55 protein-coding genes (1 of these 55 running past the window's edge) are annotated in these 57671 nt (G+C 68.5%); 20 read left to right on the forward strand and 35 right to left on the reverse strand.

Annotation, left to right across the window (positions count from 1 at the left end; genetic code table 11):
• On the reverse strand, positions 1-1524 hold a 1524-nt coding region (uvrB, locus tag ACWDTP_RS08045), incomplete at its 3' end, for an excinuclease ABC subunit UvrB (protein WP_450018331.1).
• A gap of 67 nt (positions 1525-1591) precedes the next feature.
• Here uvrB and ACWDTP_RS08050 point away from each other — a divergent pair.
• Entirely contained in the window at positions 1592-2113 is a 522-nt protein-coding gene (locus ACWDTP_RS08050; RefSeq protein ID WP_450018430.1) for a DUF402 domain-containing protein, read from the forward strand.
• Positions 2110-2682 carry a hypothetical protein gene (locus ACWDTP_RS08055; RefSeq protein WP_450018333.1) on the forward strand — a complete coding sequence of 191 codons (573 nt, stop codon included), beginning with the start codon at positions 2110-2112 and terminating at the stop codon, positions 2680-2682. The genes ACWDTP_RS08050 and ACWDTP_RS08055 overlap by 4 nt, the downstream gene beginning before the upstream one ends.
• On the opposite strand, the gene ACWDTP_RS08060 is transcribed toward ACWDTP_RS08055, so the two are convergent.
• The 3 genes from ACWDTP_RS08060 to rpsA all read right to left on the reverse strand — a co-directional run bounded on the left by ACWDTP_RS08060 (position 2679) and on the right by rpsA (position 6137).
• Positions 2679-3419 carry a FadR/GntR family transcriptional regulator gene (locus ACWDTP_RS08060; protein WP_450018335.1) on the reverse strand — a complete coding sequence of 247 codons (741 nt, stop codon included), beginning with the start codon at positions 3417-3419 and terminating at the stop codon, positions 2679-2681. The two genes, ACWDTP_RS08055 and ACWDTP_RS08060, sit on opposite strands and share 4 nt — an antisense overlap.
• 44 nt (positions 3420-3463) lie before the next feature.
• Positions 3464-4591 (reverse strand): dephospho-CoA kinase, encoded by a 1128-nt coding sequence (coaE, locus tag ACWDTP_RS08065; protein WP_450018337.1) that lies wholly within the window; start codon positions 4589-4591, stop codon positions 3464-3466.
• A 106-nt stretch (positions 4592-4697) separates the two neighbouring features.
• On the reverse strand, positions 4698-6137 hold the full coding sequence (rpsA, locus tag ACWDTP_RS08070; protein ID WP_450018339.1) for a 30S ribosomal protein S1: 1440 nt from the start codon (positions 6135-6137) through the stop codon (positions 4698-4700).
• A 202-nt stretch (positions 6138-6339) separates the two neighbouring features.
• On the opposite strand from rpsA, the gene ACWDTP_RS08075 reads away from it, so the two are divergent.
• Positions 6340-7530 carry a PrsW family intramembrane metalloprotease gene (locus ACWDTP_RS08075; RefSeq protein WP_450018341.1) on the forward strand — a complete coding sequence of 397 codons (1191 nt, stop codon included), beginning with the start codon at positions 6340-6342 and terminating at the stop codon, positions 7528-7530.
• An 84-nt stretch (positions 7531-7614) separates the two neighbouring features.
• Here the strand turns inward: ACWDTP_RS08075 and polA are convergent, their stop codons facing one another.
• Both polA and ACWDTP_RS08085 read right to left on the reverse strand, forming a co-directional pair.
• A complete protein-coding gene (gene polA, locus ACWDTP_RS08080) occupies positions 7615-10275 on the reverse strand; it encodes a DNA polymerase I (protein ID WP_450018432.1) in 2661 nt (886 codons plus the stop codon).
• Positions 10276-10320: 45 nt separating this feature from the next.
• The gene (locus ACWDTP_RS08085) at positions 10321-11205 is read right to left on the reverse strand and encodes a LysR family transcriptional regulator (RefSeq protein ID WP_450018343.1); all 885 of its coding nucleotides are present in this window, start codon (positions 11203-11205) and stop codon (positions 10321-10323) included.
• A gap of 71 nt (positions 11206-11276) precedes the next feature.
• Between ACWDTP_RS08085 and ACWDTP_RS08090 the strand changes: the two genes are divergently transcribed.
• The 5 genes from ACWDTP_RS08090 to ACWDTP_RS08110 all read left to right on the forward strand — a co-directional run bounded on the left by ACWDTP_RS08090 (position 11277) and on the right by ACWDTP_RS08110 (position 15135).
• On the forward strand, positions 11277-12398 hold the full coding sequence (locus ACWDTP_RS08090) for an FAD-dependent monooxygenase (protein ID WP_450018344.1): 1122 nt from the start codon (positions 11277-11279) through the stop codon (positions 12396-12398).
• Positions 12395-13075, forward strand: coding sequence for an alpha/beta fold hydrolase (locus ACWDTP_RS08095; RefSeq protein ID WP_450018346.1), 681 nt, complete (start codon positions 12395-12397; stop codon positions 13073-13075). The genes ACWDTP_RS08090 and ACWDTP_RS08095 overlap by 4 nt, the downstream gene beginning before the upstream one ends.
• A gap of 131 nt (positions 13076-13206) precedes the next feature.
• The gene (locus ACWDTP_RS08100) at positions 13207-13644 is read left to right on the forward strand and encodes a Zn-ribbon domain-containing OB-fold protein (RefSeq protein ID WP_450018348.1); all 438 of its coding nucleotides are present in this window, start codon (positions 13207-13209) and stop codon (positions 13642-13644) included.
• Positions 13641-14843 carry a lipid-transfer protein gene (locus tag ACWDTP_RS08105; RefSeq protein WP_450018350.1) on the forward strand — a complete coding sequence of 401 codons (1203 nt, stop codon included), beginning with the start codon at positions 13641-13643 and terminating at the stop codon, positions 14841-14843. The genes ACWDTP_RS08100 and ACWDTP_RS08105 overlap by 4 nt, the downstream gene beginning before the upstream one ends.
• A 70-nt stretch (positions 14844-14913) precedes the next feature.
• Positions 14914-15135 carry a DUF167 domain-containing protein gene (locus ACWDTP_RS08110; RefSeq protein ID WP_450018352.1) on the forward strand — a complete coding sequence of 74 codons (222 nt, stop codon included), beginning with the start codon at positions 14914-14916 and terminating at the stop codon, positions 15133-15135.
• On the opposite strand, the gene ACWDTP_RS08115 is transcribed toward ACWDTP_RS08110, so the two are convergent.
• The 6 genes from ACWDTP_RS08115 to ACWDTP_RS08140 form a co-directional block, all read right to left on the reverse strand.
• A complete protein-coding gene (locus ACWDTP_RS08115) occupies positions 15128-17122 on the reverse strand; it encodes a DUF7064 domain-containing protein (protein WP_450018354.1) in 1995 nt (664 codons plus the stop codon). The two genes, ACWDTP_RS08110 and ACWDTP_RS08115, sit on opposite strands and share 8 nt — an antisense overlap.
• 110 nt (positions 17123-17232) lie before the next feature.
• Positions 17233-18384, reverse strand: a complete 1152-nt coding sequence (locus ACWDTP_RS08120; protein ID WP_450018356.1) for an alpha-D-ribose 1-methylphosphonate 5-triphosphate diphosphatase — start codon at positions 18382-18384, stop codon at positions 17233-17235.
• Between the two features lie 45 nt (positions 18385-18429).
• Positions 18430-19326 carry an oxidoreductase gene (locus ACWDTP_RS08125; protein ID WP_450018358.1) on the reverse strand — a complete coding sequence of 299 codons (897 nt, stop codon included), beginning with the start codon at positions 19324-19326 and terminating at the stop codon, positions 18430-18432.
• Positions 19327-19338: 12 nt separating this feature from the next.
• Positions 19339-20643, reverse strand: coding sequence for an MFS transporter (locus ACWDTP_RS08130; protein WP_450018360.1), 1305 nt, complete (start codon positions 20641-20643; stop codon positions 19339-19341).
• 161 nt (positions 20644-20804) lie between these two features.
• A complete protein-coding gene (locus tag ACWDTP_RS08135) occupies positions 20805-21728 on the reverse strand; it encodes a phosphate acyltransferase (RefSeq protein WP_450018362.1) in 924 nt (307 codons plus the stop codon).
• Positions 21729-21733: 5 nt separating this feature from the next.
• Positions 21734-22297, reverse strand: a complete 564-nt coding sequence (locus tag ACWDTP_RS08140) for an HD domain-containing protein (RefSeq protein ID WP_450018363.1) — start codon at positions 22295-22297, stop codon at positions 21734-21736.
• A gap of 263 nt (positions 22298-22560) precedes the next feature.
• Here ACWDTP_RS08140 and ACWDTP_RS08145 point away from each other — a divergent pair, with 263 nt between their 5' ends.
• From ACWDTP_RS08145 to ACWDTP_RS08155, 3 genes are all read left to right on the forward strand, one after another.
• The gene (locus ACWDTP_RS08145) at positions 22561-23271 is read left to right on the forward strand and encodes a GntR family transcriptional regulator (RefSeq protein WP_450018365.1); all 711 of its coding nucleotides are present in this window, start codon (positions 22561-22563) and stop codon (positions 23269-23271) included.
• Positions 23272-23405: 134 nt separating this feature from the next.
• Positions 23406-24194, forward strand: a complete 789-nt coding sequence (locus ACWDTP_RS08150; protein WP_450018367.1) for an SDR family NAD(P)-dependent oxidoreductase — start codon at positions 23406-23408, stop codon at positions 24192-24194.
• A gap of 40 nt (positions 24195-24234) precedes the next feature.
• Positions 24235-24963 carry a sulfite exporter TauE/SafE family protein gene (locus tag ACWDTP_RS08155; RefSeq protein WP_450018369.1) on the forward strand — a complete coding sequence of 243 codons (729 nt, stop codon included), beginning with the start codon at positions 24235-24237 and terminating at the stop codon, positions 24961-24963.
• Positions 24964-24999: 36 nt separating this feature from the next.
• Here the strand turns inward: ACWDTP_RS08155 and ACWDTP_RS08160 are convergent, their stop codons facing one another.
• Positions 25000-26937: a primary-amine oxidase gene (locus tag ACWDTP_RS08160; RefSeq protein ID WP_450018371.1), complete on the reverse strand. Its 1938-nt coding sequence runs from the start codon at positions 26935-26937 to the stop codon at positions 25000-25002.
• 49 nt (positions 26938-26986) lie between these two features.
• Positions 26987-28498, reverse strand: a complete 1512-nt coding sequence (locus ACWDTP_RS08165; RefSeq protein ID WP_450018373.1) for a carboxylesterase/lipase family protein — start codon at positions 28496-28498, stop codon at positions 26987-26989.
• Positions 28499-28575: 77 nt separating this feature from the next.
• Here ACWDTP_RS08165 and ACWDTP_RS08170 point away from each other — a divergent pair, with 77 nt between their 5' ends.
• Positions 28576-29274: a hypothetical protein gene (locus ACWDTP_RS08170; RefSeq protein WP_450018375.1), complete on the forward strand. Its 699-nt coding sequence runs from the start codon at positions 28576-28578 to the stop codon at positions 29272-29274.
• Between the two features lie 20 nt (positions 29275-29294).
• On the opposite strand, the gene ACWDTP_RS08175 is transcribed toward ACWDTP_RS08170, so the two are convergent.
• The 7 genes from ACWDTP_RS08175 to ACWDTP_RS08205 all read right to left on the reverse strand — a co-directional run bounded on the left by ACWDTP_RS08175 (position 29295) and on the right by ACWDTP_RS08205 (position 35582).
• Positions 29295-30425 (reverse strand): LLM class flavin-dependent oxidoreductase, encoded by a 1131-nt coding sequence (locus ACWDTP_RS08175; RefSeq protein ID WP_450018377.1) that lies wholly within the window; start codon positions 30423-30425, stop codon positions 29295-29297.
• 12 nt (positions 30426-30437) lie between these two features.
• Positions 30438-31460, reverse strand: coding sequence for an ABC transporter substrate-binding protein (locus ACWDTP_RS08180; RefSeq protein ID WP_450018379.1), 1023 nt, complete (start codon positions 31458-31460; stop codon positions 30438-30440).
• A gap of 23 nt (positions 31461-31483) precedes the next feature.
• Entirely contained in the window at positions 31484-32230 is a 747-nt protein-coding gene (locus ACWDTP_RS08185) for an ABC transporter ATP-binding protein (protein ID WP_450018381.1), read from the reverse strand.
• Entirely contained in the window at positions 32227-33024 is a 798-nt protein-coding gene (locus tag ACWDTP_RS08190) for an ABC transporter permease (RefSeq protein ID WP_450018383.1), read from the reverse strand. Before ACWDTP_RS08190 ends, ACWDTP_RS08185 begins: the two co-directional genes overlap by 4 nt.
• Before the next feature lie 126 nt (positions 33025-33150).
• A complete protein-coding gene (locus tag ACWDTP_RS08195) occupies positions 33151-33861 on the reverse strand; it encodes a hypothetical protein (RefSeq protein WP_450018385.1) in 711 nt (236 codons plus the stop codon).
• A gap of 99 nt (positions 33862-33960) precedes the next feature.
• Complete coding sequence (locus ACWDTP_RS08200; RefSeq protein ID WP_450018387.1) at positions 33961-35211, reverse strand: alpha/beta fold hydrolase; 1251 nt, start codon at positions 35209-35211, stop codon at positions 33961-33963.
• Between the two features lie 29 nt (positions 35212-35240).
• On the reverse strand, positions 35241-35582 hold the full coding sequence (locus tag ACWDTP_RS08205; RefSeq protein ID WP_450018389.1) for a hypothetical protein: 342 nt from the start codon (positions 35580-35582) through the stop codon (positions 35241-35243).
• 125 nt (positions 35583-35707) lie between these two features.
• Here ACWDTP_RS08205 and rbpA point away from each other — a divergent pair, with 125 nt between their 5' ends.
• Positions 35708-36046 (forward strand): RNA polymerase-binding protein RbpA, encoded by a 339-nt coding sequence (rbpA, locus tag ACWDTP_RS08210; protein ID WP_264015750.1) that lies wholly within the window; start codon positions 35708-35710, stop codon positions 36044-36046.
• A gap of 57 nt (positions 36047-36103) precedes the next feature.
• On the opposite strand, the gene ACWDTP_RS08215 is transcribed toward rbpA, so the two are convergent.
• From ACWDTP_RS08215 to ACWDTP_RS08235, 5 genes are read right to left on the reverse strand one after another with little or no spacing between them, the layout of a single operon-like run.
• The gene (locus tag ACWDTP_RS08215) at positions 36104-36850 is read right to left on the reverse strand and encodes a polyprenol monophosphomannose synthase (RefSeq protein WP_450018392.1); all 747 of its coding nucleotides are present in this window, start codon (positions 36848-36850) and stop codon (positions 36104-36106) included.
• Entirely contained in the window at positions 36847-38799 is a 1953-nt protein-coding gene (gene lnt, locus ACWDTP_RS08220) for an apolipoprotein N-acyltransferase (RefSeq protein ID WP_450018394.1), read from the reverse strand. Before lnt ends, ACWDTP_RS08215 begins: the two co-directional genes overlap by 4 nt.
• Positions 38792-40384, reverse strand: coding sequence for an amidohydrolase (locus ACWDTP_RS08225; protein WP_450018396.1), 1593 nt, complete (start codon positions 40382-40384; stop codon positions 38792-38794). Before ACWDTP_RS08225 ends, lnt begins: the two co-directional genes overlap by 8 nt.
• Before the next feature lie 15 nt (positions 40385-40399).
• Entirely contained in the window at positions 40400-40909 is a 510-nt protein-coding gene (locus tag ACWDTP_RS08230) for an FxsA family protein (protein WP_450018398.1), read from the reverse strand.
• A gap of 40 nt (positions 40910-40949) precedes the next feature.
• Entirely contained in the window at positions 40950-41333 is a 384-nt protein-coding gene (locus ACWDTP_RS08235; protein WP_450018400.1) for a PPOX class F420-dependent oxidoreductase, read from the reverse strand.
• Between the two features lie 321 nt (positions 41334-41654).
• On the opposite strand from ACWDTP_RS08235, the gene cobG reads away from it, so the two are divergent.
• The 5 genes from cobG to ACWDTP_RS08260 all read left to right on the forward strand — a co-directional run bounded on the left by cobG (position 41655) and on the right by ACWDTP_RS08260 (position 46741).
• Positions 41655-42770: a precorrin-3B synthase gene (gene cobG, locus ACWDTP_RS08240; protein WP_450018402.1), complete on the forward strand. Its 1116-nt coding sequence runs from the start codon at positions 41655-41657 to the stop codon at positions 42768-42770.
• Positions 42771-42792: 22 nt separating this feature from the next.
• Positions 42793-43419 carry a precorrin-8X methylmutase gene (locus ACWDTP_RS08245; protein WP_450018404.1) on the forward strand — a complete coding sequence of 209 codons (627 nt, stop codon included), beginning with the start codon at positions 42793-42795 and terminating at the stop codon, positions 43417-43419.
• 28 nt (positions 43420-43447) lie between these two features.
• Positions 43448-44944, forward strand: coding sequence for a precorrin-2 C(20)-methyltransferase (locus tag ACWDTP_RS08250; protein ID WP_450018406.1), 1497 nt, complete (start codon positions 43448-43450; stop codon positions 44942-44944).
• Between the two features lie 112 nt (positions 44945-45056).
• A complete protein-coding gene (locus ACWDTP_RS08255) occupies positions 45057-45668 on the forward strand; it encodes a TetR/AcrR family transcriptional regulator (protein ID WP_450018434.1) in 612 nt (203 codons plus the stop codon).
• Positions 45665-46741, forward strand: a complete 1077-nt coding sequence (locus ACWDTP_RS08260) for a phosphotransferase family protein (RefSeq protein WP_450018408.1) — start codon at positions 45665-45667, stop codon at positions 46739-46741. Before ACWDTP_RS08255 ends, ACWDTP_RS08260 begins: the two co-directional genes overlap by 4 nt.
• A gap of 4 nt (positions 46742-46745) precedes the next feature.
• Here ACWDTP_RS08260 and cbiE read toward each other — a convergent pair whose 3' ends face one another.
• Positions 46746-47924, reverse strand: a complete 1179-nt coding sequence (gene cbiE, locus ACWDTP_RS08265; RefSeq protein WP_450018436.1) for a precorrin-6y C5,15-methyltransferase (decarboxylating) subunit CbiE — start codon at positions 47922-47924, stop codon at positions 46746-46748.
• A gap of 34 nt (positions 47925-47958) precedes the next feature.
• Positions 47959-48717, reverse strand: a complete 759-nt coding sequence (locus ACWDTP_RS08270; protein ID WP_450018410.1) for an SDR family NAD(P)-dependent oxidoreductase — start codon at positions 48715-48717, stop codon at positions 47959-47961.
• Between the two features lie 35 nt (positions 48718-48752).
• Here ACWDTP_RS08270 and ACWDTP_RS08275 point away from each other — a divergent pair, with 35 nt between their 5' ends.
• Positions 48753-49160 carry a F420-dependent biliverdin reductase gene (locus ACWDTP_RS08275; RefSeq protein WP_450018412.1) on the forward strand — a complete coding sequence of 136 codons (408 nt, stop codon included), beginning with the start codon at positions 48753-48755 and terminating at the stop codon, positions 49158-49160.
• Positions 49161-49354: 194 nt separating this feature from the next.
• Here ACWDTP_RS08275 and ACWDTP_RS08280 read toward each other — a convergent pair whose 3' ends face one another.
• Together ACWDTP_RS08280 and ACWDTP_RS08285 are read right to left on the reverse strand one after the other, a co-directional pair.
• Positions 49355-50476 carry a M24 family metallopeptidase gene (locus tag ACWDTP_RS08280; RefSeq protein ID WP_450018414.1) on the reverse strand — a complete coding sequence of 374 codons (1122 nt, stop codon included), beginning with the start codon at positions 50474-50476 and terminating at the stop codon, positions 49355-49357.
• Positions 50477-50486: 10 nt separating this feature from the next.
• The gene (locus ACWDTP_RS08285; protein ID WP_450018415.1) at positions 50487-50882 is read right to left on the reverse strand and encodes a VOC family protein; all 396 of its coding nucleotides are present in this window, start codon (positions 50880-50882) and stop codon (positions 50487-50489) included.
• Between the two features lie 22 nt (positions 50883-50904).
• Here ACWDTP_RS08285 and ACWDTP_RS08290 point away from each other — a divergent pair, with 22 nt between their 5' ends.
• On the forward strand, positions 50905-51864 hold the full coding sequence (locus tag ACWDTP_RS08290) for a 5'-3' exonuclease (protein ID WP_450018417.1): 960 nt from the start codon (positions 50905-50907) through the stop codon (positions 51862-51864).
• A 3-nt stretch (positions 51865-51867) separates the two neighbouring features.
• Here ACWDTP_RS08290 and ACWDTP_RS08295 read toward each other — a convergent pair whose 3' ends face one another.
• The 5 genes from ACWDTP_RS08295 to ACWDTP_RS08315 form a co-directional block, all read right to left on the reverse strand.
• Positions 51868-52698: a DUF4333 domain-containing protein gene (locus ACWDTP_RS08295; RefSeq protein WP_450018419.1), complete on the reverse strand. Its 831-nt coding sequence runs from the start codon at positions 52696-52698 to the stop codon at positions 51868-51870.
• 41 nt (positions 52699-52739) lie between these two features.
• On the reverse strand, positions 52740-55475 hold the full coding sequence (locus ACWDTP_RS08300; RefSeq protein ID WP_450018421.1) for a DEAD/DEAH box helicase: 2736 nt from the start codon (positions 55473-55475) through the stop codon (positions 52740-52742).
• Positions 55465-56418: a twin-arginine translocase subunit TatC gene (gene tatC, locus ACWDTP_RS08305; RefSeq protein WP_450018422.1), complete on the reverse strand. Its 954-nt coding sequence runs from the start codon at positions 56416-56418 to the stop codon at positions 55465-55467. Before tatC ends, ACWDTP_RS08300 begins: the two co-directional genes overlap by 11 nt.
• 68 nt (positions 56419-56486) lie before the next feature.
• Positions 56487-56738 carry a Sec-independent protein translocase subunit TatA gene (gene tatA / locus ACWDTP_RS08310; protein WP_450018424.1) on the reverse strand — a complete coding sequence of 84 codons (252 nt, stop codon included), beginning with the start codon at positions 56736-56738 and terminating at the stop codon, positions 56487-56489.
• Positions 56739-56768: 30 nt separating this feature from the next.
• Positions 56769-57671: the 3' portion of a helix-turn-helix transcriptional regulator gene (locus ACWDTP_RS08315; RefSeq protein ID WP_450018426.1), read on the reverse strand. 63 nt of this gene lie beyond the right edge of the window; the window shows 903 of its 966 coding nt (coding positions 64-966); the start codon falls outside the window, past its right edge; its stop codon occupies positions 56769-56771.

Consider the following 57671-nt stretch of genomic DNA (forward strand, 5'->3'; position numbering starts at 1 on the left):
GACACGCTGCGCCGGGTCGACCTCGGAGTGCAGGTAGCGCACCTTGATGCCGAGCTCCAACAGGTAGTCGGTGAGATCCTCGGCCATCTTCTTGGTCAGGGTCGTCACCAGTACCCGCTCGTCGGCCTCGGCCCGCCGGCGGATCTCACCGATCAGATCGTCGATCTGTCCCTTCGTCGGCTTCACCACGATCTTCGGGTCGACCAGGCCGGTCGGCCGGATCACCTGTTCGACGACCTCGCCCGAGGTCTGGCTCAGCTCGTAGCGACCGGGGGTGGCCGACAGGTACACCGTCTGACCGATCCGGTCGGCGAACTCCTCCCAGGTCAGCGGGCGGTTGTCGACGGCCGAGGGCAACCGGAAGCCGAAGTCCACCAGATTGCGCTTCCGGGACATATCGCCCTCGTACATGCCGCCGATCTGCGGCACGGTGACGTGCGACTCGTCGATGACGAGCAGAAAGTCCTCCGGGAAGTAGTCCAGCAGCGTCGCAGGCGCCGACCCCGCGGGCCTGCCGTCGATGTGCCGCGAATAGTTCTCGATGCCCGAGCAGAACCCGACCTGCTTCATCATCTCGACGTCGTAGTTGGTGCGCATCCGCAACCGCTGGGCCTCCAGCAGTTTGCCCTGCCCCTCCAATTCGGCCAGCCGCTCCTCGAGCTCCTGCTCGATCGTCGAGATGGCGTGGGCCATCCGCTCGGGCCCGGCCACATAGTGGGTGGCCGGAAAGATCCGAAGCGAGTCGACCTTGCGGACGATGTCGCCGGTCAGCGGGTGCAGGTAGTACAGCGCCTCGATCTCGTCACCGAAGAATTCGATGCGGACCGCCAGTTCCTCATAGGACGGGATGATCTCGACGGTGTCCCCGCGCACCCGGAACGAGCCGCGGGTGAAGGCCATGTCGTTGCGGTTGTACTGGACGTCTACCAGCAACCTCAGCAATCCGTCCCGTGGTACTTCCTGGCCCACCTGCAGCTCCACCGAGCGGTCCAGATAGGACTGCGGTGTGCCCAGGCCGTAGATGCACGACACCGAGGCCACCACGACCACGTCACGCCGGGACAGCAGACTCGAGGTCGCCGAGTGCCGCAGCCGCTCGACATCGTCGTTGATCGAGCTGTCCTTCTCGATATAGGTGTCGGTCTGGGCGATGTAGGCCTCGGGCTGGTAATAGTCGTAGTACGAGACGAAGTATTCGACCGCGTTGTGCGGCAACATCTCCCGCAGTTCATTTGCCAGCTGGGCGGCCAGCGTCTTGTTCGGCGCCATCACCAGGGCGGGCCGCTGCAGCCGCTCGATCAACCAGGCCGTGGTCGCCGATTTCCCGGTTCCGGTGGCGCCGAGCAGCACCACGTCACGCTCCCCCGCGTTGATCCGGCGTTCCAGCTCGTCGATCGCGGTGGGCTGGTCACCGGCCGGTTCGTACTGGCTGACCACCTCGATCCGGCCGCCGGTACGGACGATGTCGTCGACAGCCCGATACTCCGAATGCGCGAGCACGGGATGTTCGGTCGCGAAAGCCATGTTCACCAGGGTAGAACCGGGCACCGACAACTGCCGCAAGTGTTCTCCCAACGCGTAGGCTGACCCCATCCACCCGCCCAAACACGAGACATTCGACCTGGTCACCCGCACGAACACGGATCCGAAGGGGATCGTGCGGGCCGTCGACGTCTACACGGTTCAACCGTGGGGCCTCTACATGGCGCGGCCCACCCCCGGCCGGGCCCAGTTCCACTACCTGGAATCCTGGCTGCTGCCGTCGCTGAGCCTGCGGGCCAGCGTCTTCCATTTCAACCCTGGCCACGAACGTGACCAGGACTTCTACCTCGACGTCGGCGCGTTCACCGCGGCGCCGACCGTGTGGCATTCCGAGGACCACTACCTTGACCTGGTGGTTCGCACCGGGCGCGGGGTCGAACTGCGCGATGTGGACGAGCTGTTGACCGCGGTCCGGCACGGCCTGCTGACACCCGAGACCGGCGAGACCGCCATGCGGACCGCGGCCGGGGCGATCGACGGCCTCGCCGGCAACGGCTACGACCTCGATCGCTGGCTCGCCGGCAACGACATGGCCCTCACGTGGCGAGGCGCGTATGGTCGGCCTTCATGAGCCAGACTAAGTACGCATGGGGAGCGGCTGGCCTGCTGGCAGCACTGCTTACCGGCGCGCAGTTGACTCCCGCGACGGCGCTGGCTGACCCCGAGGTACCGCCGCAGCCACAGCCGCAGCTCGAGGCCCAGCCGGACCAGCAACTGCACAACGTCACCTACCGGGCCAGGATCGACGGGGTCTCCCGCAACGCGACGATCACCTACAAGATCGACGACGCCCAGATCAACACCGCCGACCCCACGATGCTGCCGGGCCGCACATTCGAGACCACCGGGGTGGTCACTGACCCGCAGCAGGCCGGCATGGCGGTGCGCATCGACTGGCCGTACTCGGCCAATCTGCACTGTGAGGTCCTCGTCGACGACCAGATCGTCGCCCAGGCCGACACCTTCGTCGCGCCGCGACTCTTCCGGCCGCGCGACGATCCGGGCTACGGCATCCTGCCCTGCGGCGCGAGCGTGAACAACACCGCGCTGGGCGGCGCGGTCGCCCCCGCCGACGGCGGGGCCGTGCCGCCGGCAGATGCCGGACCGCCGCCCGCACCACCCGCCGTACCGGTGGCCTAATCGTTCCAGCGCAGCAGGGACTCGACGGTTCGGCGGGTGTCGTTGATGTGCAACGCCATTCGGTCGGCGGCCAGCTCGGGTTCGCGCTCCTCGATCGCGGCCAGGATCTCCTGGTGGTCGGCGTTGGCGCCGGGCTCCAGCCGCCCGAAGACCGCCGTGACGGGCGGCCAGGTGCGCCTGCGCGAGTCGGCGACCGCGTCCAGCAGCCGGTCGTTTCGCGCCGCCTGGGCGATCCGCAGGTGAAAGGCCGAATCGAGGGTGTGAAACTCGTTGGTGCGCCGCGCCGACTCCTCGTCCAGCGCCCGGCGCAGCGCCACCTCCATTCCGGCCAGTAGTTTGCGCAAATCCGCCAGGTCGGTCGCGCGGCGCCGCTCGGCGGCCATCCGGGCGGCACCGGTCTCCACGACGAGGCGGTATTCGAAGGCCTCTCGAATGACCCTGGTGTTGCGCCGCAGATCGTGCCGCATCTGCACCGGATCGTATTCGGGCGCCCGCACGGTGTAGCCACCGCCGCGCCCGCGACGCACCGCGATCAGCCCCTCCCGCTCCAGCACCGCGACCGCGGTCCGGACGGTCGTCCGCGACACATCGAGCAGGTCGGCGAGTTCTCGTTCGGTCGGCAACCGGTCGCCGATCCGAAACTGCCCCAATTCCAAGGCCCGCCGCATCTGGTCGACCACCAGCTCATGGGCCGCGATCTGCCGGACCGGACTCAACGCCGACTTCGTCGCAGACATATCAGTCCCCCTTCTGATGCCCGCAGACTACCGCGATCCGGAGGTCAGGGCCGCCAGTCCGTGGCGTCGGCCCACTCCCACGCGCTCCGGTACGCGTCGGTGATGTCGGCCCCGGGATTGGCCCGTCGCCAGTCGGTGAACAGCAGCGCATACTGCTGGTTGGGCCAACCGGCCACCCGCAGATGGACATTGGTGGGCCTGCCCGGATCCGCCGATGCGTGTAACCGGCTGCGCCACAGGGCCGCATCGTCGGAGTGGTCGAACTCGGCGACCGTGCTGCGGGCATCCGATTCGACCGCGTCCACGCCGTCGGCGAGCGGAAGGTATCCGATCGCACGCAGATCGTCGGCGAGATCGTCTGCCACATCGAGCGATTCGACGGTCACCTGAACGTCGATGACGTCGGGCGCGTCGGCGCCGGGCACCGTCGTCGGGCCGACATGGTCGACCCGGACGATCCGGTGACCGCCCGCGGTCTGCAGCCGGGCCACGATCCGGCGCGCCTGGCCGGCCCAGCCGGCGTCGAACGGCACCGGCTGCAGCGGCGCCGCGACCGGCTCCCCGGTCTGGACGTTGCGCGCGAACGGCAGAATCCGGTTGAACCACAACTGTTTCGCACGTTCGGCCAGGTCTTCCTGGGTGCCGGAATTGACCAGCCAGACGTCGGCCACCTCCCGGCGCTGCTGTTCGGTGGCCTGCGCGGCGACCCTGGCCCTGGCGTCGGCCTCGGACATGCCACGCTGCTCAACGAGCCGGGCCAGCCGGGTCTGCTCGTCGGCGTGCACCACGACGACCAACGGAAACAGCGGTGCCATCTGGGATTCGACGAGCAGCGGAATATCCTCGACGATCACGGCATCCGCCGGAGCCGCCTCGATCAGCTCGGCCCGCCGCGTCGCCACCATCGGGTGCACGATGCCGTTCAGCGTGGCCCGCTTCTCGTCGTCGCTGAACGCCACGGCCGCCAGCGCCGGCCGGTCCAAAGCCCCGTCGGGCAGCAGGATCTCCTCGCCGAAGGCCTCCACCAGCCGGGCCAGCCCCTCGGTACCCGGCTCGACCACCTGCCTGGCGATGACATCGCCGTCGACGATGATGCCGCCGCATTCGGCGAACGTCGCCGATACGGTCGACTTACCGGCTCCGATGCCGCCGGTCAATCCAATGCGCAGCATGTCCGCACTCCTCGGTCGTCAGATGAAAAGAGAAACCGCGCAGGAAGTCGGTGAACTTCCTGCGCGGTTTCAATGACTTGACCAGCTCGTGGTCCAGACGCGCCGACTAGGCGCTGCCGGCGAGCTTCTCCCGCAGAGCGGCGAGCTGCGCATCGCTGGCCAGCGTGCCGCCCGACGACTCCTCCGAACGCGAGGACCCGTTGGACACCGGCGCGTTGGCGGCCTCCGCCTCGGCGGCGGCGAACTTCTCCATCTGCGCGGTGTGCATCTTGTGCCGGCGCTCGGCCTCGGCGTAGCGGGCCTCCCACTCCTCACGCTGCGTGTCGAAACCTTCGAGCCACTCGTTGGTCTCGGCGTCGAAGCCCTCGGGGAAGATGTAGTTGCCCGCCTCGTCGTAGCTGTCGGCCATGCCGTACTTCGACGGGTCGAACTCGTCGGTGTAGTCCTCGTTGGCCTGCTTGAGGCTCAGCGAGATCCGGCGACGCTCCAGGTCGATGTCGATGACCTTGACCATCGCGTCGTCGCCGACCTGGACCACCTGATCCGGGACCTCGACGTGGCGCTCGGACAGCTCCGAGATGTGCACCAGACCCTCGATGCCCTCCTCGACGCGGACGAACGCACCGAACGGCACCAGCTTGGTGACCTTGCCAGGCACGATCTGGCCGATCGCGTGGGTGCGGGCGAAGTGACGCCACGGGTCTTCCTGAGTCGCCTTGAGCGACAGCGAAACCCGCTCGCGGTCCATGTCGACGTCGAGCACCTCGACGGTGACCTCGTCGCCCACCTGAACCACCTCGGACGGGTGGTCGATGTGCTTCCAGGACAGCTCGGAGACGTGCACCAGGCCGTCGACCCCGCCGAGATCGACGAACGCGCCGAAGTTGACGATCGAGGAGACCACACCCTTGCGGATGGCGCCCTTCTGCAGCTGGTTCAGGAACTCGCTGCGCACCTCGGACTGGGTCTGCTCCAGCCAGGCCCGACGGCTCAGCACCACGTTGTTGCGGTTCTTGTCGAGCTCGATGATCTTGGCCTCGATCTCCTTGCCGATGTACGGCTGCAGATCGCGGACGCGACGCATCTCGACCAGCGATGCCGGCAGGAAGCCGCGCAGGCCGATGTCGAGGATCAGGCCGCCCTTGACGACCTCGATGACGGTGCCCTTGACGGCCTCGTCCTTCTCCTTGAGCTCTTCGATGGTGCCCCAGGCCCGCTCGTACTGAGCGCGCTTCTTGGACAGGATCAGACGGCCTTCTTTGTCCTCTTTGGTGAGAACGAGGGCCTCGACCTCATCACCCACGGAAACGACCTCATTGGGGTCGACATCGTGCTTGATGGAGAGTTCGCGCGAAGGAATGACACCTTCGGTCTTGTAGCCGATATCGAGCAGGACCTCGTCGCGGTCCACCTTGACGATGGTCCCTTCGACGATGTCGCCATCGTTGAAGTACTTGATGGTCTTGTCGATGGCGGCGAGGAAGTCTTCCGCGGAGCCGATGTCGTTGACGGCAACTTGCGGGGACGTGACGGAGGGACTTGGCATGTGGTGGGTTGCTCCGGACAGGTTTGTTCGTAGGGACAATTAGTTTGTGCTTTGGTGCTTCATGTTGTGCATCGGCGCGGACGCCGATTGTGATCCGCGGCGCGATCATGCTGTGCACACAGATACGTAAAGAGGGTACTCGACCGGGTACACGCAGGACAAACTGCCTCCCCCGAAGGCCGTGTGCCGCCGCTACCCTTCGATGGTGGCCTACCCCCCGATGCAGCCTCAGCCGCCCGGTCCGTGGTTTCCCGCGGCGGCGTCATTGCCGAGGCCGGCCCGCAAGGTCGGCGCGCCGCTGGCGGTGATCATCCTCCTCGGTGTCCTCACCGGGCTGATGATCCTGCTGATCACCGTCTCCAACCCGGTGGGCGCGGTCATCGGGTTCGTACTCTCCAGCATCGTGATGGCCGGCGTGGTGTGCGCCTACCTGTGGCTGGACCGCTGGGAGCCCGAGCCGCCGCGGCTGCTGCTGCTGGCCTTCGGGTGGGGTGCGTCGGTGGCGGTGCTGCTGTCGGTGGTGCTGTCGTTGTTCACCGACGCCCTGATGCTGCCCGGCCCGGAGGGGCCGGCCGGATTCGCCTCCATGGCGATCCGGGCGCCGCTGATCGAGGAGGCCGCCAAGGGCCTGTTCCTGGTCATCATGATGACCGGACGGCGCCGCAACGAACTCAACTCCCTCACCGACTGCCTGGTCTATGCGGGCATGGTCGGCACCGGCTTCGCCTGGCTCGAAGACATCATGTACATCGCCGGCGCGGACTCGCTGGCGGGTTCGCTGGTCACCGCGGCGATGCGACTGATCATGGCGCCGTTCGCGCATGCCCTGTTCACCACCATGACCGCGATCGGGGTGTACTTCGCGCTCAGGCGGCGCGGCTGGCTCGCCAGGGCCGGCGCCATCCTGGTGGGCTACCTGGCCGCGGTGCTCATGCACGGCTTGTGGAACGGCTCGTCGCTGCTCGGCGTCGGGGCGTACTTCGCCGTCTACGCGGTGTGGATGGTGCCGGTGTTCGCCCTGATGGTCGTGCTCGCCGTGACCAGCAGGCGCCGCGAACAGCGCGTCGTCGCGGGCAAGCTCCCCGGCATGGTGGCCGCGGGCCTGATCACCGCCAACGAGGCGACCTGGCTGGGGTCGTTGCGCACCCGGCGCGCCGCCATCGCCGAGGCGACGCGGGCAGGCGGGCGACCCGCCGGACGGGCCGTCGCCAACTTCGCGGCGGGGGTCGTCGAACTCGCGTTCGTGCGGGACCGGATCGACCGCGGCTTCGGCGACCAGCGGGTCTACGCCCTGCAGAACGATGAAACCCACGCCCTGGTCGCGGCCCGCGCGCAGGCACCGATCCTCGGCTGGCTGGCCAACTACCGGGCTCCGGCTTCGCGGCGCGACTAAGGCGCGCCCGCCCGGCGCGAGATGACCATCGCCGATCCGGTCAGGACCCGGACCGCCACAGAAGCCGCTGGCAACGCCGCCGGATCAGTGCGCGGCGCTGTCCCAGCTGGGGCCGTATCCCACTGACACCTCGAGCGGAACATCCAGCGCGTACGCGTCGCCCATATGCTCGCGCACCAGGGCCTCCAGGGCGTCACGCTCCCCCTCGACCACCTCGAACAGCAGCTCGTCGTGCACTTGCAGCAACATCCGGGAGTTCAGCCTGGCCGCCTTGATCGCCTCGTCGACGTTGATCATCGCGACCTTGATGATGTCGGCCGCACTGCCCTGGATGGGGGCGTTGAGCGCGGCCCGCTCGGCGGCCTCACGCACATTGCGGTTGCTGCTGTCGAGTTCGGGCAGATACCGCCTGCGCCCGAACACCGTCGAGGTGTATCCGTCCTTACGGGCCTGGTCGACGACATCGCGCAGATAGTCGCGCACCCCGCCGAACCGGGCGAAGTACTGGTCCATCTGCACCTTGGCCTCTTCGGTGGAGATCTTGAGCTGTGAGGCCAGGCCGTAGGCCGACAATCCGTAGGCGAGCCCGTAGGACATCGCCTTGACCCGGCGCCGCAGCTCCGGGGTCACCTCGTCGATCGGCACGCCGAACGCCCGCGATGCCACGAAAGAATGCAGATCCTCACCGGTGTTGAACGCCTCGATCAGGCCTTCGTCCTTGGACAGATGGGCCATGATGCGCATCTCGATCTGGCTGTAGTCGGCCGTCATCAGCTCGGCGTAGCCCTCACCCACCACGAAGGCGTCCCGGATCCGGCGGCCCGCCTCGGTGCGGATCGGGATGTTCTGCAGATTCGGCTCGGTCGACGACAGCCGGCCGGTCGCGGCGATGGTCTGGTTGAACGTGGTGTGGATCCGCCCGTCGGAGGCCACCGCATTCAGCAGGCCGTCCACGGTCACCTTGAGCCGGGTGGCGTCGCGGTGGGCCAGCATATGCTGCAGGAACGGATGCCCGGTCTTGTCGAACAACGACTGCAACGCGTCGGCGTCGGTGGTGTAACCGGTCTTGGTGCGCTTGGTCTTGGGCATCTCCAGTTCGTCGAACAGCACGACCTGCAACTGCTTGGGCGAACCGAGGTTGATCTGCTTGCCGATCACCGCATACGCCGCCTCGGCGGCGTCGCGGATCTGGTCGGCGAAATCGCTCTGCAACTCGGTGAGCCGGGCGCTGTCGACCGCGATCCCGGTGTGCTCGATCTCGGCGAGCACCCGCTGCACCGGCAGCTCCATCCGGCCGAGCAGCGACGACGAGTCGATCCTGGCCAGTTCCTCGTCGAGCGCATCGGCCAGGTCCAGCACCGCGCACGCCCGCAGGATCACCGTCTGCACGGCCTGCTCGTCGACGCCGTCGGAATCGTCGAGTAACGAAAGCTGTTGCTGTTCAGGGGTTTCGGCACGCAACTCGCGGCGCAGATAACGCACCGACAGGTCGTCGAGGGCGAAGCTGCGCTGGCCCGGCCGCACCAGATAGGCGGCCAGCGCGGTATCGGAGGTGACGCCGCGCAGCGTCCAACCACGCCCGGTCAGATCGTGCATCGCCAGCTTGGCCTCGTGCAGCGCCTTGGGCGGGCCGGGATCGGCCAGCCAGGAGGACAGCGCGGCCTCGTCCTCGGGGGTCAGGGTGGCGGTGTCGATGTAGCGGCCGTCGCCGTCGGCAGACACCAGCGCCAGCGCGGTGGCGTCGGCGTCGTAGGCGAGGTGGGTGCCCACCACGGCCAGCCCGAAGCGGTTACCCAGGCTGTGCTCGGACAGCCAGGCCGCGAGCTCACCGGGCTCCAGCGCCCGCCCGCGCACATCGAACCCGTGCTCGGCCTCGGGTTCGGCCGAGACCAGCGTCTCGAACAGCCGGTCCCGCAGTACCCGGAACTCCAGGTCGTCGAACAGCCGGTGGATCTGATCGCGGTCCCAGGTCTGCATCCGCAGCGTGTCGGGGGTCTGGGCCAGCGGCACATCCTTGACCAGGTCGGTGAGCTCCCGGTTGAGCACCACGCTGGACAGATTCGCCCGCAGCGATTCGCCCACCTTGCCCTTGACCTTGTCGACGTTGTCGACGAGCGCCTGCAGCGAGCCGTACTCGACGATCCACTTGGTCGCGGTCTTCTCCCCCACCCCGGGAATCCCGGGCAGGTTATCGCTCGGATCGCCGCGCAGCGCCGCGAAATCGGGGTACTGCCCGGGCGTCAGACCGTACTTCTCCTGCACCGCGCCGGGGGTGAACCGGGTGAGCTCACTGACCCCTTTACGCGGGTAGAGCACCGTGACGTCGTCGCTGACCAGCTGCAACGAATCACGATCACCGGTCACCACCAGCACCCGGTAGCCCTCGTTCTCGGCCTGCGTGGCCAGCGTCGCGATGATGTCGTCGGCTTCGAACCCGGCCTCGGCGAGCACCGTGATGCCGAGCGCGCCGAGCACCTCCTTGGTGATGTCGATCTGGCCGCGGAACTCGTCAGGGGTGGCCGAACGCCCCTCCTTGTACTCGGGGTACTTCTCCTTGCGGAACGTCTGGCGGGACACGTCGAAGGCGGCCGCGACGTGGCTGGGCTGTTCATCGCGCAGCAGGTTGATCAGCATCGCGGTGAACCCGTAGACGGCGTTGGTGGTCAGCCCACCCTGGGTCTTGAAGTTCTCGGCGGGCAGCGCGTAGAACGCGCGGAACGCCAGGGAGTTGCCGTCCAGGAGCATCAGTGTGGGCTTGGTCGTGGGCTGGGCGTCCGTCACGCCTTCACTCTATGCACCGCCCCCGACGAGTTCGGCGGCCATGTCGATGAGCGATCGCGCGGCCGGGCTGATCGGACCGGTGGCCCGCCAGGCCAGCGCAAGCCGAGCCCGGGGTTCGGGGCGGATCGCGATGGCATGGACGTCGGCGCGCTCGTCGGCCACCGACCCCGGCACGATCGCCACACCCAACCCGCGCGCGGCGAGGTCGGCCAGGGCGTCGGGGGTGGCCGCCTCGAACACCACGTGCGGCACGACCCCTTTCGCCGCGCAGGCCCGGTCGAACTGCCTGCGGATGCCGCCGCCCGCGGGCAGCGAGATGAGTGGACGGGCGGCCAGCGCCGCCAGGCCGACGGTCCGCCGCGTCGCCCAGGGATCGGTACGGCCCACCACCGCTTTGATCGGCTGGTCGGTCGTGGTGGCGACGGCGAGTCCGTCCGGAATCTCCTCGGAGCCGACCGATGTGATCGCGACGTCGTACCTCCCGCTGCGAACGCCGTCGATCAATGCATCCGCGGTGTCGGTGGATAACGCGATCTCGACCGACGGGTAGGCCCGGTGATACCCGGCGAGCAGCTCCGGCATGTCGACGTTGTGGGCGGTGACGGTGCCGACGGTGACCGAGCCACGGACCAGGTGGGTGAGCTCGTCCACTGCGGTCCGCACCTGGCGCACCGCCTCGAGCGCGGCACGCGCATAGGGCAGCGCCGCTTCTCCTGCCGCGGTGAGCCGGACCTCGCGTCGGGACCGGTCCAGCAACGGCTGGCCCAATTCCCGTTCCAGACGGGCGATCTGGGCGCTCACCGCGGGCTGCGCAACGTGCACGCGCATTGCGGCGCGGGTGAAGTTGGCTTCCTCGGTGACGGCCACGAAGTACTCGAGCTGCCGCAGTTCCATAACGGTTGATTATAGTTTGTGTACTGAGACGGTATTGGACTTATATCAGCTGCTCCACGCAGGCTCGAGGTATGGATATCGTCATCGCCGGGGCCGGCATCGGCGGCCTCACCGCGGCATTGAGCCTGCACGCCCGCGGCATGGGTGTCACGATCGTCGAATCGGCGCGCCGACTCACCGCGCTGGGCGTCGGCATCAACCTGCTGCCGCACGCCGTCCGCGAACTGCACGAACTCGGACTCGGCGAGGAATTGCTGGCGATCTCGGCCACCCCCGCGGTCATCGACTTCTACACCTCCGAGGGCACGCTGCTGTTCCGCGAGCCGCGCGGCCTCGAGGGCGGCTACGGCTACCCGCAGTGTTCGGTGCACCGCGGCAGGCTGCAGATGATGCTGCTCGACGCCGTCCGCGAGCGCATCGGCCCGGACACGATCCACACCGGAGCGGGGGTCGCGGATTTCGCCGAATCCCCAGGCGGTGTGCGGGTGCGGACCGGGGCCGGCGAATTCACCGCCGACCTGCTGGTGGGCGCCGACGGCGTGCACTCGACGGTCCGGCGGCTGGTCCACCCCGGCCCAGATCCACTGGCCTGGTCCGGGGTGCGGATGTTCCGCGGGGCCAGCCGGATGGCGGCGTTCCTGGACGGCCGCACCATGGCCATCATCAAAGGCGACGGCGGCGTCGAGCTGGTCACCTACCCGATCGGCGGCGATCAGGTGAACTGGGTACTGCAGGTCACCGAAGCCGGCCCGGGCGCGCTGCCCGGCGACGCCAACTGGAACACCCCCGCCGACCCGGCCGCCGTCGCCGCACACATGTCCGGCTGGCACCTGGACTGGCTCGACACCGCCGACCTGGCCGCCCGCTCCGGCACGGTGTTCGAATACCCGATGGTCGACCGGGACCCGTTGCCGCACTGGGGAACCGGTCAGGTCACCCTATTGGGCGACGCGGCCCACCCGATGTATCCCGTCGGCGCCAACGGCGGCTCGCAGGCCATCCTCGACGCCCGCACCCTCGCCGATGCCCTCGCCTGCGGTGCGGGCCTCGAGGGCTACCAGGCCCGGCGCGTCCCCGAGACGGCCGCCGTGGTGCGGGCCAACCGGGAGATGCACGCCGCCGACCCGCACGACCTGGCCCGGGTCACCGCCGAATACCGCCGAAACACCTTCGCCGACAGGAGTTCCCGATGACCACCTTCGTTCTCGTTCCCGGCGCCTGCCACGGCGGCTGGTATTTCGACGAACTGGCGGCAGGTCTGCGGGCCGCGGGCCACCGGGTGTTGGCACTGACGCTGACCGGTGTCGCCGAACGGTCCCATCTGGCACACGCCGGAGTGAATCTGGAAACCCACATCGCCGACGTGCTCGCCGAACTGGCCGCGCATCGGCTGACCGACGCGGTGCTCGTCGGGCACAGCTACGGCGGGATGGTCATCACCGCGGTGGCGGATCGCGTTCCTCAGCAAGTGGATTCGCTGATCTACCTGGACGCGTTCGTCCCCGACGACGGAGATTCGTGCTGGACGCTGGTGACCGACGAGCTCCGGGCCTGGTACGCCGACGTCGACACCACCGGCTATGGCGTGCCTCCGCTGCGCTTCTTCGAGGAGCGGGCCAGCGCCCACCCGCTGGCTTCGCTGATGCAGCCGATCCGGCTCACCGGCAACTTGTCCCGGTTCCGGCGGCGCGTCTACGTCTATGCCACCCAGTGGGATGGCGAGCCGCCGTTCTCCTCACTCTTCGACAGACTCCGACGTGACCGATCATGGACCACACACGCGCTGGACAGCACGCACAACCTGCTCGCCGGCCATACCGACGAGGTGTTGCAGATCCTGTTGGACACCGCACCACAACCCGATCAGTAGTCGCTGATTACGCTACTCAGCCCGCCCGGATCGTCCCGATTTCGCTTGTCGAAGTCACTGTTCACCGAGGAACGAACACACAAACTGGAACACGTTTCAGTTTTCCGGCCGGGATGGGTAGGCTGAGCCACGTGCCAGCAGCAACCACGCAACCCGCGATCGAAGGGTGGTTCGCCACCGACGACGCCGGTGCGACCCACCTGATCGGCGGAAAGTGCACCCAGTGCGCCACCTACGTGTTCCCGCCGCGGGAGACCAACTGCCCGAATCCGGCCTGCGCCAGCGACACCCTTGACCTGGTGCCACTGTCCCGCCGCGGCAAGGTGTGGAGCTACACCGAGAACCGGTATCCCCCGCCCGCGCCGTATCCGGCTCCCGAGGTGTTCGAGCCGTTCGCGATCGCCGCGGTGGAACTCGCCGACGAGGGCCTGATCGTGCTCGGCAAGGTCGTCGACGGCACGCTGGCCGCGGACCTCAAGGTCGGTATGGAGGTGGAGCTGACCACCATGACGCTCTACACCGACGACGAGGGCGTCGAGCGCACCACGCATGCCTGGAGGATCGCATGAGCACTCCCGAACCGCTGTACATCCTCGGTGCGGGCATGCACCCGTGGGGCAAATGGGGCCGCGACTTCACCGAGTACGGCGTGGTCGCCGCCCGCGCGGCCCTGGCCGAAGCCGGCCTGAACGCGCAGCAGATCCAGTTCATCGCCGGCGCGGACACCATCCGCAACGGCTATCCGGGCTTCATCGCCGGGTCGACGTTCGCCCAGAAGCTTGGCTGGAACGGTGTGCCGGTGTCGTCCTCGTACGCGGCGTGCGCCAGCGGCTCGCAGGCGCTGCAGAGTGCCCGCGCCCAGATCCTGGCCGGGTTCTGCGACGTGGCCCTGGTGGTCGGCGCCGACACCACCCCCAAGGGAGCGTTCGCGCCGGTCGGCGGGGAGCGCAAGAACGATCCGGACTGGCAGCGCTTCCACCTGCTCGGCGCGATGAACCCGGTGTACTTCGCGCTGCTGGCCCGGCGCCGGATGGACCTCTACGGCGCGACGTCCGAGGACTTCGCCCAGGTGAAGGTGAAGAATTCCCGGCACGGCCTGCAGAACCCGAATGCCCGCTACCGCAAGGAATCCGCGGTCGAGGATGTGCTGGCCAGCCCCGTGGTGTCCGATCCGCTGCGCCAGCTCGACATCTGCGCCACCTCCGACGGGGCCGCCGCGCTGATCGTGGCTTCGAAGTCGTTCGCCGAGAAGCATCTGGGCTCGCTAGAGGGGGTGCCGTCGGTGCGTGGGATCTCCACGGTGACCCCGCGCTACCCGCAGCACCTGCCCGAACTGCCGGACATCGCAACGGATTCCACCGCGGTGGTGGCCGCACCCGAGCGGGTGTTCAAGGATCAGATCCTCGACGCCGCCTATGCCGAGGCCGGGATCGGTCCCGAGGATGTCAGCCTGGCCGAGGTGTACGACCTGTCCACCGCCCTGGAGCTGGACTGGTACGAGCACCTGGGGCTGTGCCCGAAAGGTGAGGCCGAGGGCCTGCTCCGGTCCGGGGCGACGACCATCGGCGGCCGCGTTCCGGTGAACCCGTCGGGCGGGCTGGCCTGCTTCGGCGAGGCCATCCCCGCGCAGGCCATCGCGCAGGTGTGCGAGTTGACCTGGCAGCTCAAGGGCCAGGCCACCGGCAGGCAGGTCGAGGGCGCGACGGTCGGTGTGACGGCCAACCAGGGCCTGTTCGGCCACGGCTCCTCAGTCGTGGTCGCACGCTGATTCCGTCGCCCAATGTGAACATGATGTCGAGTTTCGCTCGAAAATTCGCACACTTCTTCACGTTCGGCGCATGGTAATCACGGTCCAGGTCAAGCCCGGCAGCCGCAAAGGCCCGCTGGTCGAAACCGGCGACGACGGTGCGCTCACCATCTACGTCCAGGAGCGGGCCGTCGACGGCAAGGCCAACGATGCCGTCACGAAATTGCTGGCCGCGCATCTCGGCGTACCGCGCAGCAGGCTCGAGTTGGTATCCGGAGCGACGGCACGGCTCAAGCGTTTTCGCGTCACGTGATGTTGCGGTTCCATTCCAGCCAGCCCACGCCGGTGCGTCCATCGGCGGTGCGCACGCTGGCCCAGGCCCGGGGGAACTGGCTGACCCGCCCGTCCGGCGCGGTCAGCAGCACCGGCGCGTACCCCTGGATGTCGACGCCGAGCTCGATGTCGCCGGGCTGCAGGGTCAGCGTGGTCGCGACCGGTAGATCGCCCTCGCCGAGACGCTGCTGCGCGGTGACCGATTGCAGCTCGATGAGCGGCTCACCCTCACGCTGTGCGTAGCCGATGCCGATCGGCGGCATCCCGGGGATCCGGATGTCGACCCCGTGCAGATGGGTGCCGTCGTCGAGATGCAGTGCGCTCCAGACCCAGTCCATCGACCACCAGTCCCGCAGCCCCCAGGAATGGTCGCGCTGCCCTGGTACCGCATCGACGACGTAGCCCTGCTCCCCCACCGTCACGGTGCCCGACACCGTGCACGGCAGTTCATAGCGCGGCGTGATGCGGTACTGGTACGGCGTACCGCTGGTGGTCCACGTCAAGTCCATCGAGACGTCGACGGGCCGGCCCGATTCGCCACGCAGCGGCGCCGCCGGATCCTCATGGGCCTGGCCAGTGCCCGCTGCGGCCACCCGGTAGGTCCGCAGCGGCTCGATCGCGTGCAGGCCGAGGGTGATCCCGTCCCCGCTGACCGCGGTCACCTCAGCCGGCGGCGCGGCGTGAAAGTCGTTGAGCGCGATGGTCGGCAGGCCCGGTCCGCAGAACATCACGTTGATCCACGCCGCGTCCTGGTTGGGCACCAGCCCGAGACGAATCCAGCCGCCGAACCCGGCCGCGGCATCGGTGAAGTCGAAGTACCAGCTCTCGTTCCACATCGGCTCGTCGGTGCCGGCGTGGGCGCCTTCGTCCTCCGGTGAGACCACCAGCGGCTGCGGAACCTCCGGCGGCGCAAGGGTATCCAGCGCACCGGTGTCGAGCACATGGCTGCAGTGCCGGTCCAGCATGGTCATGAACATCTGATCGCCGCGCTCGGTGCGTTCGACCAGCATCGAGGAGATGATCGCCATCATCACGCCGAAGAAGCTCTGCCGCCGGACCCCGTCACGGACCTGGTCCAGGCTCAGCGGCGAGTCCGGGCCGAGCGCGTCGTGATAGGCCCGCAGCAGCGTGTCGTAATGATCACGGCGCTGCTGAACCGGCAGCGCACAACCCAGGAAGTAGGCGGCATCGGTCAGCGCCGGACCCCAGGTGACGGTCTGCCAGTCCACCACGGTCAGCGGCCGGTCGGCGCCCGGCTCACCGAAGAGCATGTTGTCGAGCCGATAGTCCCCGTGCACCAGGCCCTGCGGCCGGCCCGGTTCGCCCTCGGCGGCCAGATAGGCATCGAAGCTCTCGACCAGCCGTTCGCACACCCGGCGGTGCTCCGGGGTGATCAGGGTGTCGTACCGCTCGGCGAACGCGGCATACAGACCCGAGATCATCGCCTGGGTCACCGGCGCGTCGCGGTTGAGCCACTGCGCCTGCGCCAACGCCGCGTCACCGAGGATCGGGCCGTGCACCCGCCCCAGCTCGGCGAGTGCGAGTGCGGCCTGTTCGACTGTCGCACCGCGGATCTCGTCCCCGACAACCGCGGGCGCGGCGTCCCCGAGCAGCAGATCGAACGCCCCGGTGTCCGCATCGAAGGCGGCGTGATGGCAGGCGGCGATGGGGCCGCCCAGGCCCGGTGCCACCTCGGTGTAGAACAGCACCTCGCGTTCGTAGAGACCCAGCGCCAACCCGGTCTGACGGCTGCTGGGATCGGTGGCCGCGACCTTGAGCACAACCGACGCGGGGCCCGACGCACCAGCTGCGTAGTCGAGCGCCACCCGGTAGCACTCACTCATCTGCCCGGTGCCGATCCGTTCGAAACTGAATCCGGCGACGGGAGCCGCGCCGATCGCCGCGGTGAGCCACTCGCAGGTCAGATCGTCGGGGCGGTCGAGAACGGCGTTCTGAGTCGGATGCACACAGGCAACTTAGCAGTGGCCCCGATCACACCTGACGGGTGTCAACTATTGGTGCGCAGCCCTGGGGCGGCGGCGTTCCGCCTTCGACCCTCACACCGCGCGTCGATGCTTCAACAAAGACCCATCAAGGGTGAGCCGGCGCGCCAGGCCTGCTTCACGACCGGTAGACCGGCAGAGATGTCGACAGCGGTCAGATCGGCAGCGAACCCTTCGGCAATCCGGCCCCGGTCGGGAAAGCCACCCACCACGGCCGGTCCGTCGGTGACGAGTTTGACGGCGGTCGCCCACGGAAGGTCGCCGTCTTCGGCGAGGCCGTAGACCGCGTGAATCAGCGACGCCGGGTGATAGTCGGACACCAGGGCGTTTACGACACCTTCCGCTATCGCGTCCCGGGCTGACAGCCAGGACAGGTGCGAGCTACCGCGCCATGCGTTGGGCGCACCCATCACGACGTGAAGGCCGGCGCGCTGGGCTTCGACGGCTGCCTCGAGGGTCAACGGAAATTCACATATCGAGGCGCCGGCGCGGTCCGCCTCGATGACGTCCTGGCGGGTGAGGTCGTCGTGTGAAGCCAGACGCAGACCGGCGTCTGTCGCGAGCATGGCCGCCTCTTGTCGTCGGGACGACACATCCCGAGCACGCCCAGCCCGCGCGGTGGCGAATCGCTTGCGATCTACGGGATTTCCGTCGCGGCATCGAAGATTGGCCTGATCCCACGCCGAACTGTCACGGCTGTATTGGCCGACACCGGGAGCGTGGTTCATGTAAGAGACGATCCTGGTGAAAGCCGGGTCGGCCAAGTCCTGGCTCAAACACCATCGTTCGGCGCTCAGCTCGAACCTGACGTGGAGCATCGTGTCGGCTCGGAGATGCCTTTTCTGCGACTTGAGGGCATTCAGCCAATCGCTGGGGTCGGCAATGTCGTTCGAGGTCTGCAGGTCGTCGTCGACTGTCAGGCACAGGCATTGGGTCGTGACTCCGTTTGCCACGGCTTCGGCGTCGACCTGTAGAAGCGTCGCGTCCAGCGGGAATCGGGTTCGGGGGCGCGGTTGACTGCGAGGGTTCAGAGCGTCGGAGTGAAGGTCAACGAGGCCAGGGAGGAGGTCGACCTGCCCGAGGTCGATGACCGTCGCCCTTGGCGGTGCGTCTTGACCGACCGCCTCGATGACGCCGTTGTGGATCGTGACATAGCAGTTGGAGATCGCCACGCCGTCGACCGCGGCGCGCGCCGCCCGCAAGGTGAAGCGGTCGTGGCGTTCCATTTGGCCAGAGTAACTGCAGGGCCGATGAGCCAGCGGGCTCGACGACTAGCCGGGTCCGTCGCTGGCGGCCGCCAAGAGCGGCACCACCAGATCGCCGATTGGCGTGGGGATGCCGCGAGAACGTCCACGTCGCAGTACGACCCCGTTCCGGCTGTCCCATTCGAGGGGACGGCCGGCCTGTCGGTCGGCGAGGATGGAGGTGCTCAAATCGGCCGGGGACCTCTGAAACCCATCGATGATCGCTTGCGGTACTTCGTCGCCCAGCGTCGCCCCCTCGGCGCGGGCAACCTCAAGGCATTCCCGCAAGTACGCCAGAGCGAGCTCGGCGATGTCGGCGCGGGCGAACATGCCGGCGCGGCGACCCGCCAGCACCATCAGCCCGGCAACCGCGTTCTGTAGCAGCTTTCGCCACGCGACCGACGTGAAATCCATCGCGACATCGACCGAGCATCGGGTGCCGTGTAAAGCCGAGAGCACCACGCCTGCCTCTGGGGTGTCCGGCAGGGTCAGGCGTGCTTTGCCGCGCAGCCACACCGAACCATCGGATTCGCGTTGAGCGGGAAACCACACCACCGAGGGCAGCACCGGACCGCCGGACGAGTACGGAGCGACAAGCGATGTCTGCTCAACACCGTTCTGCAGCACACAGACAACGGTGTGTGCGCCGCACAGTGCGGACAGCCACGGCGCGGCCGCCTGAACTTGTGTCGACTTGACCGCGACGAATACCAGGTCGAACGTGTTCTTTATCTCGGCAGGGTCAATCCGCACGGGTCCTGGGACAACGACACGATCGGCGTCGTCGCGCAGCACCAGGCAGTCGTGCGCCGAACGGCCGCAGATCGTCGGCGTGCGCCCGACCTCGTGAAGTGCCGCCGCGATGGTCGTGCCGATCGCCCCCGGACCGATCAGGGCGACTGCTGGGTTTTCTGACGTCTTCATCCTGCGTTCGGCCTATGCGGTCGCGGCACGTAGGCGCCATGACGGGAGCAGCAGCACACCAGTGAGCAGGGCCAGCGCCGCGAAGGAGTAGAACAACGCCTCGGGGCCGATAAACCCGGGTATGAGTCCGCCGAGGATCGCACCGACGGATCCCGATCCGTTGACGAATCCTACGGCGGCCCCTGCATGCTCCTTCGTTCCGAAATCGACGGCCGCGGTTGCGGAGAGGACGGAGTCCGCCGCGTACATGCTCAGACCGATCAGCCCCAGAATTATTGCGATCATGGCGATGTCGCCGGTCGAGGTGAGTGGCACGAAGGCGGCCGACGCCACGGCCAAGATGACCACGCTGATGACGGTGGCTGGAATACGTCGCGACTGGAACAAGCGGTCGGAGGCCCAGCCGATGAGGATCGGGCCCAGCACACCGCCAACGCCGAAGGTGACCGGGACGATGACCGCCTCAAGGTCTGTTACCTGGGGGGCACGCTTCAATACGATTATCGGCCCCCACAGCAGGATTGCATAGCGCGACGGCTTCAACAAGAAGTATGCGAGACCGAGTCGCAGGACCATCCGGTCACGGACGGCGACGAGGAACGAGTCACGGATGCCGCGAAGGATTCCCACCTCAGCCGGCTTCGCGCCGTCGACGACCGATTCGTCGGGACCGTCGACAATCTCAACCGAATCTGCAACGCCGTGCGCATTCGGGTGCCCCTTACGGCGGGCTGCCCAGTCGTCGATGTCGACGTCACCCAAACCTACTGCCTTCGGTGTATCACGTTGTGCGATAGCGGTGATCATCAGAATCAGAGCGACAACGGCCGCCGTTGATATGAATGCTGCCCGCCAGTTGTGGAACACGCTGTATGCCCACCAACCTGCGAACGGTCCGGCGACCAGCCCGCCCAGTGCATAGTTGGTGGTCCACCAACCGAACACCCGGCCGCGCTCGCTGACGGCGAAGAACGCCGACATGTTCTTGCACAAGGGCGCCCAGCCCGAAGACTGCGCCAAGCCTTGTGCAACCATGAGGAGCCCGAACCCGATGATCGCGGTGGTGAACCCCATCAGAGTCGCAGAAACCGCGGATACCGCCAGGCCGACCAGCAGGACGCGGCGCGGACCGAACCGGTCGGCGAGGGTGCCCCAGACGAACTGTCCGACCGCGTATGCGGCCAGATAGGTTGCGTCGAGAACGCCCATCAACGGCTCGGTCATAGCTGACATCGATGGGTCATCGAGAATCCCCACCTTCGCCGTGGAGAACGCCTGGCGGGTGAAATAGAGAGCGAAGTAAACCAGCCATGTCACGGCGAATATCTGGATTCGCCAACGACGAAGTTGATCAAGAGGCCGGATACCGGTGTGCTGGAGATTAGGCGACAATGCCATAGGAGACTTCCATTCGGGGGATGGTCATCAGCGGCCACACCGAGGTGGCCGGAGGGGGCCAGGGCGTTAAAAGCAGCTGTTCAACGGCGTTTCAGGTTGTGTTGGAGCCATGCCAGGTACCTGCGCCCCAGCCCGCAGGAGGCCAGCTGCGACTGGTGAGAATCACCGCGCGACGGGAGCGCGATCGGGTAGCTCCCGCCCACCACAAGTCCAGCGATGACTGTTCGAGGGTTGCGAGCGGCCATCTTCACAACGCCGTTCGCGGTTTCGATGTTTGGGCAGACCAGCAGGTCGGCGTCGCCGGCGACCGGCGACGTAATCCCTTTGACGGCTGCGGCGTCGCCCGAGAGTGCGATGTCCAGCGCCACAGGACCCAACACGTCCGCACGATCGGCGATGCGGGCACCGACGTCCGCCGCAGCTATCGACGACGGGACGGCTACGTTGACCGTTTCAGTAGCTGAAAGTACCGCCACTTTGGGACGTGGGATCCCCATCGACTGCACGAAATCGATCGCGTTGTCGGCGATGACTCGCTTGAGATCCGGAGACGGTGCGACGTTGATGGCTCCGTCGGTGATATAGAGGGGCTTGTGATAGATCTCTTCTGGCAGGTAGACGGCGAAGATGTGGCTGAGCCGGCCGGCCAAGGTTCCTGCATCACGTCGGTTCTGCAGTACGGCGCGCATCAGGACGTCGGTTTTGATGTTTCCTTTGACCATCATCGCCACCTCGCCACCTGCTGCCAGCGAGACCGCTAGATCGGCGGCGGACTCATCGCCGTCGACTTCGTGGAACACCCAATTGTCAACGATGAGATTGTGTTTGGTGGCCAGCTTTACGATTCCCTGGCGGTGACCGATAACGGTAGGCGCGATCAGGCCGGCAGCGTAAGCGCCGTGGACGGCTCGTAGTGATGCAGCGCTCGAAGGCTGTACGACCGCGGTCGGTGCCGGGCCGAGATCGATTGGCGGCGGCTCGCATAGGAGTGTCGACTCGTGCATGAGTGTCAGAACCGATCAGAGCGCGACGTGTCGATCCAAACCCGCCGCAACACCTCGCTGTAGGACGGCAGATCGTCGGTGGTGGCGGTGGAGTCTTTCGCCCGGTCGTCCCAGTAGCGCAGCTGCGCTGCATCCTCGTGGAACCTGTGTGCCCGGAATTCGGCAACTTCTTCGGCTGTCATCGGACCCCCTTGGCGGGCAAGGGATCTGACTGAAGCTGGACTAAGGGTGTCAGCATACGTCGGCTGCGTGGCGACGAGATAGCGTTTGGCTGGCACATGCTGGCCGACCAGGTATGCCGCCCGCTCCGAGATGTGCTCGGCGCAGAACACCGCACCGATCTCCTCATGTACACCGTGCCCGTAATGACTGAGAACCGCTGGTGCACGGCCGATATCGTGCAGAAGGGCCGCCGCGATCATGACGTCGTCACGGTGATCATCGCGGGCCTGCTGTGCGGTTTGCAGCGCGTGCTGTAGCTGATTCACCGCCTCGTCCTCGTAGGGGCTCTGCTCGGCGACGCGAAGGATTTCGAGGGTGTCTTCAACGGAAAAGTGGGGGCTGGACAACTCGGGGGCCTTTCTGTGATCTGGGCTGCAGACCACTAAAACACCATCGACTTGACTAGTCAAGTGCACTCATACGTTTGTCCGTCGCAATGCGATGGTTGCGCCCCACGGGGGTGCGGATGGCTCGGCCGGAGCTCCCGCTGCGCTGGTGCAGTACAGTTTTTCCGAGCACGTGCGGGGGTAGCGGCGGAGCACCGCGTCAGGGTCGCGGTAGGGGTCGCACATCCCACCGCGGAGGCTCGGAAAGGACGGGTTGCTTCTTGGTGGACGAAGGCCCGCGTTATCAATCGATCGCCAATCTGCTCCAGCACGAGTTCGCATCGATGGCACCTGGGACGCAGGTGTCGTCGGAACACGAACTCGCCAAGCGATTCGGGATGAACCGGCTCACCGCCAAGGCGGTCCTGGAGGAGCTTGAGCGCCGGTACGTGGTTCGACGCAGTCAGGGCAAAGGGACGTTCGTCGCACGCCGTCTGCCTTACGTGGTCAGCCCGAATTCGTCACCGAGTTGGAGTGCGAGCGTACGAGCGGCCGGCGGCGCCCCGGGCATCGCCACCGTCTCCATCCGGGAGCGTCCCGCCTCGCAGGGCATTGCTGACCAGTTGAAGATCGACAAAGGGCAGCGGGTATTCGTTTTGGTGCGTCGTAGATTCATCGACGGCCTCATCGCCGGGTGTACCACCAGTTACCTGCCAGGTGACCTCCTGCCCCGGTTCCGCTCACGCCTGTCGAACGAGGCCTCACTGAATGAAGTGCTGGCCGAGCACTACGGGATCGAACCGATCCGCGCGTGGGCAAAGGTCGAATTGCGGCCGGCCCCGGCAGAGATCGCGACCCAGCTTGAGCTTCGCGGCGCACCCATGGTGCACCGCCTCTCCGCGATCCTCGAAGATCGCAGGTCGGGCCGAGTGATCGAGTTCGGGGAGACCTGGCTACGGCCGGACGCCGTCGACCTGGTGATCGAACTGCGATAGCCGCTCGAACAGCGCATGTGCCATGACGCGAACTCCGCAATAGGCGTGCCGTGGCGGCCCTGTGCGGGTACGCTGCCTTCTACTTGACTAGTCAAGAACACAGCACTCTCGACAACCTACAGCCAGGAGTCCAGTTGAACGTCGATCTCACCGGTCGAGTCGCCCTCGTCGCCGGTGGTAGTAAAGGAATCGGCCGCGCTATCGCACATGAGTTCGCGCAGCTGGGAGCACGGGTGGCGATTGGGGCGCGCGGTCGAGAAGCCTTGGACAAGACCGCCGCTGAAATCTCGACCGAGGGTGAGGCCCCGTTCGTCTTTCAAGGTGATCTTTGCAGTACGGCAACGGTAGAAGAATTCACCGAGGCGGTCGCCCGTCGCTACGGCAAGATCGACATCCTCGTCAACAATGTCGGCGACTCGGTGATGGGCCATGACTGGCGTACCGCGGATGCCGAATGGGCCGCCATGCTGGAAACCTCCCTCATGAGCGCGGTCCGCTGTTCGCGGGCTGCGATACCGCACCTCCTCGAAAGCGACTACGGGCGGATCATCAACATCTCCTCGGTCAACGGCCACCAGCCACCGGCGGGCCGCGGCGACTACAACGCGGCAAAAGCGGCAGTACTGGCGTTTTCGAAGACTCTCTCATTTGAACTGGCGCCTGCCGTCACGGTGAACAGCATCTGCCCCGCGCGCATCGACACCCCGCTCTGGCGGCGGATGGCCGAGTCCATGCTGGACGAAATGACGCCGACCATCGATGCCGTCCTCGACGGTATAGCCAAACGTGATGTGCCGATGGGCAGATTCGGCCGGCCGCAGGAAGTGGCCGCCCTCGCCGCCTTCCTCGCATCGGACCATGGCGCCTGGATCACCGGCGTCGCCTACAACATCGACGGTGGTTACACGAAAGCGTCTGCCTGAACACCGACCGCGGAAGTTTATGACGTGCGAAGGGCACAGGATGCTGGCTCTCGGTAGCGTATTCGTTCTCGCCTTGGCGGCAGGGGCTCTCGGTGGCCTGGTCGGCACCGGTTCATCATTGGTACTGCTGCCGGTGCTGGTGCTGATGTACGGCCCCCGGGAGGCGGTGCCGATGATGGGTATCGCAGCGGTCTTGGCCAACGTCGGTCGCGTGGCCGCATGGTGGCGACAAATACGTTGGCGTTCGGTGTTCGCATATGCCCTACCCGGTGCGCCGGCTGCCGTTCTCGGTGCGCACACCCTGCTGACCATCTCACCCAAGATCGTCGACGGTGCATTGGGCGTCTTCTTTCTCGCCACGATTCCGATCCGCCATATCGCCGCCGCGCGGGCATGGCGCGTACGTCTGTGGCAGCTCGGCATCGCCGGTGCGGTCGTCGGCTTCCTGACCGGTCTGGTCCTGTCGACCGGGCCACTGAGCGTGCCGATTTTCACCGGGTATGGACTGAGCGGTGGTGCATTCCTCGGTTCCGAAGCGGCCAGCGCGCTCCTGCTGTACATCGCCAAACTGGCCACCTTCGGTCAACTCGGGGCTTTGACCACAGGCATCGTCATCCGCGGACTGGCCATCGGAACCGCATTGATGATCGGGCCGTTCCTCGTTCGCCGAATGGTGCAACGATTGCGCCCCGGCACCTACGGTTACCTCATCGACATTGTGTTGATCACGGCCGCCGGTGGCATGTTCATCGCCGTGCAACATCATTGATGCGCCGCCCGACGCGCTGTGCGAATAACCGGACACCTAATGGTGCGCGGCCCTGGCCGCGGTGTGCGCGCAGCCCTCGGGCGGTGTGGCCGCCACGTCCAGCGCGGGGTTGCGGTCGAAGAAGCCGTAGGGCTTGAGCCAGAACGACACGATGTCGACGGGCATCACCGGCCAGTCCTCGGGCCGGGTGATGTGGTGGATACCGAAGACGTACCACAGCACCACATCGGTGTTCTCGATCGACCGGTTGGCTTTGGTCCACTCGCCCAGCCCGGTATCGACGGCCGACTGGTTGACGAATTCCCCAGCCGGCCAACGTTCGTCGGGGCGGTTCGGGGTGACCCACAGGGTGTGGCCGATGGCGTTGGCGCGGCGCAGCACCGGTGAGGACGGGTCGAACATCGGCGGGATCGCCCCGGTGGGGATCAGCTTGTAGGACGGGTGGGTGCCCAGTCCGTTGACGACGTTGGTGTTGACCACCTTCCACGCCCGCTGAGTGGCGAAATCGACGTCCTGGCGGCCCTCGTCCTCGGTGCGCAGCGGCCGGTCGCGGACCACCAGCGACAGGCCGTACGGATTGTCCGGGCCGACCGGTTCGGTGTGCGACTCGGTCATGTAGACCGTGTTGTCACTGCCGTCGATGTCCAGATCCAGCCGGGCGATCAGGAAATGCTGGTGGAACGGTGCATAGGTGCGTTCGTCGACCAGGGTGCCGTTGGGGTGCGGCCGCCCCTCGGGAACCGGTGTGGTCACCATGATCCCGGTGGCCCGGACCTCGCACTCGATGTTGCCGTCCTGGTGGAGCCGCCAGTACATCAGGTATTCGTAGTTGGCCACGGTCACATGCGAGGAGATGGTCAGCCGCCGCATCCGGCGCACCTCGGCACCCGCATCGTGGTCGACGTGCTTCCACAGCACGGCGTTGTCCTCCTCGTGGATGCAGACAGCGTTGGTGATGGTGTATGGCTCACCTTTGCTGTTGTGCAGCACCGCATCCAGGTACCGGATCTCGCCGAGGCAGTCACAACCCAACTCCAGCGACGTGGTCATGAACCCCAGGCCCCACTCGCCGATGTCGAACGCGGTGCGCCGGTAGTGATCAACCGAGGAATCCCGGTACGGCACCACCATCTCGGCGAACGACATCCGGTGGGCCACCGAGCGATTCGCCGCACCGTCGCGGTAGCGCACGGTGTGCAGCGTCATCCCCTCGCGGTGGTTGAAGCCGATCCGCAGCGACCAGTTCTGCCAGGTCAGCAGGTTGCCGTCGAGCGTGAACGACGGCCCGTCCGGCTGCGTGATGTGCAACGGTGTGAGCGGCTCCCGGTCCCAGCCGGACCGGATCCGGTCCGGGATGTGATGCGGCACGTATTCACCCATGACGTCGGGTCTTTCGTTGCTTCCGTCATCCTCGACCCGCAGCACCTGCATGGCGTTGAGGTCGATGACGCAGTGCAGGCCGCTGACCGGGTGCGCGTACGGGTTGGCGCCCGGCGCGGACTTGTACCAGGTGTCCGACCAGCCGATGCGGCGGTCCCGGTACTCGGGCGGGGCTACGGCGTCGCCGTAGGTCCAGGTGTCCATGAACACGTTGTCGATGTCGGTGATACCGCGTCTGGCCAGGGCCGCGATCACCTCGGGGTGGCTGCGCAGCACCTCATCGCATTCCACGAATTCGTCGACGGTGAAGTTGGCCTGCACCCCGGGGACCCGGTCGAAGGTCTCGACCCTCCCCCCGGTCAGCGACACCACGCCCTTGTAGGTGGCGTTGGCCGCCCGGTCCAGGCAGATCACCGCGGCCCGCCGCGGCGGGGTGGCACCGCCGTCGTCGAAGGCCGCGAGTTCGGCTTTGGACGGCTCGACGAGTTCGACCGCGGTGATCCGCCAGCCCTCGCCGACGCCGTGTTCACTGCGCAATGCCGCTGCCACCGCGGTGAACTCGTCGGCGGTGAGCGGATCGAGGGGGTAGCTCACCCGCTCACGCAATCACACCGCGGCGCGCCGCGCAGCCGATCGCGCATAGTCAGCGCCCGGCCAGCGTGAACCCCTCCCAGGCCTGCCGCCGCTCGGCGTGCGGATCGGACTCGACGCCCGGGCGGGCGTCGAACACGTATACCGAACGGTCCTCGGCGGTGTAGCCGGGCCAGCCGTTGCCGGGCAGGCCGGTCCGGCCGAACTCGCGCCACCGGGACTGGACATCGCGGCTGACCCGTCTGGCCGAACGCCGGTCACCGACGGCGGCCAGCATCGAGCCGTATCGCGTTCGGTACGTGTCGAATACGGCGAGCAATTCCATCGCGTGCGTGGCACCCAGACCGGACCAGCGCAGGGTGCGCGGGGCGTAGTCGTAGCGGTACACGAACGTTGGCGCGTGCCGGCTGTGAGCCTCGGCGAGCTGCCAGATGGCCGATCCGAAGGCGAAATCGCCCCCCAGCCGGATACAGGCCGCGCTGCTGGGATAGTCCGGGTAGGCCGCGACTATCCGACTGCGCTCCTCGGGTTCGGCGCCGTCGAACAGCTTCTCGATCATCCGCTCGTTGGTCGGCAGCAGCGTGAGGAATCGGGTGAACAGCCGACCCTCCTCGGCGTTGTTGCCGACGATCAGCGGCAACCGGTGCGCACTACCGTCGGCCATCGCCTCGACCGGGTCGGCGGGCAGGAACTCAGTGCCGTGGGTCGGCCCCACCGCGAACGCCCCGGGCATATCCGTCAGGCTCCGGGTGATGAGCGTGTTCAGTGCCCTGCCCAGATCACCGGGCCCGGCGGCCTTGACGGCGCCGGCCGGATCGTCCCCGCCCGGGTCTACCAGATCGGCGAACTGGGCGGCCAGCCCGGCCGCCGCATCCGACGAGCTGACCATCCCGCTGGCCGGGCTCTGCGCGATCACCCTGGCGAACAGCCCTTCGGCCTGCGGCACCGCCAGCAGGGTGGTGACGGCCTGCGCGCCTGCGCTCTCGCCGAAGATCGTCACATTGTCGGGGTCACCGCCGAACACCGCGATGTTGTCGGCCACCCACCGCAGGGCCAGCACCAGATCGCGCAGGAACAGGTTGTCGTCGATCGGATGCTCGGGAGTCGACAGGGCGGACAGGTCCATGGCGCCCAGCGCGCCCAGCCGGTAATTGACCGACACGTAGACACAGCCCCGGCGGGCCAGGGCGGCGCCGTCGTAAACCGGCGTCGCCGAGCTCCCCAGGATGTAGCCGCCGCCGTGCACGAAGAACATCACCGGCAGTGGACCGTCGGAGGACGCCGATTCCGGCGCCACCACGTTGACGGTGAGGCAGTCCTCGCTCATCGGCTGGTACCTGCCGACCCCGACCAGCGTGTAGCGGCGCTGCTGCGGCGCGCAGTAACCGAATCCGTGGCAGTACCGCACCCCCGGCCACGGCTCGGCGGGGCGTGGGGCGCGCAACCGCAGCGGACCCACCGGTGGCCGCGCATACGGGATCGAACGCCACCGGTGGACGCCGTCCCTGGTGAATCCCTCGACGATTCCCGTGCTGATCGTGGCCCGAACGGTCCGCTCATGCATACGCCGACGGTAGCGAAACAGTGGCACCCGCACCCCGCCCGGGCAGTGTCTCCGGCCGGGGTGACTAGCCTGGCGGTATGCGGACTGCTGTGATCATCGCGGCGTCTGTGCTCCTGGCGGGATGTTCGTTGGGTGGCGGTCGTGAAGCCGAACCGACGACCCAGCCCCGATTGTCGGTGCCCGCCAGTACGACGCACACGACGAGCGCCAAGCCCACGACCACCTCCCCACTTCCCAGCGCGGCGCCTGCCGCCGGGACACCGATGACGCAGGTGATCAGGTGGATCGAGGCGGGGACCCCAGCCGACGCGGCGGGATTTCACACCGCGACGCGCGACGGCGAATCCACCGATCTCGGCGAAGATGTGGCATTTGCGGCGCCGTCGGGCGTGGCCCGGTGCGCGACCACCGCACTGGCCAACGGCCAGTTGTCCTGCCTGGTCAAGGCCGACGGCCTGCCGGAGAAACCGTCGGATGTCGAGGGCAACTGGGTGGCCGGGTGGGTGGACTTCCCCGGACCCTCGCTCGACATCGGCTCCCTGCACGGCGATCCGGGCCAGTTCACCTACGGTGACGGTGCCGAGCTGGCGCCCGGCCAGTCACTGGCCTTCGGTGACTACCGGTGCCGTAGCGACGCCGAATCCGTGGTGTGCGTCAACTATGCGCACCAATCCGGGGTGCTGATCAGTGCGAAAGGGGTCGAACCGCTCGGGTGCCTCAAATCGGGTCCCCCGCCGGTCGGGGTGGGCACCCAGTTCACCTGCCCGCCGGAGTAGGCGCCCGGTCCGACCCTAGGTCAGGCGATGCCCTTGCGTCTGAGGATCGGCAGCACGCCCTCGGCGAACCAGTACGCCTCCTCCAGGTGCGGGTAACCGGAGAGGATGAACTCATCGAAACCCAGTGAGTGGTATTCGTGGATCAGGTTGGCGACCTCTTCATGGCTGCCCACCAGCGCGGTGCCTGCGCCACCCCGGACCAGGCCGACACCGGCCCACAGATTCGGGTAGATCTCCAGTTTGTCGACGCGGCCGCCGTGCAGGGCCGTCATCCGGCGCTGGCCCTCCGACTCCGATTTGGCGTGCAGTGCCGTCGCTTTGGCAATCTGCTCGGGGTCCAACGCGGACAACAGCTCATCGGCCACCGCCCAGGCCGCCGCCGAAGTGTCCCGCGAGATGGTGTGCAGGCGGATACCGGTCCGGACGGTGCGACCCCGCTCGGCGGCCAGGTTGCGGACCTGTTCGACCTTGGCGGCCGCGGCCTGCGGCGGCTCACCCCAGGTGAGGTACACGTCGACGTGGTCGGCCGCGATCGGCAGCGCCGCCGCCGACGAGCCGCCGAAGTAGATCCGCGGCAGCGGATCCGGCGGCGCGGACACCCTGGCGTCGGCCACGGTGTAGTGCTTGCCCTGGTAATTCAGCGACTCGTCGCCGCCCTGGCGCCACAGCGTGTTGACGATGTGCAGGAATTCACCGGTGCGCGAGTACCGCTCGTCGTGGCTGAGCCAATCGCCGAACCGGCGCTGCTCCACGTCGTCGCCGCCGCTCACCACGTTGAGCAGCACCCGGCCCTCCGAGAACCGCTGCAGGGTGGCGGCCTGCTGGGCCGCCAGCGTCGGGGGCACCAGACCGGGCCGGAACGCCACCAGGAATTTGAGCCGTTCGGTCTCGGCGAGCAGCGCCGACGTGGTCAGCCAGGCGTCCTCGCACCAGGTCCCGGTCGGGGTGAGCACCCCTTCGTAGCCCAGACGGTCTGCCGCCCTTGCAATTTCGGCCAGGTAACGACGGGTCGGCGCCCGGAAGCCGTCCGGGACGGACTGCTGCGAGGACGCATGCGAGGACCCGACGATCGACCGGCCGTCGCCGGCGGTGGGCAGAAACCAGAAGAATTTGGCCTGCGGAGCGGGCGAACTGTCTTGGGCTGCGGTCACGGACGCACCTTCCTAGCTGCGGTTGAGGTAGAGCGGCGCCAACGCATCGTGATAGCGGCGGTCGACGAAGTCGGCGAAGTTGGGCGTCGAGGCGATCTGGCCTGATTTGCCGAACAGGTCGGCCATCTCCTGCTCGGATGCGACCAGCTGATCGGACAGGTCGGTGGGCAGACGCAGGCTGCGGCCCTGCGCGGTGGCCGCGACGGCCGGTTCCAGGCCGACGTCGGCGGCGTAGCGCGCCGCCCACTGCTCGCGATGGGTGCTGGCCCACTGCACCGCCTTGGCGTAACGCACCAGCAGGTCGGCCAGCGCTGTGTTGCGCTTCGGGTCGGCCAGGGCCGCATCGGACGCCACCCCGAACCCCGCGCCGTTCGTGATGCCGGTCGCCCGCGCGATACTGCGCACCGGCAACTCCTTCTCGGCCTGGGCGGTGTAGGGGTCCCACACCGCCCAGGCGTCCACGCGATGCTGTTTGAACGCCGTCAGGGCATCGGCCGGCTGCAGGAACACCAGCTTGACATCGGTCGGGCTGAGCCCGGCGCGGTCCAGCTGGACCAGCGTATGACCGTGTGCCGAACTGCCTTTCGCAATGGCGATGCTCTTACCCCGCAGGTCCGCGACGGACCGGACGGGTGAGTCTGTCGGCACAAGGACCTGATCGCCGAAACCACCACCGTCGTAGGCCGAGACCACTTTGACCTTGGCGTTGGAGGCCGCGCCGAAGATCGGCGGCGTGTTACCGGTGACCGCGAAATCGATCTTGCCCGCGGTCGCGGCCTCGATCTGCGGCGGGCCGGAGGTGAACGTCGAGAACGCCACCTGATACGGCAGCCCGTCGAGTGCGCCGGCCGCCCGCAGCAACGCCTCGGTGCCGCCCTTCTGGTCCCCGACCTGCAGGGTCAGCCCGGACAATTCGGACAGCGGAACCGTTTCCGCGGCCGCCTGCGGCCCCGAACTGTCCTGGCGCGTCACACAACCCGTGAGCAACCCGGCAACAACTACCAGCGCCGCGAGCATTCGGCTCGATGTGAGCATGACCCTCATTTCGTGTCTGGGCATCAGAGCGCGACGCCCAACTTGTCGAGCAACTCGGCCCGGTAACGTTCGGTGGCGGCGGAGGGATCACCTGGAGACCGTCGGGCGTCGGAGATGTCGAGAGTGTGCACCACCTCGCCGTCCTCGAGTACCAGTACCCGGTCGGCGAGTGCGACCGCCTCGTCGACGTCGTGGGTGACCAGCAGGACGCCGAACCCGTGCTCGCGCCACAGGTCGAGCAGCAGGGTGCGCATGCTGAGCCGGGTCAGCGCGTCGAGAGCGCCGAACGGCTCATCGAGCAGCAACAGCTCCGGCTCGGCGACCAGGGCCCGGGCCAGCGAAACCCGTTGGGCCTGACCGCCGGACAGCGTCAGCGGCCACACCCGGCCGCGGTCGGCCAGACCCACGTCGGCCAGAGCCCGGTCGGCCCGGGCCAGTGCCTGCCCACGGGACAGCCCGCTGCGGACCAGCCCGTAGGCGACGTTGGTCCGGACATCGCGCCAGGGAAACAGCCGCGGCTCCTGGAAGGCCAGCGCCGGCGCCCCGGTCACCACCCGCTCACCGGTGTGGTCGGTGGACAGCCCCGAAAGGACCTGCAGCACCGTCGATTTCCCGGAACCGCTGCGCCCGATCAGTGCGACGATCTCACCGCGGCCGATCCGGACCGACACGTCCTTGAGCACATGATGCTCGCCGTACCATTTGTCCACCCCCCGCAGTTCGCCGGCGACGGTGTTCTTCGGGGTGGTCGGTTCGATGATCACGGTCATGCGCGGTACCTCAGGGCTCGTCGTTCCAGCATCCGGACGATGGCGTCGGTGCCGATTCCCAGCAGCGCGTAGACGATCAGACCGAAGATGATGATGTCGATGCGCAGAAAATCGCGGGCGTTGTTGATCAGGAAGCCGATTCCCTTGTCGGCGTTGATCTGTTCGGCGACGATGAGGGTCAGCCAGGCGATCGCCAGGGACTGGCGCAGGCCCACCAGCACCTGCGGTGCCGCGCTCGGCACGATGATCGTCCGGAACCGCTGCCAGAACGAGAAGCCGAGAACCTGGGCGGTTTCGAACAGTTTGGGGTCAACCTGGCGGATCGCCGAGAAGGTGTTGAGATACAGCGGAAAGCTCACCCCGAGCGCGACCAGCAGCACCTTGGGCAGCTCACCGATGCCGAACCACAGAATGAACAGCGGGATCAGACCCAGATGTGGCAGCGCGCGCACCATCTGCATCGGCGGGTCGACGGTGGCCTCCAGCCAGCGGGACAGCCCGACCGCGGTGCCCAGCGCCACCCCGACGACCCCGCCCAGCACCAGCCCGGCGATCACCCGCAGCCCGGACACCTGCAGCGCGTCGGCCAGTTGGCCGTTGCGGATCAGTTCGATGCCGGCCTCGGCGATCAGCGAGGGGGCCGGCAGAACGTCCTGCGGGATCAGGCCGACGGCGCTGGCCGCCTGCCACACCACCAGCAGCACCACCGGCGAGATCAGCCGGACGGCACCCCAGGTGCGTTGACTCGGCCGGCGTTTGGCGGCCGGGGCCGTCAGGACGGTGGGACTGGTCACGGTGACCTGACATTACGTAGGGCGCGGATCGGCGGTAAGGGTTGTAATCCGGCTGAGCGCAACCGGGACAACGACGGCAGTGCCCCGCCGGGCCGGCCGGCGGGGCACTGAACGGTCGCGCGGCGCTCAGCCGAAGCGGGTGTTCCCGGTGACGAGTTCGGCGATCACGTCGTGACCGTTGATCTTCGAGGTGAGCGATCCGTTCTGCAGCCGGACGATCTGCTGGGCCTGCTGCAACTTGCGCTTGTTGCGGACCTGGGACTGGAACTGCAGGGCGTTGAGCTGTTGCAGCTCGGCCTGTTCGAAGTCGCGGCCGCTGACCCCGCCGTTGAACTGCACGCCCACCGCCGAGCCGTCGGGGCGCACGATCCACGATGCCCGGACCCCCTCGAAGGAGGCGGTGTACATGCCGGCCGGGTCTGCCACCGGAGCCGCGGTGAACCGGTAGTTGACCCCGTTCATGGTCAGGTCGCCCTTGGCGTCGGCGGCCGTGACGGTCGCCTTGAGGGTGTCCTTGAACTTGGAGGTGATGTCGATGTTGCCGTCGGCCTGATCGCCGAAGAACCAGGACTCGTCGTCGACGCCGTTGCAGGCGTAGGCGGTCACCTTGGTTCCGTCCACCGAGATGCCTATCGTCATCTTCTTGCCGTCGGACTCCATATCGGCCATGTACCTGACCGAGCGGGGCAGGGGTGCGGGCTCGGCGGCAGCCGAGCTGGTGGCCGGCGCCGATGAGCCGGCCTCGGTTGTCGAGGATCCGCCGGAGCAGGCGGACAGGGTGCCCAGGGCGATCATCGCGCTGGCGCCCACCAGCAGGGTACGGAGGTGTTTTCTCATGCCATCAGCATGGCTGAACCCACCAGTGCCGCACATGGAGAAAACATGGAGATTACGTGGAGAATCCGGCGTCCGACCGGTGCCGGATTCCCCGGCGGCTCAGGCGGTCAGGAACGCGTCGACCTCATCGCGGAACACCTGCCAGGCCGGCTCGGTCGCGGTCAGTAGATGGTTGTTGCTGGCCAGTGCGACCAGCCGGGAATCCTCGATCAGGGTGGCCAGTTCCTCACCGAACCGCATCGGGACCCGGTGGTCGTCGCGCGAATGCATCACCAGGGTCGGGCAACGCACCTCGCTGGCCGCATCCCGGACGTCGATATGGGCGAATTCCTCCAGGAAACGCACCGCGTTCTCCGGCGAGGTGGTCCGGCGTTGCAGTTGGTCGAACGCGGCCCAGTCGGCACGGGTGCCGTCGGGCAGGAACTGGGCCGCGAACACCTGCCGGAACGCCGGATCGTCGCGGCCCCACCCCACCCGGGCCAGGTCCAGATCCAGTGCGGCGGCCCGTTTCTCCTCGTCACCCACCGCGCGCACCGCGCGACCCCGCGCGTAGGCACCGCACAGAACCAGCCTGCTGACCCGCTCGGGATGACGCGCCGCGTACGCCACGGCGACCGCCCCACCCTGCGAAACACCCAGCAGCGGAAAGCGTTCCAGCCCGAGCGCCTCGACCACCGATTCCAGATCGGCCACCCAGTCCTCGAACGAGAAGTCGCCGGCCTCCCAGTCCGACAACCCGCAGCCACGTTCGTCGTAGCGGATGAACCTGTGGTTGACCGAGAGATCACGCACCCAATGGCTCCACACCGGGCTCTCGATGTCATAACCCAGATGCGTCATCCAATTCGCGGCGCGCACCAGCGGCGGCCCCTCCCCCGCGACCGCGTAGGCCAACCGGACCCCGTCGGCGGCCCGGCAGAACGCGATGTGCTGACGCGGCGGCTCCGCGACGGCGGGGGCCGGAGCCACCGATTCGGCCTGCGCCGGTCCCGGGTTGTCGATCGGTGTGTCGATGGTCCCGACGAACTGGTACCCGCGGCCACGCACGGTGCGGATGTAGCGCTGGGACTCGCCGTCGTCACCGAGCGCGCGCCGGGCCGCCTTGATCCGGCTGGTGAGCGCGGCCTCGCCGACGAACCGGCCGCCCCACACCGAATCGAACAGCTCTTCCTTGCTGACGAACCGGTCGTGGTGACTGACCAGTTGGGTCAACACGTCGAACACCTGGGGCTCGACCCGGATCACTTCGCTGTCCCGCCGCAGTTCGTATCGGCCGGTGTCGAGCACGAAGTCGTCGAACCGCCAAGCGCGGGGCGAATCGGTGGGTTGTGGGTCGGAAGTGGTGGTCACCGACCTAATCGTAGAGCGTGGCCGTCGAGCTAACGCCAGCCGTCGGCCGCCTTCGCGGCCTGCATGAGCGCATCGCACAGCTGGCGTAGTTCGGCGGCGGCCGCTCCCTCGTCGACCGCGATGGACAGGTCTTCGGCCGCACACCGAACCTGGTAAACCCGGTCGGACAATTGCGAGGCCTCCTCGGCGGTGAGGACCACCGAATCCGGGGCCACCGAGGTGCCCTTCACGAGGGCGCGTTGTTCGTAGGCGCGTTGCCGGCAGGACTGTCTGCAGTACTGCCTGCGTCGACCCATATGCGCGTCGGCGACGTCGCGTCCGCACCACCGGCATGGCTGCGGACGGGTGCGTCTGCGGTTCGCGATTGCCATGAATCCTGACTGTAGACGGCCGCTCAGCGCATCCGGCGTATCATGGACGGTCGAGTCGGGAACTCGGCAACGTCATCGTGCGTTGAGAGATCCGGACAAAATCGCGTGATGAGGAGTTGTTGACGATGGCTGATCGTGTCCTGAGAGGCAGTCGCCTCGGAGCCGTGAGCTACGAGACCGACCGCAACCATGACCTGGCGCCGCGTCAGGTCGCCCGCTACCGCACCGACAACGGCGAGGAGTTCGACGTCCCGTTCGCCGACGACGCCGAGATCCCCGGCACCTGGCTGTGCCGCAACGGTATGGAAGGCACCCTGATCGAGGGGGATGTGCCGGAGCCGAAGAAGGTGAAGCCGCCGCGTACCCACTGGGACATGCTGCTGGAGCGCCGTTCCGTCGACGAGCTCGAAGAGCTGCTCAAGGAGCGTCTCGACCTGATCAAGTCGAAGCGCCGCGGTAGCTGACAACGCGGTAAAACCGCGAGCGCGCACCCGAGGGTGCGCGCTCGCGGTTTTTTCGGATCAGCGCACGACGCCCCTGGCCCGGTCCATGCGGCCACGGATCCCCCACTCGGCGACCTTGAACATGGCCTCGCGGATGTTGGAACCACTCATCTTCGACACCCCGAGCTCGCGTTCGGTGAACGTGATCGGCACCTCGACGACGCTGAACCCGTTGTTGATCGCGCGCCAGGTCAGGTCGATCTGGAAGCAGTAGCCCTTGGAGTCGACGGCCGCCAGGTCGATCTTCTCCAGCACCTCGCGACGGTAGGCGCGGTAGCCGGCGGTGATGTCGTGAATGTTCACCCCGAGCAGGAACCGGGAGTAGGTGTTGGCCGTCTTGGACAGCACCAGCCGCCGCCACGGCCAGTTGCGCACCGTGCCGCCGGGCACATACCGCGACCCGATGGCCAGATCCGCCCCGGCGTCGACGGCGTCGAGCAACCGGGACAGTTCCTCGGGGGCGTGGCTGCCGTCGGCGTCCATCTCGACCAGCACCGAGTACCCGCGACCCAGTCCCCAGCCGAACCCGGCGAGGTAGGCCGCGCCGAGACCGGCCTTGCTGGTCCGGTGCATGACGTGGATCCGGTCCGGATCGGCCAGCGCCAACTCATCGGCCAGCTGTCCGGTGCCGTCGGGGCTGCCGTCATCGACGATCAGGATGTGGACCTGTGGGCACGCGTGGTGCACGCGTCCCACGATCAACGGCAGGTTTTCCCGCTCGTTGTAGGTCGGGATGATGACCAGAGTGCGCTGACTCGGGCTCATGTGGCTCCTTTGACACCGTCGGGGTTCGTGATCCGACGGCTGAACTTTCTCGGCACGAACCTTCCATTCTGCATCATCGCGATGACCAATGCCGCAACTATCGCCGCGAAACCAGCGATGACCAGGACCGATTGCACGACCGGGCCCCACTTGGTGGCCGGCGTGAGGCCGGTTTTCAGCCGGATCTGCTGGTCGAGGTAGGCCGGCTGGAACCACTCGGTGCGCGCCAGTTCCCTACCGTCGGGGGCGATCACGGCGCTGATCCCGGTGGTGCCCGCCACCACCACATAGCGATCGTGCTCGACGGCGCGCAGTTTGCCGAACGCCAACTGCTGCGCGCTCATGGCCTCGTCGAAGGTGGCGTTGTTGGACGGGACCGCCAGCAGCTGGGCCCCGCCGAGCACCGACTCCCTGGCGGCCCGGTCGAAGATCACCTCCCAGCAGGTGGTGACGCCGATCGGCACCCCGGCCGCGTGCACGACGCCGTTACCGGTGCCCGGCACGAAATACCCGGCCCGGTCCGCGTAGGAGGACAGGTGCTTGAAGAAGCCCCGCCACGGCAGATACTCGCCGAACGGCTGCACGATCTTCTTGTCGTGGCGTTCACCGGGACCCTGCGCGCCATCCCACACGATCACCGAGTTGGTGGCGACCGGGTTGTCGGGCGTATAGCCGGGGGCTTTCACGACGCCGCCGACCAGGATCGGCGCATCGATCGCCCCGGCCGCCGTGTCGATCTGGGCAGCGGCGTCGGCGTTGGCCAGCGGATCGATATCCGAGGAGTTCTCCGGCCAGATGACGACCATCGGCTGGGCGGCCCGGCCGGCCCGTACATCCTCGGCCAGCCGCAGGGTCTCGCGCACGTGGTTGTCGAGTACCGCGCGCCGCTGGGCGTTGAACTCCAGCCCGAGCCGGGGCACATTGCCCTGGATGGCGGCCACCGTGATCGACTGGTCGTCGCCGGCACCGGCGCCCGAATGCCGCACCTGCGGCCAGATCAGCGCGGTGAGCAGCAGGACGACGGCGATGCAGGTGCCGGGCAGCATGACCGCGGGCGCGGGCATGCCGGGCTTGTGCCCGTGGTGCCACCAGTGCACGATCTCGGCGGCGATCAGGGTGAGGCTGAACCCGGCCAGTGCCACCCCGAACGACACCAGGGGCGCCCCGCCCAGCCGCGCGATCGGCAGCAGCGGGCCGTTCGTCTGGCCGAATCCGACCGCACCCCAAGGGAACCCGCCGAACGGCACGGTGGACTTGAGCCATTCCACGACGACCCAGACCGCGGCGAACCACACCGGCCAGCCGGGTAGTCGGCGCACAGTCCTGGCCAGCAGGCCGAACAGTCCGCAGAACAGCGCCTGCAGGAAGGCCAACGCCAGCCAGGGCACCGGGCCGACCAGCCCGCTGATCCAGGGCAGCAGCGGGACGTAGAACGCCAGGCCGAACAGCAGACCGTAGCCGAATGCGCCGGCCGGCCGGACGGAGTCGGCGGTGAGCACCCAGCCCAGCAGCGCGAACCCGAGGAAGGCCGCCGGCCACCAACCCACCGGCGGGAAGCTGAGCCACAGTGCCAGACCGCCGGCGATCGACGCGGTCAGCGGTGCCCACCGGTCCAGGGTCGCGCGCCCGAAGCGCAGCGCCCGCGCCTTCAGCTCGGCGCCGCGGTCGCCGGGTTCCCGCGATCCGCCCGACAGCTCGGCGGCCGGGGTGTCCGGATCGGCGGCGCGCTCGGGCGGGGCCGGTTCGCGAGCCGGTTTGCGGGCCGGTACGGATGGGGCGGGGTCGACCTCTTCGAGCCCCGGTCCGGGGCCCTCGCCGTCGAGGCCGTCGAAGTCCTCGTCGTCGTCCTCGTCGTCGCGGACGGCCGGGATCACCTCGGTGACATCGTGCGGGCGGGCCCGCAACCGGTCGAGCCGCCCCCCGAACCCGGACGACCGGTGCTCAGCCATGGATCGTCACGCCCCGGTGCACGGTCCGACGGCACCGCGGCAGCCGCGCTCCGGCGCCCAACCGGGGCAGCGCGGGCACCCGCGAACGCGGGTCGGTGGACCAGCGTTGCACCGCGTTCGCCGGGGCGCTGACCTCGAGGTCGTCGGCGTCCCAGATCGCGTAGCTGGCCGCCGCCCCGGGCACCAGGGTTCCGGTGACGCCGTCGCGCACCCCACCGGCCCGCCAGCCGCCCCGGGTGGCCGCCGCGAACGCGGCGCGGGCCGACAGCGCGCTGGACGGGGTTCGATGAGCGACCGCCGCCCGCAGCGTCTCCCAGGGATTCATGCTGGTGACCGGGCTGTCTGAGCCGAACGCGATGGGCACGCCTTCGGATGCTAACAGCGCCAGCGGGTTGAGCCGGTGAACTCGATCAGGCCCGAGGCGCTGGGCGTACATCCCCTGGTCACCGCCCCACAACGCATCGAAGTTGGGCTGCATGCTGGCGATCACGCCGCAGGCTCCGAGCCGGGCGGCCTGAGCTGGGGTGACCATCTCGAGGTGTTCGAGGCGGTGCCCGCACCGCGCCACCGCGGGCGCGCCGAGGCTTTCGGTCACCGCGGCCAGCGCATCGACGACCGAGCCGACCGCCGCATCGCCGATCACGTGGAAACCCGCGGCGATTCCGGCCTCGGTGCAGGCCCGCAGGTGGCTGGTGACGGTGTCGGTGTCCAGGTAGCGGTTCCCGCAGCTGTCCGGGGCGTCGTGGTAGGGCGCATGCAGCCAGGCGGTGCGGGAGCCGAGCGCGCCGTCGACGAACAGGTCCCCGGCCAGACCGTGCGCGCCGGTCTCGGCGATGAGTGCGGTGGCCTGTTCGGCATCGGCGACCGGTTCACCCCAGTAGCCGATGACCTCGACGCCGTGCTCGAGATCCCGCAGCGCGCGCCAGTCGTCGAGGCCACCGATCTGGGGGCCCGCGCATTCGTGCACCGCGACGATCCCCGACGCGGCGGCATGGTCCAGCGCCGCGATCCTGGCATCGTGGAGTTGCCGCGGCGTCAGCCGTTCCCGGGCCGCCGCCCGCAGCAGGTGATGCGCATCGGCGCTGACCGGGCGCTGTGGTTCGAAACCGGTGGCCTGGGCCAGCCCGGGCACCAGACGGCGCAGGGCGGTGGTGGCGGCCGCCGAGTGCACATCGATGCGGGCCAGATAGGCGGGCCGGTCCCCGAGCACGGCGTCGAGGTCGGCGGTGCTGGGCGGGGTGCGTTGCGGCCAGCCCGACTCGTCCCACCCGTGTGCCCACACCGGTCCGTCCGGATGGCGCCGCGCATGCTCGGCGAGTAGCCTCAGGCAGTCCGGGAGCGAGGTGGCTCCGCGCAGGTCGAGCCCGCCCAGGTTGAGCCCGGTCGCGGTGAGGTGGACGTGGCTGTCGACGAACGCCGGCGCGACGAACGCGCCGTCGAGGTCGACGACGGGGGCGTCGGGAAACTGCGAACGGCCGACATCGTCGCTGCCCAACCATGCGATCACACCGTCGCGGACGGCCAGTGCGGTCGCGTCGGGATTGGCTGGGCTGTGGACACGCCCGTTGATCAGTAGTGTCGTCACGCTCTCGGCTGGCGGCTAGGCCTCGGGGGGCAGGCGATGTGGCAGGTGGTGCGGATCGACGTCATACCTGTCGTCGTTGACATCGATGACTTCGCCGTCAATGTAGTCGCCGCGGTTAGCCCGGTATCCGGCGGTACCGGCCATTCCGGCCGCCCACGACGCCGCGGTGACAACCGGCGCCCGCCGGGCCGCCATCGCGGTCAGCACCGGCCGGGCCGCGGCCCGGGTCGGTGGCAGCAGCAACAACGCGCCGAGCACCGAGGAGGCCAGGCCGGGAACCACCACCAGCACGGTGCCGAGGGCGAGCAGGACGCTGTCGGTGAGCGCACCGTGCGTGCCGGCGGCGGTCAGCCCGCCCTGCAGCCTGCGGAGCTGGCGTCTGAGCTGGGAACCAGCGAGTAACAGTCCGACCAGGAACGACGCCGTCAGCAGCAGCACCGTCCAGCCGAACCCGATGGTGGCCACGAGGGCGACCAGCACCGCGATCTCGACGAGCGCGTAGACCAGGAACAGCCGCTTTGCCATGTGTTGTCCAACGTGTGGCGGCGCCGTGCGGTTCCTGCCGTCAGGGCGCGGCGCGAAGTTCCAGGCCGATGTTGTGGTCCATGCCGCCGCGTAACTTGCTGAAGAAGTTGAAGGTTTTGCCGATGGCCCCGTACCGCTTGCCGATCGCATCGTAGACATCGGCCGTGCGGGCCGGGTCGAGGATGACCGCATGCGCCTCGACGGCCGCACTCTTGGGGTTTCCCCGCACATCGCACACCGCGACGGTGACCCGCGCAGTGTTACGGATCCGCTTGACCTTCCACGCCTGCGCCCGGCTGATCACCAGCAGACGCTCCCCCTCGGGGGCGACCCAGACCGCCGTCGGTTTGGGCCGCCCGTCCTTGGTGAAGGTGGTCAACAGGATGTATTCAGCCTTGGCGACATCGGCGAAGGTGAGTGCCATGGCAGACAAACTAGCCTTCCCCGGCGGCCTCGCTCAGGGCTGGATCTCGCCGAAGCGGTCGTGCCAGGACTGCCGGTAGGGCCGGCCCGCGGTCGCGACGAGCAGTCCGACGATCACGACGAAGGCGCCGAATGCGAGCATGATCGCTCCTTTCCACAGAGTCTGCACAAGTAGCCAGTACCGACGGTTCCGGCTACTGGCGGCAAATCTACGGCAGCGGCCGGCCCGGATCATCGATCTGTAAGTGACAGAACAGCTTTCCGGCATTGTGACCGCCGTCACATCCATGAGGTCGACGTGTTCTTAGAATGAACAACGGATATGACCCGAACCCGCGAACACGATGCCTGCCCCGGCGCACTCAGCGTGCACCGGGCCGCCGACGGCGCCCTGGCCAGGATCCGACTCGCGGGCGGGATGATCACCGCCGCGCAACTCGCGGCACTGGCCGGGGCCGCGAGCCGGTTCGGCTCCCCCGCCATGGAACTCACCTCACGCGGCAATATCCAGATCCGGGCGATCACCGATGCCGATGCGGTCGCCGCCGCGCTCACCGGGGCGGGACTGCTACCGTCGCGCAGCCATGAGCGGGCCCGCAACATCGTGGCCTCACCGCTGTCCGGACGCTCCGGCGGCCTGACCGATATCCGGGGCCTGGTTGGCGAACTCGATTCGGCCATCCAGGCCGATCCGGTCCTGGCCGACCTGCCGGGGCGGTTCTGGTTCGGCCTCGACGACGGCCGCGGCGACATTTCCGGGCTGAGCGCCGACGCCGGCGCACACCTGCTCGATCCGCACACGGCCGAAGTGCTGCTCGGCGGGCGCGACACCGGGGTCCGGGTGCCGGCCGCCGAGGTGGTCGAGACCCTGATCCTGATCGCCCACCGCTTCGTCGAGACTCGCGAAAAGGCGTGGCGCATCGCCGAACTCGACGACACTGCGCCGTTGCTGGCCGGATACCGCGCCACCGCCAAGGCGGGTCGGCGCTGGCCGGCCGCGGTGACACCCCCGGTCGGCTGGATCGAACAGCGCGACGGCCGGATCGCGTTGGGTGCCGGGCTGCCGCTGGGTGTGCTTGGCGCCCGCGAGGCAGAATTCCTGGCCGCCGTCGAGGCGCCGCTGGCCGTCACCCCGTGGCGCTCGGTGTTGGTGTTCGACCTGGACGAGGCCACCGCCGACGTGGCACTGCGGGTGCTGGCGCCGATGGGGCTGGTGTTCGACGAGACCTCGCCGTGGCTGGCGGTCAGCGCCTGCACGGGCAGCCCGGGATGTGCCAAATCGCTGGCCGATGTCCGCACCGACGCCGCGCAGGCCGTGGATGCGCCGTCGTCGGGGCACCGGCACTTCGTCGGCTGTGAGCGGGCCTGCGGCAGCCCGCCGGTCGGTGAGGTCCTGGTCGCCACCCCGCAGGGCTACGTCTCGCGTCGTCCCGCGTGACCCCTGCCCGTAGGGTTAGCGCGTGCTCGACTACATCCGCGATGCCGGCGAGATCTACCGGCAGTCGTTCGCGACGATCCGTGCCGAGGCGGAGCTGACCCGCTTCCCCACCGACGTGTCGCAGGTGGTGGTCCGGCTGATCCATACCTGCGGACAGGTCGACGTCGCCGACCATGTCGCCTACACCGACGATGTCGTCACCAGGGCCCACGCCGCGCTCGCCGCTGGTGCCCCCGTGCTGTGCGATTCCTCGATGGTGGCGGCCGGTATCACCAGGTCGCGGCTCCCCGCCGGCAACGAGGTGGTGTCGCTGGTGGCCGACGCCCGGGCGCCGGAACTGGCCGCCCGGCTGGGCAGCACCCGCTCCGCGGCCGCCGTGGATCTGTGGGCCGAGCGGCTCGCCGGCGCCGTCGTGGCGATCGGCAACGCGCCGACGGCCCTGTTCCGGTTGCTGGAGCTGGTCGACGAGGGCGCACCGACCCCGGCGGCGGTGCTCGGCGGCCCGGTCGGCTTCGTCGGGTCCGCACAGTCCAAGCAGGAGTTGATCGCCCGCCCGCGCGGAATGTCCTATCTGGTCGTCACCGGCAGGCGCGGGGGCAGCGCGATGGCCGCCGCCGCCGTCAACGCGATCGCGAGCGAGCGCGAGTGAGGCTTGCCGAACGAGCGGAAGGCAGACCGTGACGACAAAAGGAACCCTGTACGGCGTCGGACTCGGCCCCGGTGACCCCGAGCTGGTCACGGTCAAGGCCGCCCGGCTGATCGGCGCGGCCGATGTGGTGGCCTATCACAGCGCCCGGCACGGTCACAGCATCGCCAGGGGTATCGCCGAGCCCTATCTGCGGCCGGGCCAGCTCGAGGAGCATCTGGTCTACCCGGTCACCACCGAGACCACCGACCACCCCGGCGGCTACGCGGGCGCGATGGAGGACTTCTACACCGCGGCCGCCGAGCGGATCGCCGCCCACCTCGACGCGGGCCGCGATGTGGCGCTGCTGGCCGAGGGCGATCCGCTGTTCTACAGCTCGTATATGCACATGCACACCCGGCTCACCGAGCGGTTCGACGCGGTCATCGTGCCCGGCATCACCTCGGTCAGCGCGGCGTCGGCCGCCACCGGCACCCCGCTGGTGCAGGGCGATGAGGTGCTGACCATCCTGCCCGGGACGCTGCCCGCCGACGAGCTCACCCGTCGCCTGGCCGATACCGATGCCGCCGTGGTGCTCAAGCTGGGCCGGTCCTATCCGCGGGTACGCGCCGCCCTGACCGGATCGGGCCGGCTGGATCGGGCCTACTACGTCGAGCGGGCCAGCACGCCGGCCGAACGGGTGGTGCCTGCCGGTGAGATCGGCGATGCGAAGGTGCCGTACTTCTCCCTGACGATGGTCCCGGGCGGCGAGCGGCGCACCGCGGCCGGCGGCAGTGTGGTGGTCGTCGGGCTCGGCCCCGGCGACCACGACTGGATGACCCCGCAGAGCCGGCGCGAGCTGGCCGCCGCCACCGATCTGATCGGCTACGGGCCCTATCTGGACCGGGCCGGTGTCCGCGCCGGGCAGCGCCACCACCCCAGTGACAACACCGACGAACCCGAGCGCGCGCGGCTGGCCTGCACGCTTGCCCAGCAAGGCCGGGTGGTGGCGGTCGTGTCGTCGGGAGACCCCGGCGTGTTCGCGATGGCGACCGCGGTGCTCGAGGAGGCCAAACAGTGGCCGGGTGTCGAGGTGCGGGTGGTCCCGGCGATGACCGCCGCGCAGGCCGTGGCCAGCCGCGCCGGTGCACCGCTCGGCCACGACTACGCGGTGATCTCGTTGTCGGACCGGCTCAAGCCGTGGGAGGTGATCGCCGAGCGGCTCGGCTCGGCGGCCAAGGCCGATCTGGTGCTGGCGATCTACAACCCGGCGTCGAAAACCCGGACCTGGCAGGTCGGGGCGATGCGTGAGCTGCTGCTGGAGTACCGCGACCCGAGCACCCCGGTGATCATCGGGCGCAGCGTCTCGGGTGCCTCGCCCGGTCCGGATGAGACTGTCACGGTGGTGCGGCTGGCCGATCTGGATCCCGCCGACGTGGACATGCGCTGCCTGCTCATCGTCGGCTCGTCGCAGACCCAGTGGTACAGCGCCTCGTTCGACGACCGGACCGAGGACCGCGTGTTCACACCGCGCCGCTACCCGAATTGACCGCACCGGGCTGACTGCCGTCGATATTTGTTGACGACTGTCAGAATCCCGGTTAGTGTCCGGCGTCACACCACTTCGGAATGGGAGACGCGTGGCACAACACGGAGCAGCGGTGCGGTCGGCGGTCGACCGGCGCCAGCCGCAGCGCAGCGATCAGCGCCGCGACGCGATCCTGGAGGCGCTCAATCAGCATCTGCGGCACACCGGATTCGACGCGCTGAGCATCGCCGAGGTGGCCCGCCAGGCCGGGGTCGGCCGGTCGGCCTTCTACTTCTATTTCGAGAACAAGGCCGCCGCCGTCGCGGCTCTGCTCGAACCGATGCACGATGCGCTCCTGGCGGCGAACAATGTGCTGGCCGACACCACCAAACCACCCCGCACCCGCATCCACGACACGCTCGACGCGGTGTTGCACACGGCCGAGGACCACCGGTATCTGTTCCAGGCCATGCTCGAAGCCCGCGGCGTCAGCGGCGCGGTCCGGGACATGTGGGACGAGGCCCGCGAGTCGTTCGTACCCACCGTCGCGGCGGTGATCACCGCCGAACGGGCCGACGGCCGTGCGCCCGAGGGTGTCGACGCGCGGGTGCTGGCCGGCCTGCTGATGGAGTTCAACGACCGGCTGTTGGAGCGGTTGATCACCGGCGGCCCGCTGACCCGCCGACAACTGCTGGAGGGCGCGGAGGCGATGTGGATGGGCACGATCTACGGAGTCACCACGTGACCGCCGCGGTGGCGATCCCCGGCAAGCCCGACGAGGTGACCGCACAATGGCTGTCCACGGTGCTCGGCGCCGACATCCGGTCGGCCACCACCACACCGATCGGCACCGGCCAGACCGGCGCCACCTACCGGGTGACGGTCCGCTACGCCGACGGAGCCGACGAGACATCGGTGCTGCCGGCCACTTTCGCGATCAAACTGCCGTCGCAGGATGACACCGTGCGCGACCGGGTGGCGATCGGTTACCGGTCCGAGCACGCGTTCTACACCAACGTCGCCCCCCACGTGCGGATCCCCGTCCCGCACTGTCATCACTGCGAAATCGGCTCGGAAGGAGCCGATTTCGTGCTGTTGCTGTCCGATATGGCCCCCGCGGAGCAGGGCGATCAGATCGCCGGCTGCACCCCAGAGGAGGCCGCGCTCGCGGTGCGGGCCCTGGCCGATCTGCACGGCCCGACCTGGTGCGATCCGCGGTGGGCGAACTTCCCCGGTATCGCCATGCCCAAGCCCGAGCCCGATTCGGCGCGGGGGTTCGGTGACGTCGCCAAGATGGCCGCCGACATCACCCTGGACCGGCTCGGCGAGCGGATGAGCCAGGATGACCGCGAGACCCTCAGCGCGGCAATGTCAGTGGTGACGCCGTGGCTGCTGGCCGAACCGGACCGGTTCGCGATCCTGCATGGTGACTACCGGCTGGACAATATGCTGTTCGCTCCTGACCGCAGCAGGATCACCGTGGTGGACTGGCAGACCCTCGGCTCGGGCCTCGCGGCCCGCGACCTGTCGTATTTCACCGCGACAAGCCTGGTTCCCGAGGCCAGGGCGGACGCCGAGGCCGCCCTCGTCGACGAGTACCACGGCAGGCTGCTGGGCCACGGTGTCACCGGCTACGACCGCGAAAGCTGTTGGCAGGACTACCGGCTGGGCATGCTGCAGGCCCCGCTGATCACCGTGCTGGGGTGTGCGTTCGCGACGTCCACCGAACGCGGTGACGACATGATGGTGGCGATGGCCGAACGCGGATGTCGGGCCATCCGCGAACTCGGCACCCTCGATCTGATCGGCGCGCTCTGACCAGCTACCGCTTGATCACCGACCACTGGGTGACCGGCAGCGCCGGACGCCAGCCGGTGAATCCGCCGAGCGCGCCGCCCTCATAGTGCTGAAACCGGCGCAGCTCACCGCCCTCCCGCGAATACCACTGCGCCACCAGAGATTCCGATTCGACGGTGACGGCGTTGACCACCAACCGCCCGGCCACCGGCAGCCGTTCGAAGCAGGCCTGCAGCAGGCCGGGCTGGGTCACTCCCCCGCCGAGGAAGATCGCCGACGGCGGGGCCGCGTCGCCGAACGCACCGGGCGCGCCGCCGCGCACCTCGACCCTGGCTCCGAACGCCACCGCGTTGCGGGTGATCCGGTTGCGCCGGGCCTCGTCCCGTTCGAAGGCGACCGCCCGGCAACCGCTGCCGCTGCGGCACCACTCGACGGCGACGCTGCCCGACCCCGCCCCGACGTCCCACAACAGTTCTCCGGGCCGGGGCGCCAGTGCGGCCATGGTGACCGCGCGCATCGCCTGTTTGGTGATCTGCCCGTCGTTCTCGAACATCGTGTCGGGCAGCGTGGCCAGCTGCCGGTCGTCGGGCAGGTAGCGCACCGCCATCACATTGAGCGGATCCACCCCGCCCGGCGGCCGCCCGGCCCACTCCCTGGCCGTGGCCGAGCGGCGCAGTTCCCGTGGCCCACCGAGTTGTTCGAGCACCGTCAGCTCCGAGTCGCCGCGGCCGGATTCGGTCAGCAGCCGGGCCAGGACCGCGGGGGTCGCGGCGTCGCGGGAGAGCACCACGGCCCGCCCGCCGCGGCGCACCGCGGTATGGGGTTCTGCGGTGACCAGGCTGATGATCTCGGTGTCCTGGACCGGCCATCCGACCCGCGCGCAGGCCAGCGTCACCGATGACACATGGGGCAGCACGGTCACCGCATCCGCGCCGTACATCCGCACCAGCACACCGCCGACGCCGTGCAGCATGGGATCGCCGCTGGCGATCACGTGTACGTCGCCGTGGGCGCCGTCGAGCAGCGTACGCACCGCGGGCAGCATCGGCGACGGCCAGGCCCGGCGATCCGACGTCACGGTGGCGTCGAGCATGTCGAGTTGGCGCCGCGACCCGTAGACCACGCCGGCCCTGGCCAGCTCGGTGCGTGCGGCCACCGACAACCCGGTCATCCCGTCGGCACCGATACCGACCACGACGATCACGCTCATTCAGACCTTCTCTCTTCGCGCAAGCGGCTCATCGGGGCAACCTACGCCAGATCGCCTGCGGCACAAACCGTGTCGCGAAGATCATCGGGCGGATCACCCACGGCACCCACACCGCGGCCTTACCGCGAGCCAGCGCCTGCGCGGTGGCCTCGGCCACCTGCGCCGGCGTGCTGGAGAACGGCGCGGGATCCATGCCCTCGGTCATCCGGCCGATCACGAAACCCGGCCGCACGATCAGCACCCGCACGCCGGTGCCGTGCAGCGCATCCGACAAGCCGGACGCGAAACCGTCCAGGCCGGCCTTCGCCGAGCCGTACACGTAATTGGCCCGCCGCGCCCTGGCACCGGCGATGGACGAGAACACCACGAGACGACCGCTGCCCGCGGCCCGCATCCGGCGCGCGAGTTCGGTCAGCAGCCCCACCTGGGCGACGAAGTCGGTGTGCACGACGGCCACCGCATGCGCCGGATCGGTTTCGGCGCGGGCCTGGTCGCCGAGGACCCCGAAGGCCAGCACCGCGGTGTCGATGGGCCCGTGCCCGGATTCGATGCTGTCGATCAGTCGCGGGTGGCCAGCGACGTCGTCGGCGTCGAACTCGACGGTGTGCACCGATGCCGCACCCGCGGCCCGCACCGCGGCGACCTGGTCGGCGAGCCGGTCGGCCCGGCGCGCGGCCAGCACCACGGTGGCCCCGGGGGCGAGCCGGACCGCCAGTTCGGTGCCGATTTCGCTTCGACCGCCGAAAATCGCCACGACACGACGGTCCGTGTCAACCGTGTCTTTCACAGCTGCGATTATTACCTGCGCTAGCGTGGACCCCGATGGCCAAGGCAACCACGCGGCTCACCAACGACGCACTGGCGTTCCTCACCGAACGCCATCTGGCGATGTTGACGACGCTGCGCGCGGACAACTCCCCCCATGTCGTGGCGGTCGGTTTCACCTTCGACCCCAAGACTCACATCGCCCGGGTCATCACCACAGGCGGATCGCAGAAGGCCGTCAACGCCCATGATCGCGGCGTCGCGGTGCTCAGCCAGGTCGACGGCGCCCGCTGGCTGTCGCTGGAGGGCAAGTCTTCGGTCAGCACCGACGCCGACGCGGTCCGGGATGCCGAACTGCGTTACGCGCAGCGCTACCGGACGCCGAGGGTCAACCCGCGGCGCGTGGTGATCGAGGTCCGCATCGAGCGTGTGCTCGGCTCATCCGAGCTGCTCGACCGCGGTTAGGTCTGGACCAGCGCAAAGATGTTGTTCGGCCGCCACTCTAAGCCGAAGATTGCAGCCACAAGCCACATGCTGACCACAATCCCCGACATAAGCCCCATGAAGCCCACATAGCGGCATCCCGGCAAGATCGTCTTCTGGCTGCCCGACTTGCCAGCCACGACCTAACCGGCTCGGGCCGGAACCCGCATCGCGGGTTAATCCACCGGCACCACGAACAGGTCGTGCGGCCGGCCGTTGACCGACTCGGCACCGTCCTCGGTGACGATCACGATGTCCTCGATGCGCGCCCCCCAATGGCCGGGGAAGTACACACCGGGCTCCACGCTGAACGCCATCCCCGGTTCCAGCCGAAGATCGTTGCCCGCGACGATGTAGGGCTCCTCATGCACCGACAATCCGATGCCGTGTCCGGTGCGGTGCACGAAAGCCTCGGCCAGTCCCTCGGCGGCCAGCACATCGCGTGCCGCGGCATCCACCTGGGCGGCCGAGATTCCGGGCCGGACCGCGGCGACCGCGGCCTGCTGGGCCCGCTGCAGCACGGCGTAGCGGCGGGCGATGTCGGGATCGGGGTCGCCGATGCTGTAGGTGCGGGTGGAGTCGGAGTTGTAGCCGGGCTCGTAGGGCCCGCCGATGTCGACGACGACGATGTCGCCGGCCCGCAGCTCGCGGTCCGAGGATTCGTGGTGCGGGTCGGCGCCGTGCGGACCCGAGCCGACGATCACGAATGCCGCGTCCGAATGCCCCTCGGCGACAATCGCTTCGGTGATGTCGGCGGCCACATCGGCCTCGGTGCGACCGGGCACCAGGAACTCGGGCACCCTGGCGTGCACCCGGTCGATCGCGGCACCGGCCTTGCGCAGCGCGTCGATCTCGGCGGCGTCCTTGAGCATCCGCAGCCGCCGCAACACGTCGGTGGCCAGCACCGGCACCGCCCCGAGCAGTTCGGTGAGCGGCAGCAGGTGCAGCGCGGGCATCGAATCGGTGACGGCCACGTTCCGGCCGCCGAGCGCCTCGACCACCATCCGGTACGGGTCTTCGCCGTCGACCCAATCGGCCACCGCGACACCGAGTTCGGTCACCGCCGAATCCTTGAGCGCGGCCAGCTCCAGCCGTGGCACCACCATGGTCGGATCCCCCTCGGCGGGCAGCACCAGGGCGGTGAGCCGTTCGAAGGTCTGCGCCCGCGAGCCGACCAGGTAGCGCAGGTCGTAGCCGGGTGTGATCACCAATCCGGCCAGCCCCGCCTCGGCCGTTGCCGAGGCGGCGGCGGACAGGCGGTGGGCGTACACATCGGTGTTGAATCGGCTCAGGGTCATGGCTTCGAGGCTAATCGGGCGGCAGATAACTGGCGACCTCGACCAGGTTGCCGTCGGGGTCGCGGACATAGTGCGATGTCATCGGGCCGAGCGCCCCGGTCTTCGGTACCGGCCCCTCGGTGATCTCGACGCCGCTGGCCCGCAGGTGGGCAGCGACGGCCTCCGGTGCGACGTCTGCAATGAAGCACAGATCCAATGAGCCCGGCGCGTCGACCGTCCCGGTGGGCCAGTTGGCCGCACCGGTCGGGCGGACGTTGATCTTCTGGTCCCCGAAGCGCAGGGCGATCCGGCCCGCACCGAACTCCTCTGTGCGCATCCCCAACACCCGGACGTAGAAGTCGACGGTGGCGTCGATGTCGCGGCAGTTGAGCACGACATGGTCAATACGGTTGACGGTGAAGGCCATACCTCACGCTACTGTCCCTTGAATGAATCCTCCGATTCTCCTGCTCGACGGCGCCAGCATGTGGTTTCGGTCCTTCTTCGGCGTCCCGTCCTCGATCAAGGCACCCGACGGAAGGCAGGTCAACGCGGTCCGCGGCTTCCTCGACGCCATCGCGACCCTGGTCACCCGGGAGCGGCCGCGCCGCCTGGTGGTGTGCCGCGACGACGACTGGCGCCCGCAGTGGCGCGTCGACCTCATCCCGTCGTACAAGGCCCACCGGGTGGCCGAGCCGGAGCCAGCCGGGACGCCCGACATCGAAGAGGTGCCCGACGAGCTGACCCCGCAGGTCGACATGATCATGGAACTGCTGGAGGCGTTCGGCATCGCCACCGCGGGTGCCGCGGGATTCGAGGCCGATGACGTGCTTGGCACGCTGGCCACCCGGGAGGCGCACGATCCCGTCGTCGTGGTCAGCGGGGACCGCGATCTGTTGCAGCTGGTCCGCGACGAGCCCGCCCCACCGGTGCGGGTGCTCTACATCGGGCGCGGGCTCGCCAAGGCGGTCAAATTCGGCCCCGCAGAGGTGGCCGAGCAGTACGGCGTCCCGATCGACCGGGCCGGGCCCGCCTACGCCGAGCTCGCGCTGCTGCGCGGTGACCCGTCGGACGGGCTGCCGGGGGTCGCGGGCGTCGGCGAGAAGACCGCCGCGGGCCTGTTGGCCCGGTACGGCTCGCTGCCGGCGATCCTGGCCGCCGCCGACGACCCGAAATCGACCATGTCCAAAGCACATCGGGCCAAGCTGGTGGTCGCAGCCGATTACATCGCCGCGGCCGAGCCGGTGGTGCGGGTGGCCACCGACGCACCGGTGGCGCTGTCGACGCCGTCGGATGCGTTGCCACTGGCCGCCCGCGACCCCGCCCTGGTCGCCGAACTGGCCGCGGCCTACGGGGTCACATCGTCGATCGGCCGGCTACAGACGGCACTCGATCAGCTGCCCGGCTGAGCGCTACTTGGGCCTGCCCACCTCATAGGTGCCGTCGTTGTTCTGGAACGTGACGGTCACCTTGCGCTTGGTGCCGTCGACGGTGACCTCACAGTCGAAGGTGTCACCCTGTTTGACCGTGGGATTCTCGCCGCCGTTGCATTTGACACCGGTGACGTTCTTGGCGCCGTATCCGTTGGTCTCGTCGGTCAGGATCTGCTGGACCCCGGTCTGGGCCTTCTCGACGTCGAGTTTGGTCGTCATCGCCCAACCGGGCAGCCAGAACGCCGTGATCGCGAGCACGGCCAGGACCAGAACGACCAGTCCGCCGATGATGCCGAGCAGCGCCCCGGTCGACTTCTTGGCGCCATCGGGAGCGCCCGGCTGCGGGTACTGCCCGAACTGCCCCGGCTGACCGAACTGGCCAGGTTGCCCCGGCTGACCGAACTGACCGGGCTGCCCCGGCTGCGGGTACTGGCCCGGCTGACCGTATGGCGGTTGCTGTCCGTACTGCGGCGGCTGCCCGTAACCGGCCGGTGGTGCGCCGAACTGGCCGGGCTGCCCCGGCTGCGGGTACTGACCGGGCTGGCCGTAGGGCTGCTGCCCGAACTGTTCGGTCGACGGATACTGCGGCTGCTGCGGCTGCGCGTATCCGGGCTGCGCCGGATGCTGATAGGGCGAGTAAGGCTGCTGGGTATAGGCCGGTGGTTGCCACGCCGGCTGGTGCGTGGTCGCGTCCTCGGAGCTTCCGGCGGGCGGTTGCCACGCCTCGGCGCCGGACGGCTGATCGGTGCCGGGCTCGGGTTGCTGACCGGGCCACGGCTGCGCCGGATCAGATCCCTGCGGTCCGCTCATGATTCTCCTTGATCCGTTTTCGCTATCACCGTTGCCACACACTACCGCGCATCAACAGCGACGACGCCCCGCCGAACGTCGTTTATGGCGCGTTTCGCGGCGCTGCGCAACGCGGGTGTGGGGGCCGCGTTACGCACCTGGTCGAGCAGATCGAGCACCTGCCGACACCACCGTACGAAGTCCCCCGCCGACAGCGGTGAACCGGACCCGGTGACATCGGATGCCTCCAGCGCGGCGGCCAGGTCGCCGGTGGTGGCCCACCGGTAGACGGCCGCGACGAAACCCTCGTCGGGTTCGCGTCCCGGCGCGATCCGGTGCCGCTGCTCATCGGCGCGCAGCGCCGCCGACGCGCGGCGGGTCTGGGCCAGCGCCCGGCGCAGACCCGCGGTCGGCACATCGGTGCCCGGCGCCAGCCCCGGGGTGTCTCCGCGCGATTCGTACAGTACGGCCGACAGCACCGCCGCCAATTCGGCCGGCTGCAGACCGTCCCACACGCCCTCACGCAGACATTCGGCCACCAGCAGATCGCTTTCGCTGTAGATCCGGGCCAGCAGCCGACCGTCGTCGGTGACCTGGGGGCGGCCGGCCTCGGCCGCGATGAAGCCGCGCTCGCTCAGCAACGCCACGATCCGGTCGAACGTGCGAGCCAGCGAGTTCGTCGCGGCCGCGACCTTCTGCTGGATCTGGGCGTTGTCCCGCTCGATCCGCAGGTACCGCTCGGCGACCCGGGCCAGCGCGTCCCGGTTCGGCAGCTGATGGGCGGGGTGGCGGCGCAGCTGGTCGCGCAGCCCGGCCAGCTCCGGGTCCACGTCACGGGCCGGGGCGTCACCGCCGCGCCGGGCCCGGCCCGAGGGCAGCGGCAACCCGGCCGCCGCCGAACGCAGCGCCGAGGCCAGGTCGCGGCGCACCCGCGGCTGGCGGTGCTCGACCCGTTTGGGCAGGGTCATCGTGCCCAGCGGTGCCGACGCCCCGGAATAGTCGGCCGACGAGATGCGCCCGGCCCACCGGTGTTCGGTGAGCACCAGGGGTCGCGGATCCTCGTCGTCACGGGCCGCCTCCAGCACCACCGCGAGTCCGCCCCGGCGGCCCTGCGTGATGGTGATGATGTCGCCGCGACGCAGACCGGCCAGCGCATCGGTGGCGGCCTTGCGGCGCTGCAGCCGCGACGCCCTGGACTGGGCCCGCTCCCGCTCGCCGATCGTGGCCCGCAGCCGCACGTATTCCAGGACCGCGGAGTCCGGTCCGCCCAGCTCGGCCGCCAGCTCATCGAGCATGCGCTCACCGCGGGCGACCCCGCGCACCAAACCCACCACCGAGCGGTCCGCCTGGTACTGCGCGAACGACCGCTCCAGCAGTTTGTGGGCCAGCTCCGGACCCATCTGCTGCACCAGATTGATCGTCATGTTGTAGGACGGTGCGAACGAGCTGCGCAGCGGGAAGGTCCGGGTGGAGGCAAGACCGGCCACCTCGGCCGGTTCGGCGGTGGCGTCGTCGGGGCGCCACAGCACCACCGCGTGCCCCTCCACGTCGATACCGCGGCGGCCGGCCCGCCCGGTCAGCTGGGTGTACTCCCCCGGCGTCAACGGCAGGTGCTGTTCCCCGTTGAACTTCACCAGGCGTTCCAGCACCACCGTGCGGGCGGGCATGTTGATTCCCAAAGCCAATGTCTCGGTGGCGAATACCGCCTTCACCAGCCCGGTGGTGAACAGTTCCTCCACGGTGTGCCGGAAGACCGGCAGCATCCCGGCGTGATGGGCGGCCAGGCCGCGCAGCAGCCCCTCGCGCCATTCGTGATAGCCGAGCACGACCAGATCCGATTCTGCGAGGTCGGCGCAGCGCCGGTCCACCACGGCCGCGATGCGGGTCCGCTCCTCCTCGGTGGTCAACCGCAACGGTGAGCGCAGGCACTGTTTGACCGCGGCGTCGCAGCCGGCCCTGGAGAACACGAAGGTGATCGCCGGCAGCAGACCCGCGGAGTCCAGCGTGCCGATCACGTCGGGCCTGCCGGGTGGACGGTACAGCTGCGGCCGGCCCCCGCCCCGGCCGCGGCCCCGCGGCTGCCAGTCCGCCAGCCGGTCGGCCTCGCGGCGATGGCTGATGTGGCGCAACAGATCCGGGTCGACGAGCGCACCGTCGGTGCCCTCGAACAGGTCGAACAACCGCTTGCCGACCAGCATGTGCTGCCAGAGCGGGACCGGCCGGTGCTCGTCGACGACCACGGTGGTGTCGCCGCGGACGGTCTGGATCCAGCCGCCGAACTCCTCGGCGTTGCTCACCGTCGCCGACAGGCTGACCAGCAGCACATCCTCGGGCAGGTGCAGGATCACCTCCTCCCACACCGCACCGCGCATCCGGTCGGCCAGGAAATGCACCTCGTCCATCACGACGTACGACAAGCCTTGCAGCGCAGATGAACTCGCGTACAGCATGTTGCGAAGGACTTCGGTGGTCATCACCACCACGTCGGCGTCCCCGTTGATCGACTGGTCCCCGGTGAGCAGCCCGATCCTGTCCGCACCGTAACGGGCCACCAGATCGCCGTGCTTCTGGTTGCTCAGCGCCTTGATCGGCGTGGTGTAGAAGCATTTGCCGCCGGACGCCAGCGCCAGGTGCACCGCGAACTCACCGACGACGGTCTTGCCCGCTCCGGTGGGTGCGCACACCAGGACACCGTGGCCGTTCTCCAGGGCGCGGCACGCCCGCAGCTGGAAATCGTCGAGCTCGAACGGCAGCTGGGCGGCGAACACACCGAGTTCGGGGCCCGGCTCAGGTGGCATCGTCGTCGATCGTCAGCCGGGTGGGTGTGGGCACCGCGCCGGGTGCCTCGATGGGTTCGGCGGTCCCGATCTCGGCGGCCTCGTCGTCGGACAGGGCACTGGCCTCGCGCCGGGCCTTGCGCCGGTCGTTGAACCGTGCGGCCTGGATCGCGAACTCCAGCAGCACCGTCAGCGCGCACGCCAGCGCCAGCATCGAGAACGGATCGGACCCAGGGGTGGCGAAGGCCGCGAACACGAACATCCCGAAGATCAGCCCGCGCCGCCACGCCTTGAGCCGCTCATAGCTGAGCACGCCGACCAGGTTAAGCATGATGATCAGCAGCGGGAATTCGAAACTGATACCGAACACCAGCAGCAGGTTGATCAGGAACCCGAAATATTTGTCACCCGACAACGCCGTGACCTGGACGTCGCTGCCGACGGTCAGCAGGAAGCCGAGGGCTTTGGCCAGCACCACATAGGCCAGGATCGCGCCGGTGACGAACAGCGCCGCCCCGAAGCCGACGAACAGCATCGCGAAGCGGCGTTCCTTGCGGTACAGGCCGGGGGTGATGAACGCCCACAGCTGATACAGCCACACCGGGCAGGCCAGCACCACCCCGACCGCCAACGCCACCTTCAGCCGCAGCATGAACTGGTCGAACGGTGCGGTGGCGAGCAGGCGGCATTCACCGTCGGCGGAGATGCTGGCCCTCGCCGACTGCGGCAGCGCACAGTAGGGACCGCGCAGCCATTCTCCGAGGCTGTGGAAGCCGAGGAAGCCGTGGGTGTACCAGACGAATCCGAGGATGGTGGTCAGCAGCACGGCGCCGACCGCGATCAGCAGCCGGTTGCGCAGCTCGTGGAGGTGGTCGACCAACGACATGGTGCCGTCGGGATTGACCCGCGAACGGCGACGACGGGGATCGAACTTCTTGAAGATACCGGGGGTCTGCACGGGCATGATCTAGAAGCCTTCGCCGGACGCAACCAACCTCGCGGCCGTCCGGCCGCGAACAGGGTGGGGGTGCGTCAGGCGGTGTGGCGGTCCGTGGACTGCTGTTCGGGTGCCGGCGCCTCGACGCGCTCGGAGGCGATCGGCTTGGCCGGTGGCGCCGGAGCGTCCTCCGTCTTCGACTCGGACTGCATCTCCTTGATCTCGGATTTGAAGATCCGCATCGACTTGCCGAGGGACCGGGCCGCGTCCGGCAGCTTCTTGGCGCCGAAGAGCAGCACGAACACCGCGATGACAATGACCCAGTGCCAGGGTTGTAGACCGCCCAATTTGGTTACCTCCAGACGTCGTCGCCGAGTCTACCCGCGTACCCCGTCGGCGTCGTAGGCGCGCAGCGCTGCGGCGGCCGATTCCCGAACGCGGCCGGCCAGCGATTCGGGTGCCAGCACCTGCACCGCCGAACCGAATCCGAGCACGAACCGGGCCATCCAGTCCTCCGAGGCATAGGTCATCACCGCCTCGCAGGACCCGTCGGGCAGTTCGGACACCACGCGCAGCGGGTAATAGTCGAACATCCACGCCGCGCTCGGCTCGATCAGCAGCTTCGCCGTCGGCAGCGCCGGATCGGCCGTATCGGCCGAGAACAACGAGGTGTCCGGGCCGGCCAGGACGGCCGGTGGCGGTGGCGTCGCGGGATCGTCGAGCAGCTGCGCGTCGACGATCCGGTCGAACCGGAACAGCCGCACCGCCTCGGCCGTGCGGCACCATGCCTCCAGATAGCTGTTGTCGCCGATCAGCACCACCCGGATCGGGTCGACGGTGCGGCGGCTCAACGAATCACGCGACGCCGAGTAGTACTCCAAGGTCACCGCCCGGCCGTCACGCACGGCCGCGCGTACCGCCGCGGCGGCGTCGCTCTCGGGTGGAGGCGCGCCCTCCAGTGCGGCGATCCGGCTGCCCGCGGCGGATTCGATCTTGGCGATCGCGCTGCGCGCGGCCTCCGGATCGACCATGCCGGGCACGTCGACCAGGGCCCGCAGCGCCACCAGGATGCCGGTCGCCTCGGTCGAGGTGAGCCGCAACGGGCGGTCGACGCCCGCGGTGAACGTCACCTCGACGGTGTCGCCGACGAAGTCGAAGTCGATGAGGTCGCCGGGGCTGTAACCGGGCAGGCCGCACATCCACAACTGGTCGAGGTCGGCATCGAGCTGCTTCTCGGTCACCCCGAGCGCGGCCGCCGCCGCCGAACGGGTGACCTTCGG

The organism is Mycobacterium sp. NPDC003449, from assembly GCF_053588415.1.

Coding starts and splice junctions, on each gene's coding strand:
- ACWDTP_RS08055 (WP_450018333.1), top strand. CDS start 2,110: ATGAGCCAGACTAAGTACGCATGGGGAGCGGCTGGCCTGCTGGCAGCA.
- ACWDTP_RS08060 (WP_450018335.1), bottom strand. CDS start 3,419: ATGTCTGCGACGAAGTCGGCGTTGAGTCCGGTCCGGCAGATCGCGGCC.
- coaE (WP_450018337.1), bottom strand. CDS start 4,591: ATGCTGCGCATTGGATTGACCGGCGGCATCGGAGCCGGTAAGTCGACC.
- rpsA (WP_450018339.1), bottom strand. CDS start 6,137: ATGCCAAGTCCCTCCGTCACGTCCCCGCAAGTTGCCGTCAACGACATC.
- ACWDTP_RS08075 (WP_450018341.1), top strand. CDS start 6,340: ATGGTGGCCTACCCCCCGATGCAGCCTCAGCCGCCCGGTCCGTGGTTT.
- polA (WP_450018432.1), bottom strand. CDS start 10,275: ATGCTCCTGGACGGCAACTCCCTGGCGTTCCGCGCGTTCTACGCGCTG.
- ACWDTP_RS08085 (WP_450018343.1), bottom strand. CDS start 11,205: ATGGAACTGCGGCAGCTCGAGTACTTCGTGGCCGTCACCGAGGAAGCC.
- ACWDTP_RS08090 (WP_450018344.1), top strand. CDS start 11,277: ATGGATATCGTCATCGCCGGGGCCGGCATCGGCGGCCTCACCGCGGCA.
- ACWDTP_RS08095 (WP_450018346.1), top strand. CDS start 12,395: ATGACCACCTTCGTTCTCGTTCCCGGCGCCTGCCACGGCGGCTGGTAT.
- ACWDTP_RS08105 (WP_450018350.1), top strand. CDS start 13,641: ATGAGCACTCCCGAACCGCTGTACATCCTCGGTGCGGGCATGCACCCG.
- ACWDTP_RS08110 (WP_450018352.1), top strand. CDS start 14,914: ATGGTAATCACGGTCCAGGTCAAGCCCGGCAGCCGCAAAGGCCCGCTG.
- ACWDTP_RS08120 (WP_450018356.1), bottom strand. CDS start 18,384: ATGGAACGCCACGACCGCTTCACCTTGCGGGCGGCGCGCGCCGCGGTC.
- ACWDTP_RS08125 (WP_450018358.1), bottom strand. CDS start 19,326: ATGAAGACGTCAGAAAACCCAGCAGTCGCCCTGATCGGTCCGGGGGCG.
- ACWDTP_RS08135 (WP_450018362.1), bottom strand. CDS start 21,728: ATGCACGAGTCGACACTCCTATGCGAGCCGCCGCCAATCGATCTCGGC.
- ACWDTP_RS08155 (WP_450018369.1), top strand. CDS start 24,235: ATGCTGGCTCTCGGTAGCGTATTCGTTCTCGCCTTGGCGGCAGGGGCT.
- ACWDTP_RS08165 (WP_450018373.1), bottom strand. CDS start 28,498: ATGCATGAGCGGACCGTTCGGGCCACGATCAGCACGGGAATCGTCGAG.
- ACWDTP_RS08170 (WP_450018375.1), top strand. CDS start 28,576: ATGCGGACTGCTGTGATCATCGCGGCGTCTGTGCTCCTGGCGGGATGT.
- ACWDTP_RS08180 (WP_450018379.1), bottom strand. CDS start 31,460: ATGCTCACATCGAGCCGAATGCTCGCGGCGCTGGTAGTTGTTGCCGGG.
- ACWDTP_RS08185 (WP_450018381.1), bottom strand. CDS start 32,230: ATGACCGTGATCATCGAACCGACCACCCCGAAGAACACCGTCGCCGGC.
- ACWDTP_RS08195 (WP_450018385.1), bottom strand. CDS start 33,861: ATGAGAAAACACCTCCGTACCCTGCTGGTGGGCGCCAGCGCGATGATC.
- ACWDTP_RS08205 (WP_450018389.1), bottom strand. CDS start 35,582: ATGGCAATCGCGAACCGCAGACGCACCCGTCCGCAGCCATGCCGGTGG.
- rbpA (WP_264015750.1), top strand. CDS start 35,708: ATGGCTGATCGTGTCCTGAGAGGCAGTCGCCTCGGAGCCGTGAGCTAC.
- ACWDTP_RS08215 (WP_450018392.1), bottom strand. CDS start 36,850: ATGAGCCCGAGTCAGCGCACTCTGGTCATCATCCCGACCTACAACGAG.
- lnt (WP_450018394.1), bottom strand. CDS start 38,799: ATGGCTGAGCACCGGTCGTCCGGGTTCGGGGGGCGGCTCGACCGGTTG.
- ACWDTP_RS08230 (WP_450018398.1), bottom strand. CDS start 40,909: ATGGCAAAGCGGCTGTTCCTGGTCTACGCGCTCGTCGAGATCGCGGTG.
- ACWDTP_RS08235 (WP_450018400.1), bottom strand. CDS start 41,333: ATGGCACTCACCTTCGCCGATGTCGCCAAGGCTGAATACATCCTGTTG.
- cobG (WP_450018402.1), top strand. CDS start 41,655: ATGACCCGAACCCGCGAACACGATGCCTGCCCCGGCGCACTCAGCGTG.
- ACWDTP_RS08275 (WP_450018412.1), top strand. CDS start 48,753: ATGGCCAAGGCAACCACGCGGCTCACCAACGACGCACTGGCGTTCCTC.
- ACWDTP_RS08280 (WP_450018414.1), bottom strand. CDS start 50,476: ATGACCCTGAGCCGATTCAACACCGATGTGTACGCCCACCGCCTGTCC.
- ACWDTP_RS08285 (WP_450018415.1), bottom strand. CDS start 50,882: ATGGCCTTCACCGTCAACCGTATTGACCATGTCGTGCTCAACTGCCGC.
- ACWDTP_RS08290 (WP_450018417.1), top strand. CDS start 50,905: ATGAATCCTCCGATTCTCCTGCTCGACGGCGCCAGCATGTGGTTTCGG.
- ACWDTP_RS08295 (WP_450018419.1), bottom strand. CDS start 52,698: ATGAGCGGACCGCAGGGATCTGATCCGGCGCAGCCGTGGCCCGGTCAG.
- ACWDTP_RS08300 (WP_450018421.1), bottom strand. CDS start 55,475: ATGCCACCTGAGCCGGGCCCCGAACTCGGTGTGTTCGCCGCCCAGCTG.
- tatC (WP_450018422.1), bottom strand. CDS start 56,418: ATGCCCGTGCAGACCCCCGGTATCTTCAAGAAGTTCGATCCCCGTCGT.